The organism is Arthrobacter sp. Sr33 (assembly GCF_054511195.1).
This window is the reverse complement of record NZ_JBTNDD010000010.1, coordinates 1-57,671: the sequence shown is the minus strand read 5'-3', so window position 1 is coordinate 57,671 and position 57,671 is coordinate 1. Positions and strand designations below refer to the sequence as shown.

Sequence of the window (57,671 nt, the reverse complement as noted above, 5' to 3'; positions counted from 1 at the left end):
TGAGGTACCTGCGCGAACTGCAGGACCGCCGTCGGGCCATCCTCGACTCGATCGAGGCGCAGGGGAAGCTCACCGATCAGTTGCGTGCCGCTATTGCGGGCGCCGATACCAAATCCCGCCTCGAGGACATCTACCTGCCCTTCAAGACCAAACGACGGACCAAGGCACAGATTGCCCGGGAGGCGGGGCTGGAACCGCTTGCTGACGCGCTGGTGAGGAACCCGTCCCTGGACCCCGCGGCCGAGGCGGCCAGGTACGTCACCGGCGATGTTCCCGATGCTGAGGAAGCGCTGGCCGGCGCCCGGTCGATCCTGGTGGAACGCGCCGGCCAGGACGCTGACCTGCTGACCTCGGCCAGGGAGAGACTCTGGAAACAAGGCCTCATGCGGTCGAAGGTCCGGGCCGGTAAGGAAGCCGAGGGCCAGAAATTTGCCGACTATTTCCAGTTCGCCCAGGCCCCGTCCACCATGCCCTCGCATCGCGTCCTCGCCCTGTTCCGCGGCGAGAAAGAGGGCGTGCTGGAGTTGGCCATCGCCGAGGGAGACCCGGCAGACGCTGAAGAGTTCGCCAAGGCGCGCACCCGGTACGAAAACTCGGTGGCGGCGGTGCTGGGAATTGCCCCTGCCGGCCGCCCGGCAGATGCCTGGCTCGCCCAGACGGTCCAGCAATCGTGGCGCCGGATTCTGGCCAAACTATCGCTGGACCTCCGAGTGCGCCTGTTCGCTGCCGCTGAGACCGAGGCGGTGCGGGTCTTCGCCGCCAATCTCAGGGACGTCCTCCTCGCGGCGCCAGCCGGCGGTAGGACCACGCTGGGGCTTGACCCGGGGCTCCGCACCGGCGTCAAGGTGGCGGTGGTCGACGGCACCGGCAAGGCTGTTGCCACCGATACCGTGTACCCGCACGCTCCCCTGAAGAAGTGGGATGCTGCGCTCGCGTCACTCGCGAAACTGGTCACTGACCACGACGTCGAACTCATCGCGATCGGCAACGGAACCGCTTCACGGGAAACTGACAAGCTCTCCACCGAGTTGATCAAGCGAATGCCCGAGCGGAAGCTGCAGAAACTGGTGGTGTCCGAGGCCGGTGCGTCGGTGTACTCGGCGTCGGCCTTGGCCTCGGCCGAGCTGCCGGACCTTGATGTGTCCCTGCGGGGTGCGGTGTCAATTGCGCGCCGCCTGCAGGACCCCCTCGCCGAACTGGTGAAAATCGACCCCAAATCCATTGGTGTGGGCCAGTACCAGCACGACGTGACAGCAGCCAACCTGGAGCGGTCCCTGAACGCGGTCATCGAAGACTGCGTCAACGCGGTGGGAGTGGACGTGAACACTGCCTCACCGTCGCTCCTCAGCCGAGTGGCTGGCGTTGGACCGCTGCTCAGCGAAAACATTGTGGCCCACCGCGACGCCAACGGCCGCTTCACCCGGCGCGCGGATCTCCTGAAGGTGCCACGGCTCGGGGCCAAGGCCTACGAGCAATGCGCAGGCTTCCTGCGGGTCTCGGGCGGCTCGGAGCCCCTCGACGCCTCAAGCGTCCACCCGGAAGCCTACGGTGTGGCGCGGAAGATTCTCAGCCAGGGCGGCACCGCGCTGCGGGAACTGGACCTGACGGCTTTCGTGGACGACACCTTCGGGCTTCCCACTATCAAGGACATCGTTGCGGAGCTGGAGAAACCCGGACGGGATCCGCGGCCCGAATTTGTGACTGCCTCCTTCTCCGAGGGAGTCGAGAAGATATCCGACCTCAAACCCGGCATGACCCTCGACGGAGTGGTGACCAATGTTGCAGCCTTCGGTGCATTCGTCGACGTCGGAGTGCATCAGGACGGGTTGGTCCACATCTCGGCCATGGCGAACCGTTTCATCAGCGACCCGCACGAGGTGGTGAAGTCGGGGCAGGTCGTCAAGGTTAAGGTGCTGGAGGCCGACCCGGAGCGCAAACGGATTGCCTTGACACTGCGCCTTGACGACGAGCCGGGCGGGGGACCCCAAAGCAGCCGACCGGAAAAACCTCGGCCGGATAGGGGAGCGGTCAAGCCGCGTGCGGCAAAGCCACCCGCAGCGCGTACCCCTGCGCCGCCCGCCAACTCCGCGATGGCCGATGCGCTGAAGAAGGCGGGCCTGGCCTAGCGCCCCGGACCCTCAACGCACAACGACGACCCCCAACGCACAACGACGACCCTCAACGTACAACGACGACGGCGGCCGGCCAGGAAAACCCGGGCGGCCGCCGTCGTCGTTGTGCAGTTGTTTACAGCGTGAGGCTATGAGGCCGGGAGCTGCAGCACATCACCGGTGAAGATGAGGTCAGCGTGAATGATGGTGTCGGCGTTGGCTTCGTACAGTGCCTGCCAGCCACCAACAACGCCCAGCTTGGCGGCGATGGTGCTGAGGGTGTCGCCTGACTCGATGGTGTAGGTGTCGCCGCTGAGTGCGGGAGCTGCAACGGGAGCCGCCGCCACAGGAGCCTGAGCAACTGGTGCCTGAGTTACGGGTGCCTGAGTTACGGGAGCCTGGACTACGGGAGCCTGAGCAACCGGTGCTGGGGCAACCTGAGGCTGGATCTGCTCAGCCTGCGCCTGGACTGGTGCCTGTGCAACAGGTGCCTGCTGCATTGGCTGTGCCGATGGGTTCGCTCCACCGCTCAAGCCGAGCTTGGCCGAGCACGCTGGCCACGCACCCCAGCCCTGACCCTGCAGAACGTTCTCTGCTACGGCAATCTGCTGCTCGCGGCTGGCGTCCTGAGGGGCGCCCTGTCCGCCGAATCCTGCCCAGGTGGAGGGGGTGAACTGGAGGCCGCCGGAGAAGCCGTTTCCGGTGTTGATGCCCCAGTCTCCGCCACTCTCGCACTGTGCGAGGGCGTCCCAGGTGCTGCCGGGGGCTGCGTTCGCCACTCCAGCTGATGCTCCCAGGCCGAGGCCGGCAAGAGCGATGACTGCTACGCCGCGGCGCGCGTTAGTGCTGAATTTTTGGTTCTTCATGGGTCTGATGCTCCGAAAGGCCACCAACGCTAGTTCCGTCCCCGGACATTTTTGCGCCGCTGCTCGCCTCGACTGTTTTAGTGGTCAGGTCTTTGGTGGCTGCCGGACGAGCAACGTCGGGTGGATTGGCAGCACCGGGCATATCAAGCTGCTGTTCGAAGAACTGGGCAGCCGGTTGTTTCCCTGAACGGGTTATCGTCTACGGTAGAACAGATTCCAATCGTTGCCAAATCGAGACATGGCGATGCTTGACGAGAGGGTGGGAAAAGGGATGGTTTTGGGTGGTCAAACACTGACCTGTTTGGTGCCGATGCGGTGGTCCGATATGGACGCCTACGGGCACATCAACAATGTACAGGTACTACGGCTTCTGGAGGAAGCGAGAATCCACGCTTTCGGGGCTCCCGGCGGGACGGGAGCCGAGGGTGACCAGCCTCCGGTTGCACTGTTTTCCTCGGTCAATCCGGGCATCCAGGCGCTCGTGGTCGAGCACCGGGTCAGGTTTGTGGACACCCTCGATTACCGCAACGTTCCGGCGCGGATCGATGTCTGGGTGAGTGCCCTCAAACCGGCCAGTTTCACCCTCTCCTACCTGGTCCTGGACCCCCTCACCGGGGTGGCCTGTGTAAAGGCGGAAACGATCCTCGCCTTTGTCGACACGAACTCAGGGAGCGTCCTACGGCTCAGCGAGGAGCAGAAGGACGCCCTGACGCCGTACAGAGGCGCTTCGCTGTTCCCCTGACTCCCCTGACAAACCCGGCCGCTGGCACCTGACACGCAAGGCTGCGGGCACCAGAAGTGGCGCCCGCAGCCCAGATGCGTCTTACGAAGCCACGTACCCGTGAGGATCGAGCACGTACTTGGTGGCGGCACCGGCGTCGAACTCCTGATAGCCGCGAGGTGCGTCCGTCAGGCCGATCGCCTTGGCATTCACTGCCTTGGCAATCTGCACCTTGTCGTGCAGGATCGCCATCATGAGGCCCCGGTTGTACTTCATCACCGGACACTGGCCGGTGGTGAAGGACAGGGACTTGGCCCAGCCGGTCCCGAGACTGATGGACAGGGATCCGACCTTCGCGGCGTCGTCGACGGCTCCCGGGTCACCCGTCACGTACAGGCCAGGGATGCCCAGTGCGCCACCCGCAGCGGTGAGGCTCATCAGCGAGTTGAGCACCGTGGCAGGCGCCTCGTGGGAGGCGTCAGACCCGTGGCCGCGCGCCTCGAAGCCCACAGCGTCCACACCACAGTCCACCTCGGGCACGCCGAGCAGTTGCTCGACCTGATCCTTCGGATCGCCCTTGGATACGTCGACGGTCTCACAGCCGAAACTGCGAGCCTGCGCCAGACGTTCCTCGTTGAGGTCGCCGACGATCACCACAGCGGCTCCGAGCAGCTGCGCCGATACTGCTGCTGCAAGGCCAACAGGGCCCGCACCAGCAACATAGACCGTGGAGCCTACGCCCACCCCGGCGGAGACCGCGCCGTGGAATCCCGTGGGGAAAATGTCCGAGAGCATGGTCAGATCCAGGATTTTCTCCAGGGCCTGATCCCGGTCCGGGAACTTGAGCAGATTCCAGTCGGCGTAGGGCACCAGGACGTACTCCGCCTGGCCACCCACCCAGCCGCCCATGTCCACGTACCCGTAGGCGCTTCCCGGGCGGTCAGGATTCACATTCAGGCAGATACCTGTCTTGCGCTCCTTGCAGTTCCGGCAACGCCCGCAGGCGATGTTGAAGGGCACCGAACAGATGTCGCCCTTCTTGATGAATTCGACGTCGCGGCCCACCTCGACGACTTCGCCGGTGATCTCGTGGCCCAGCACCAGATCGGCGGGGGCAGTAGTACGGCCCCGAACCATGTGCTGGTCGGAGCCGCAAATATTCGTTGTCACAGTCTTGAGGATGACACCGTGGTGTACCTGACGGCCCACATTGGCCGGGTTCACTCCTGGTCCATCTTTCAGCTCGAAGGTGGGGTAATCAATATCGATGACCTCCACTTTCCCGGGTCCTTTGTAAGCAACGGCTTTGTTTCCAGGCATGAGCTTCCCTTCCGTTTCCGAACAGCCCTGTCGTCGGTGACCGGGCCCAAGGCGAACGTATCGTTTCCCGGGTTGCACCAAGGTTGCAAGTAGGTTGCAACCGCTTTAAATCAGGTTGCCTTGCACCAACAGGGTCGGTGCAAGGCAACTCTTATGATCTGGGCCGTTGGCCGCTGACTAGGAATTGGTTGATTGGCCACCTCCACGCGTCCGGGCGATATGTGCGATGGCTACAGCGCCCGCCACCAACGCGAGGACCAGATGCATCCAGTTACCCGCCGCGTTGAAGGACAGGAAGTTGGCCGTCGAATCAAGATCGATGACCACACCGTAGATCCACATGATTAAAAACAGGGCACCGCTGCCCAACAGGAAATTGCGGGCACCTTTGCTGTCCCTGCTCATGATGACCCCGGCTGCTCCGACAACCAGATAGACGAGGTTGAGCAGGATGGACACCTGGAAGACGCCGAAGAGCAGAGCCTCCGAGCCGCTGGCGAAAGCCAGCGAACCATACTGTGTCGTCAGTCCTGGCACAAAGGCCAGAACGCCCAAAAGCAGAAAGACTACTCCCATTCCCATTGAGCCAGTGCGAACCAGCTCATGGGTCACATGAAAGTCACGTGCAGGATGTGATGCGGTAGTCATTTCCCCTCCCTTGGATCGAGAAAAGAACCTTGTGAAATTTGAACCTATTCGCCGGGCTTTTACAGGGCCGCCGGCGGCGGATTGGTTACCCTGCCAGCTCTCTTATTCTACCGCTGGTAGAGGACGTCGGATAGGACGAAAGACCCGAAAATAGCTCCAGAATGTCCTCCCGGGCCGTACCCAATGGACGTGTGGATCCCTAGTATGTAGGTACCCGTTCAGACATTCCTTACAAGGAGGTAAGAAAGTGTCAGGCTACTTCAAAATAGTGGACGCGCACGACGGCGGATACCGGATCAAACTCATGGCAGGAGACGGGGCGCTGGTTGCTGTTTCCACCTACTACCCGACGAAACCCGAAGCGGTTGCAGGCATCGACGAGATGCGCGAAATCGCTGGGACCGGTCCGGTCACCGATCAGAGCCGTGGATATCACCTCAGTTCAACCTCCGCGGGAAAACGGAATCTCAGCGGGCAGCGCCGCTAACCACGGTTCGCGGGGGGAGGGTCCTCAGGCGGTGGTGTTGAGTCTCCGTGTCAGATAGGGCGCGGTGCGGCTGACAGTGCTGTCAGCGACCGACGACGGCGTCCCTTCCGCCACGATCCGGCCGCCGTCGTCGCCGCCGGATGGACCCAGGTCCATCACCCAGTCCGCCGCGGCGATGACCGACATGTCGTGTTCGACGACGACGACGGTGTTGCCGGCATCGACCAGGTTGTTCAGTTGTGCCAGCAGCAGTTGCACATCTGACGGGTGCAGCCCGGTGGTGGGCTCATCCAGAAGGTACAGGGTGTGCCCGCGGCGGGCACGCTGCAGTTCGGTGGCAAGTTTGATGCGCTGTGCCTCACCGCCGGAGAGTTCGGTGGCCGGCTGTCCTAGCCGCAAATAGCCCAACCCCACCTGACGGAGCGTGGTGAGACTGCGTGCCGCCGCCGGAACGTCGGCCAGGAATTCTGCGGCGGCGTCGACGGTCAGTCCGAGAACATCGGCGATGGTCCGGCCCTGATAGGTGATCTCGAGGGTCTCCGGGTTGTAGCGGGCTCCATCGCAGGTGGGGCACGGCCCGTAGCTGCCGGGCAGGAACAATAGCTCGACCGAGACGAATCCCTCGCCGAGACATGTCTCGCAACGGCCGCCGGTCACATTGAAGGAGAATCGGCCGGCGCCGTACCCTCGGGCTTTCGCGTCGTCGGTGGCGGCATACAGCTTGCGGACGGCGTCGAACAGGCCCGTGTAGGTGGCGAGGTTGGACCGTGGGGTCCTCCCGATCGGGCGCTGATCCACCCGGACCAGCCGGTCGATCAGGTCGAGGCCGGTCACATGGCCTACTGTCATGTGGTCTCCGGGTGCGCAGTCGCGGTCGCTGCCGTCGTCGTCGTCGGAGTCCTGCGCCGGAACGCCCGCATGCAGGTAGTCGTTGACGACGTCGGCAAGCACCTGGGAGACCAGGGTGGACTTGCCGGAGCCGGAGACGCCGGTGACGGCTGTCAGAACGTTGAGGGGAATGGCCGCGTCAAGGCTGCGGAGGTTGTGCCGGGTGATGGCGTTGAGCGTCAGCCAGCGGGTCGGTTCCCGCAATGCTGCAGGGGCGGCAGGTGGCGCTTGTTCCGGGAAGAGGAACGGGCGGGTGACCGAGGCTTCAACGTCGGCCAGGCCCGCCACAGCACCGCTGTAGAGGACCGAGCCGCCGGCTTCGCCGGCTTTGGGTCCCACATCGACCACCCAGTCCGCGCTGCGGACCACGTCCATGTCGTGTTCCACCACGAACACCGAGTTCCCCGAGGATTTGAGCTGCTGCAGGACCTCCAGCAGCGGTTCGGCATCGGCGGGATGCAGGCCGGCCGAGGGTTCATCGAGGACGTAGATCACGCCGAACAGGCCGGAACGGAGCTGGGTGGCGATGCGCAACCGCTGCATCTCGCCGGGGGACAGGGTGGGCGTGGGCCGGCGGAGACTGAGATAGCCCAGCCCGAGGTCCAGCAACACGCTGACGCGCTGGTGCAGGTCTTTGGTCAGGGTGACGGCAACCTCTGTGGTCTCGCCCGAGCTCAGGGCCCGTGAGCTCGATCCCGCGTGTTGCAGGGTGGCGGTGGGTTCCACGATGGTTGCCAGCTCGGCTAGCGGCACATTCGTCAGTTCGGCGATGGTGTAGCCGGCGAAGGTGACCGCCAGCGCTGCCTGCTGCAGTCCGCTGCCCCCGCAGAGGGGGCACGGGCCGCTGTGCATGAACTGGAGGACACGTTCCCTCATCGACTGGCTGGAGGAGTCGGCGAGGGTGTGAAGCACATAGCTCTTCGCGCTCCAGAAGCGGCCCTTGTAGGGTTTGGCGACCCGGTCCCGCTGGGGGGTGACCTGGACAACCGGCTGCTCCTCGGTGAATAGGATCCAGTCACGGGATTCCTTCGGAAGCTGGTGCCACGGGGTGTCGATGTCGTGGCCAAGTTCACCCAGGACGTCGCGAAGGTTCTTGCCCTGCCAGGCTCCCGGCCAGGCGGCGATCGCGCCGTCGCGAATGGTCAGGGAGGTATCGGGAACCAGGGATTCCTCGCTGACGGTGTGGGCGATGCCCAGGCCGTGGCACTGCGGGCAGGCGCCGGCGGCGGTGTTGGGGGAGAAAGAATCGGAGTCCAGTGACTCGGCACCCTCCGGGTAGGTACCCGCCCGGGAGAAAAGCATCCGTACCGAGTTGGACAGGGTGGTGACGGTTCCCACGGTCGAGCGGGAGCTGGGTGTGCCGCGGCGTTGCTGGAGGGCGACGGCGGGCGGCAGACCGGTGATTTCGTCGACCCGCGGGTTGGAACCCTGCTGGATCAGACGGCGGGCGTAGGGGGCGACGGATTCGAAGTACCGGCGCTGCGCTTCGGCGTAGATGGTGCCGAAGGCGAGTGAGGATTTCCCCGAGCCGGAGACACCGGTGAAGGCGACGATCGCATCCCGAGGCACGTCGACGCTTACGTTGCGGAGGTTGTTCTCCCGCGCTCCACGCACCTGGACAAATCCGGTGGTGGGGGCGGCTGCGGGCAGGTCGGCTGATAGTTGTTGACTCACCCCTTCGACTTTAGCCCTCCAACAGGCCCCGGATGTCGTCGGCGGTCAAGGCCGAGCTGAAGACGGCGTCATCATCCAGCACCGAACTGAACAGTTTGGCCTTCTGTTCCTTGAGCTTCATCACCTTTTCCTCAATGGTGCCGGTGGCCACCATCCGGTAGACCATGACGTTGCGTGTCTGGCCGATGCGGTGGGTACGGTCCACGGCCTGCGCCTCAGTGGCGGGGTTCCACCACGGGTCGAGGAGGAACACATAGTCGGCTTCGGTCAGGTTCAGGCCGAACCCGCCGGCCTTGAGGCTGATCAGGAACACCGGCGCCCTGCCGTCCTTGAACGTGTTGATCACGTCTCCGCGGCGCAGGGTGGACCCGTCGAGGTAGGTGTACTCGATCCCCTGGGCAGTTAGCCGCTCGGCGGCTTTCTTCAGGAAGGAGGTGAACTGGCTGAACACCAGGGCCCGGTGCCCCTCGGCCACCACATCCTCGAGCTGTTCGAACAGGACGTCGAGCTTTGCCGACGGGACGCCGTCGTACGCCTGGTCCACCAGCGACGCGTCCAGGCTCAGCATCCGCAGCAGGGTGAGGGACCTGAAGACGATCATCCGGTTGCGGTCCAGATCCTCGATCAGGCCCAGTAGTTTCTGGCGTTCGCGCTGCAGGTGGGTCTGGTAGATCTTCCGGTGCCGGGGATGCAGCTCCACCTCCAGGACCTGCTCCTGCTTGGGGGGCAGGTCCGAGGCGACAGCCTCCTTGGTGCGCCGCATCAACAGTGGCCTGATCCTGCGGCGCAGGCGGGCAAGGCGCTCGGTGTTGCCGGACTTCTCGATCGGGTTGCGGTAGTCCTCGGTGAACCGGCGGGCCGACGGGAACAGGCCCGGCGCGGTGATGGAGAACAGCGACCACAGCTCCATCAGGTTGTTCTCCATCGGCGTGCCGGTAATGGCGAGCTTGAACGGCGCCGAGAATTCCTTGGCGCACAGGTGCACCTTGGCGGTGCGGTTCTTCACGAATTGCGCCTCGTCGAGGATCAGGCCAGCCCATTCCTGTGCCTGGTAGCCCTCGAAGTCGAGCCTGAACAGGGTGTAGGAGGTGACGACGACGTCCGCCCCCGCCGTCAGCGCCGCCAGATCACTGCCGCTTTTCGCCTGGGTGTCGGTGACCCCGACGATGGCGAGGCCAGGTGTGAAGCGCTGGGCCTCGGCCACCCAGTTGGGAACCACCGAGGTGGGCGCGACGACGAGGAACGGTTTGGTTTCGCCGGTTTCCTTGGCGTGGGCGAGCAGGGCCAGGGTCTGCAGGGTCTTGCCGAGGCCCATATCGTCGCCCAGGACCCCGCCGAGTCCGTGGTGGTGGAGGAGGGCCAGCCAGTTGAAACCGTCCTGCTGGTACGGGCGGAGCGTGGCGATCAGGGTAGAGGGCAGAGAGGTGGGGGTGATTTCCTGCAGGTCGTTCAGCCCTGCGACGGCGCTCCGCCACCCCTGAGCCTCCTCGGTTTCCTCAGCGAGGTCCTCGAACTCGGCCCACAGCCCTGCCTGATACCGGCTGATCTTCAGGCCCGGCTCCCACTCGTTCAGCGCGCGGGCCTCTTCGATCAGTTCGCGGAGCTGCTCGAACACGGGCTGGTTCATGGACAGGTAACTGTTGTCCACCAGCTTGATCTTCTTCTTTCCCTCCGCGAGGGCCCGGAAGATGTGGTCGAACGGGATCTTGCGCCCCTGCACTGTCACGAGGACGCCGAGGTCAAACCAGTCGCGGTTGTCGGTTTCGACTGTGGTGATGATCAGTTGGGCGGGCTCGGTCAGTTCCTCGTAGGTGGGCTGGTCGCCGATCACGTCAACCCTGACGCCAGCCAGTTCCAGGAGCTGCGGCAGGGTGTCCTCGGTGAACTCGAGGGCTGCCATGTCCTCGAGAGTGAGCGCCTGGAGCGGGGTGGTTCCGAGGTGGGCGCGTGCGGTGCGGAGGATTTCCGTTTCGGCGGACGGGTCCCGATAGTCCTGCCCGCCGGGGACCGGTCGCAGCGGTTTGCGCGTGACGTCCTGGCCGAGCCGATACTCCCAGTCCCAGGACAGCTCCAGCCGGTCGCCGGACGTGTAACGAGCGGTCAGGATCAGCAGGGGAGGGGCGATGTCAGGGAACGTCACCGACTCGTCACTACTGATCACTTCGATGGCCTGGCGCAGCCGCGGATAGAAGCTGTCGAGGAACAGTGGCTTCTCCCCGGCTGGGATCACCACCGGGGCCGTCTGCAACAGCAACCCGATGTCGTGATCGGTGAGACGCCTGGGTGTGGGGGCCAGCGTAATGACAGTGCTCTGGGTGGGGCTGCCTGGCTGCACTGTGTAGATGCCGTGGGTGCTGATCGGCCTGGCGGTGTCCGCTGGGTGCTGATGACCGTTGATTTCCAGCACCGGGCACAGCTGCAACTGTTCGTCCGGGGTGGAGGTCGCGTCGAGTTTCAGGCTGGCCAGGCCGGCCAGGACCACCGAGACGCCCTTGGTCGAGCCAACAAACTCGACGCCGAGGCGTTGCGCTTCCTTGAGCAGCTGCCAGAGCAGCGGGTTGCTGAAGTCTTCCAGATAGAGCCACGAGTCGTTGTTGCCGAAGTAGCTGACCCCGGTTCCCCGATGCAGGGAAGGGAACTGGGAGAACCACCGGTGCTGGTCGGGGTCGAGGAGGACACCGTAGGTCTGGTAGCTGATGCTGCCCCAGGACAGGTTGTTCTTGACCCAATTGCCCTTGCTGTTGCGGACCACCGGGCGCACCCCGAGCCGTGGTGTGGCTGCCTTCCGCGATGATCGGGGTGACCCCCAGCCGTGCTGCGGGCTCGCGGCGGCGCGCAGCTCAAACTGAAGCGCCAGCGGGGTGGGCGGGGTCGGAGTGGCGGCGCCGTCGTCGGGCGTTGGAGTGATCAGCCCGGTCAGCGAACTTTGCCAACCGACCTGCGCTGCCTTCCGGACGGGGGTCGTGAGTTCCTTCCGGGAGAGCAGATGCTCGGTGTTGCTTTGCAGCGCTGTGGCGGCGACGTGTTTGCAGTCGAGGCTGATGGGGCAGCTGCAGAAGCTGTCCCTCAGGTGGAACCGCCCGTCGCCCTTTTCGCTCAGGAAGAGGCGGGTGCGGTAGGCGGCGGGAGAGTTTCCCTGCACCCGCGCGTCGAGGGTGTTGCCCGCGGGGTCCCAGTCGAGCTGGGTGACCGCACCCTGTTTTGCATAGGTCTGCCCGCGCTGGAACGAGGCGCCACCGACCATCCGGATGATGTCGGTGACATCGATCATGGGGGAGCTGGTCCGTGGCATGGATTAATGCTCTCACGCGCCACCGACGAATCGCGTGGGGCCCGAAAGGCTATGAGGCAGCGAACTGGGGTGATTAAACCGGTGACTTGTACCTTCCCCGGGAGTACCATCTGGGGGAGAGCAGGGAGCAGGCCATGAAGCCAGGTACGGGTGTGCAGCGTACATGGGCGGGCGGCGTTCTCACGGTGCTGCTCGTCGCTCCGACCCTCTTTACGGCCGCAGCAGCGGCGCCACCCGGCGGTACGCAGCTCAGTGACCTGCGGTATTACCAGGCCGCGGTCAATCTTTTCCCGGAGACCGACGGAGCCTACGCGGGTGCCGTCTCATTCCGGCAGGAGGTCAAAGGCGAGGCATCGGTGGAGGTGTTCCTGTCCCGGGCGGCCACGATCAGCTGCCCTGACCTGAGTGAGGACATTGCCACCACCACAGTCCAGACCGAAGGCCGGGAGTCGCGAGAGCCCGGTCCGGTAGAGCTCGACATAGGGCGCAGCCTCGACCAGGCTGTGGGGCACGCAATCGTGGATCTGAGAGTCACCGACAGCCCGGGCTGCGGTGAACCTGAGTCGGTCTCGGTGCTGTCCGCACAGGAAGTCCAGATCACAGTTACTGGGACGACCCCCCGGTTCTTCACGGGTATTGGCGGCACCACCTCGTCGGGCTCCGACCGGTCGAGTGGACGATCCTACGACTTTGCGCGCGATGGCACCGGTACCCTCAGCGTTGGTTCGCTCATCGCCGGCGTCGAGAGCCCCGCCGCGTTCCTGAAATTCGCCGTCGAACGGCAGCGTACCCGCGGCGAAGCTCCGGTTGCGCCGGATCCGGTCGCCCCGCCAGGCGGCACCGGGGCGCGGGGTGACTACAGTGCCGAGTTTGAACCTGCCGGCGGCCTTGGGGTTCTCTTCGAGGACGCGATCGTGCAGGCCAGCACCACTAGCCCACCGGAGCGAGTAACGACGGTCAGCGCGTCGAGCCTCACCGTTGAGCTGGTCGACTGCGGTGACGGCGCCACCGCCCTCCGTGAGCAATTCGTTGTCGGGTCGGGGCCGGGTGTGCTGAGTATCGGCCGCAAGCTGGGAACGGCGACCGCCTCGGGGGCCATCCAGTTCGAGCGATTCGTTACGGACGGATGCCAGGGTGGCGAGACGGTAACCGACACCGTCGTTCTCCCGGTGACTCTCACGCTCACGGCGACAGCGCCGATCGTGCGGGTCAGCGATACCCGATGGCAGATCCGGCCAGGCGAAGGGGCTCAGCGCACGAAAGGCTGGTATCTCGGGCGTGAGGCAGCCGGCACAGTGGCGGTCGGGGCGGTGGCCGGGACGGTGAATCTCGCCGCTATCGGCTCCTCCGGACCCTGACCAGCGATGAGGGTGGGGGCGTTAGCTGGTGCCGCCATCGAGTACATCGACGTGCACGTGGTCGAGGTGACGCAGGATCTCATTACCCGGGGCAGGTGCTTCGTAGTAGTGCCAACCACCCCGGGATAGATGAGCGCTCCAGAACTCGTCGTCGAAAATGACGTACTGGATGTCCAGGTCGTCGGCATGCGCGACGAGCCAATGCGACAGGATCCATCCCTGGCGCCGGTTGTCCTCGTTCACCGGGCGGAAGAAAATGTCGATGGCCCGACCGTCGTAGTGAGTGGATTCTCCGCCGTGTCCCTGGCCGACCCCGCCCGGAGCGAACCCACCCAGGCTCTGGTCGCCGAAGACCTCGGTCATGGTCACCCGCACCTGTTCGGCGCGGGGCGTGAGTCCAGAGTCGGTCAGCTCCTGTTCCTCGAGGTCGCTGGCTGCGGAGCCACGGCAGCTCAGGCTGGGACCGGCGTCATCGGTTGGCCCCTCAGCCAGTCGTTGCAGGACCGCAGGGTCAATGCCAGTGGTGTCGGGGGTTTCCAGTCCCCGGAGGCGGAGCGCAACAGCAGTGGTGGCCAGCTTCGCCTCGTCGCGGTCAAGCCCGACGTCGCCCTGAAGCGTTTCGACAGTGCACTCGGGAGCGTCCAGGAAGGAGCTGCCCTCCAGGCGCAGGCCACCAGCCAGGCCGGGGCCAAGGAACACCAGCACCGATCCGGCTACCCCGAGCAGGAGAACCCCCAGGGCCGCCCAGCGCGGGCGACGTCGTCGCCCGCTGGTCTCGCTACTTGCGATCACGCACCCCTTTCATCGGCACCAACGTGTCGACAGGTTAACTGGGCATCCTGCCCGAATGGTTCCCTCTACCGTGCAGGGTGCGGACCGGCGTCCAAGAGAGCCGGGCGCAGCGCCTGTTTTTACCTTGGGCGAAATCCATGTAGACTCGTACGCAGTTGTAGTGTTGCGCATTTTGTATTTCAAGCGGCGAAACCCAGACGGGCCAGCCGCTTTTTCTGTAGAAGCGGGAAACGAACGCCGCGACTGAAACTACCCGACAGTCGGGATCAGTTTCATATTTCCAGAAGGATGTTTTAAAAATGGCAACAGGTACCGTGAAATGGTTCAACGCTGACAAGGGCTTCGGCTTCATCGAGCCAGAAGATGGCAGCGCCGATGTGTTCGCTCACTTCTCCGCTATCAACTCGAGCGGCTTCAAGTCCCTCGACGAGAACCAGAAGGTTAGCTTTGAGACCGAGCAGGGCCCCAAGGGTCCTCAGGCCGTAAACATCCAGGTCGTCTAGTTCGACTTAGTGGTCAATGACCACTGAAATAGGGCGGGAAGCAATTCCCGCCCTATTTTGCGTTAACGAGTGGATCCCCTTAAGCCCGATCTCCGGGTGTGTCGTGGCGGCGGTAGGCTTGGCGATCCAACCAGCCGCGGGATCCGTCGCCAACCTGCGCCGCCCCTGTTTTCGTGGCCGGTTAGCGCGCTGCTGACATGGTGCTCCCGCCAGGCTGCACCGGTCCCGAGGACATGATCCCGGTTTGGTGTATCGCGCTCCAGCACCCTAAAGCGCCGTCGCACCTAGCATGCGCGGCTGTTGGGAACAGTTACCACCCCGAGGGCAATCCCTTAGTCGGTTCCAGTTGTCGAATAGATGGTGGAAGTACTTGTGAAGAAGTCGCGGGCGGCCGTGCCTTGTTCGCGGGGGCCATAGCTCGATGACTTATTGCCGCCAAAAGGCACGTGTAATTCAGTGTTTGCCGTCGATCGATTGACGTGGAGCATACCGGCGTCCGCTGAATCCAAGAATCTCTCAATCGACCGTTGAGAGTCGGTGATGATTCCGGCCGCGAGCCCGTACTGGGTGTCGTTAGCCAGCGCAATTGCACTATCGACGTCTGGGGCTTCGATGAGGCAAACGACCGGGCCGAAGATCTCTTCCTGGTTGATTCTCATTTGAGAGTGTCCGCCCGCGAAGAGTGTGGGCTCAAAATAGAATCCAGGCGACGCCGACCGTATTTCATGTCCGCCAGCGATCAATTCGGCGCCTTCCGAGACCCCAAGCTCGACGTATTTCCGGACCTGATTGAGTTGTTGCTGGCTTGCCAACGGACCGATGTCGGTTGAAGGATCGAGAGCGTCCCCGACCTTCAACGTTGGGATGCGTGCCGACAGCTGTTCCACCAGCCGTGGATACATTTGCGGGGTCGAGATCACGCGGCTCGTCGCAGTACAGCGCTGACCGGTCGACTTGAATGCGCCGTCGATGATGGCCTCGACGGCAATGGTCAGGTCAGCGTCGTCCAGAACCACCAGGGAATTCTTGCCGCCCATTTCGGCCTGGATCCGTTTTGCGCCATGCGAGATGCAATCGGCGGCGATCTCCGCACCGACAAAGCTTGAACCCGTGAACGTCACGGCGTTGAGCCTCGATGAAGTCGTGATAGCTTTCCCGACCACACTCCCGCTGCCCATGACCATGTTGAACACGCCATCCGGCAGACCGGCCTCAGAAATGATTTTTGTCAGTGCCCACGCCGAAGAGGGCACCAACTCCGCGGGCTTGAAGACTACGGTGTTGCCGTATGCAAGCGCAGGTGCGATCTTCCAAGCGGGTATTGCCAGCGGGAAGTTCCACGGGGTAATTATTCCTACGGTTCCGACTGGGTTGCGCCGGGTCTGTATCAGAGTCTTAGGGAGAGCCGAAGAGTAGGTTTCTCCCTGGGCGTGCTCGATAGCTGATGCATAGTAGTGGAACGTGTTTCCCGCACGCCCCGCCTCGGCGATTCCCTCCCTTACGGGTTTACCCTCCTCGCGAGATAGGGCCGCACCCAGTTCATCCTTCCGGGCAAGCAGGGCATTACCGATATTTCGGAGCACACTGATGCGTTCCGACGGGGGATAGGCGCGCCAGATTGACTGCGCGGCGACCGCAGACTCGATGGCACTATTCGTATCGTCAGCGTCAGCTGACGCATACATACCAATTTCGTCGTTCGTATCCGACGGGTTTACGTTGGTCGTGAAATTTCGCCCCGTCCAACGTCCTCCGATGTAGTTTTCATACTGCATAGTGGCTGCTCCTGGCTTTCGATGGGACGGGTGAGGGCTATGTCTTGAGGTCAAGCTGATGGCTCTGGGTGACTGTGCGAATCGCTGACATGGTCACGAACGTTATCGACCACCATCTCGAGCATTGCGGCGAAGGCTTCGGGGGTGTGGTATCCCTGATGGGGGCTAAGGACCACGTTATTCAATTTCAGGAGCGGATTGTCCTGTAGGGGCGGTTCGGTAATGAATACGTCGAGGCCCGCCGACAGCACACCGTCGGTTAGCCGCCGTTCGAGGGCACCTTCTTCAATCAACTCAGCACGGGCAGTGTTGATAAGAATGGCACCCCTTTTCAGTAGGTCGAGCATCGATCCGGTAATCATCCCGTTAGTCTGCTCGTTCAACTCAAGATGCAGGCTGACGACATCCGATTCCTTCAGGAGATCATTCAGTGGCTTGAATTGCACTCCCGGTGCGCCCCCGGCAGGTGGGGACCTGGTCCACACGAGCACCCGTGTCCCTAGAGCGTTGAGCAGAGACGCAGTGTGGGCACCGATGTCACCGTAGCCGATTATTCCAACCGTCTTTCCTGCCAGCTGTGTTCCGGGGCTAAACGGGCGCCAGCGATTTTCGCGCACATGCCGGTCTCCCTCAGAAATGCGGCGAGCGACTCCAAAGAGTAGGGCTAACACATGCTCGGAAACCGCTGCTGTTCCGTAGCCGGGTGTGACGGCAATTTTGATCCCTCGGCTTGCGGCCAGGGGCAGATTCACGAAGTTGGCAGCGCCCTGGCCGACGAAGCAAACTAGCTCAAGCTTCGGAGCCCGACGGAGAACCAGATCAGGCAAAGCACCACCGATAATGACAATTTCAGCATCGTCGACGACTGAAAGGAACTTCGATGGCGAGGCGGGTGTTCCGTAATGCACATCCAACATCGTTAGGTCATTCAGCCGTTGTAACTGGCCGGCGTCGCGCATAGCCCTGATACTGCCTTCATTCGCATCCGCGTAGACGGCCCTTGGAGAACCGGTTCTATCAGTCATCAGCCACCATCACAGGATTGCCTCGATGCGGGGCAGGGGCAGGCGCGTGACGAACTAGACCCCCCGTAGATTGCTCAGCATGTAGCATGTTAGTCAACATATAGGCTGACCCAGGCGGTGTCAACGACGACACCGCCTGGGTCTACTTCTGTTAAAACCCTATTGGCAGGCTAGTAACTTTCACGTAGCATGTTACATGCAGTAGTCCACGAAGAATAGAGGATCCTGATGACAATGAATCCCACCTGGCGGCTTAGGGCCCGGTTTGCGCAGCGGCTTTCGGACCTTTACGGCGAAGAGGTTCCCGCGTACAACGCCCTTGTGAAGGTTTCGCAAGCCGTCAACGAAAAGACCATTGCTGAGAACCATGTTGATGCAGAACGGTTCGGCAGTATCTCACGTGTAACTGCAGAGCGGCATGGTGCTATCAGGGTTGGCTCCGCCATTGAATTGCGTCAGGTATCCCGAGTCTTTGCGGCGCTTGGTATGTATCCGACTGGATATTATGACCTCCGAGACGCCAAGCCTGCGCCCATCCCGGTGGTGTCGACCGCGTTCCGCCCGTTGGATCGGGAGCAGTTGGCTCTCAACCCCTTCCGTGTTTTCACTTCACTGCTCGTGACGGACGACCGTCGTTTCTTTGACGTTGCAACAGAACAACAGTTGAACGATTTCTTGGCTAGGCGTGAAATCTTTCCCGTGGACCTCTTGCAGTACGCTGAAAAGGCTGTTGAACAGGAAGGTCTGGGCGAGGCTGACGCAACGCGTTTTCTGGATCTAGCAGCAGCGGCGTTCGCTCTATCAGATGACCCAGTCGACTTTGAGTGGTATCAAAAGTTGAACTCCATCTCCAGCGTGGCGGCAGATATCGGCGGGGTATCGACAACGCATATCAACCATCTCACTCCCCGAGTTCTGGATATTGATCGACTTTACGACGCTATGGAAGCCGAAGGCATCCACATGATCGATGACATACAGGGGCCACCCAAATGGGATGGCCCTGATGTGCTCCTGCGCCAAACCTCTTTCAAGGCACTAGCAGAGCCAAGAGCCTTTCGTGGCAGCGATGGCAAGGTGTTTGAGGGCAACCTAAGGGTCCGCTTCGGTGAGGTTGAGGCTCGTGGCTTGGCCCTCACACCGCGTGGCCGTGATCGGTATGACGACCTGATGGCGCGGATCGATCGAGAGGGTTCAGATGATTCATCTACGGAGAGGCAGACCTATGCCCGTTCTGTTTGGAGCAGGGCGTGGCCAGCCACTGAACGAGGGTTTCTTGAGCAGAATCTCGCCTACTTCACCTTCCGTGTGACCGATAAGCTCCCCGACGAGGATCTGGGCCAAAGCAATTCCGAAACCTCTGTCCTGGATCTCATAGATAGGGGGGTCATTGCTGCGGACCCAATTGTCTATGAGGACTTCCTGCCGCGTTCTGCCGCTGGAATATTTTCTTCCAACCTGACCAGCGAGGGTTCCATCGATCAATCCTTAGGGGGCGCGAGCCGGGGTATTGAGTGGATGTCGCAGATTATCCAAGTTCCAGTGAATGTCCCCGAGGTGGTGTACGGGCGCGAGCAGGAGGAGTCCCTTAAAGCTGTGTCCAAACAGTTAGGCCTCCAATTAGTCTTACCCGAGATCGCGGATGCGTCTTGTTAGGAGAATTGGGTGTGGCGTCCGCCGACGCCCTGGATTCTGGTTCACTGGAAATTCTCCGCCGCAGTCTGGGGGACAAAGTGCTGTTCGAACGGGAGGAGATGGCCCCCTATCTGCGTGATGAATCGGTCGCAGGTCCAGCGGGGAATCCGATAGCAGTCGTTCTTGCCGATTCAACCCGGGACGTATCGGTGGCCTTGTCCTGGGCGAACCAAAGCTCCGTCCCTGTCTCGGTGCGCGGCGCCGGAACCGGGCTAGCTGGTGGCGCCGTCGCCTATGCGGGTGGCATTGTGATTTCACTAGCTGGGATGAACAGGGTTCTCTCGTTCAGCCCGGGGAACAGGATGGTTGAAGTGCAGGCAGGTGTGATTACCTCGGATGTCGATGACCTGGCGGCTCAATGTGGCCTGATGTACGCTCCTGACCCGGCCAGTTACCGTATATCGACTATTGGTGGAAACATCGCAACCAATGCCGGTGGATTGCGGTGTGTTAAGTACGGTGTAACGGCCGATAGCGTCGCCTCGGTGGAACTGGTCCTAGCAGATGGGTCAGTCATCGACACCGGGACCTCAACCAGAAAGAACGTAGCCGGATTGAACCTGACGGGTTTGGTGGTGGGTTCCGAGGGTACCCTGGGAGTCATTACCGCGGCCCGGCTGAGACTGGTGCCGCGTCCTACCGGAATGGTGAGAACGTTTCGCGCAGGTTTTGGGTCAGTAAGAGCTGCGGCGGAATCCGTCATTTCCGTCATGTCGACCAACCTGGCTCCGGAAGTTCTTGAGCTTCTGGACACCTATAGCGTAGCTGCGGTCGAACGAAACCATCCAGGTATGGCCACGATGCCAGGCCAGGCGCTTCTACTCGGGCAATTCATCGGCCCGGATGCAGAGGAACAGGTTGAAAAGTTGCGGATGCAGCTGACGGAAGCCAGCTTCTGGGATGTTTCGGACAGCGATAGCCTTCTTGAGGCCCGGCGGTTCGTCAGTAGCTCTCTCAACGCCCAAGGGCTTCGCGCTTCCTGTGACATTGCTGTCCCCATCGATCGGTTAGCGGACATTTTCGACGAGATTGAAGTCATTGCCCTCGAAAATGGTGTTCAGATTTCCACTTTTGCCCACGCTGGCGACGGGAACCTCCATCCCGGAATCTCACTGCTGGACGACTCGGTCCAGTCCAACGAGGTAGCTGCCCATGTCATGAGTCAATTAGCAGCGGCAGCCCAACGCCTCGGAGGAACGGTGACGGGGGAGCACGGTGTGGGCAGCCTCAAGGTCTCCGCATTGGACGGACAGATTTCCGCGACGAATAGGGCGCTGCAAAGAAGCATCAAGGCCCTTTTTGATCCAAACGGAATCCTCACCCCCGGCCGCGGCATATAGAATCTGCGCACGAGCCCTATTGCTTGAGAACCCATGGCTGCTCGGCAAAACGGGTCGGATTGGCAAACTCGAGGCGGCTGGGGGCCGGTGCGCCAAAGAGATCCTGGGCTACTGCTTCACCGACTCCAGATGCCATCTTGAAACCCTTGCCTGAGAAACCGGTCGCCACGTACACTCCAGGCACATCGGGAAGCCAACCGATAAGTGGCTGTTGATCTACCGTATATAGGTCTGGGTAGGCTCTGGACCGCACGCAATATGGGATAAGCCCGGGAAAGAACTGCCGCACCGCTTCGTTTGACCGTGCAATTTCCTCCATCGTGAGCTCGCGGTTCATCGTGCCTGCATCAGCAACCTTCTCGGAGGGAATGATTCCGCCCAATTTGACGGTATTGCCATCCACGGAGGGAGCACCATACATGTGGAGGCCGTCTGAGTAACGCATGAAAGGTGGGAAGTTGTGAGGCGCGAACTGCTCAGGGTTGCGGGAGGCGTACCAGGTGAGGGCGATCCTGCGCGGCTCAAGGTGTTTCATGTAAGTGGCGGGCAACAGGTTGCGGGACCAAGCACCTGAGGTGACGACTACCTTCTCGAACGTCCAGGAGCTGTTCCCGGACCGGATCTGAACGCACCCATTGACGGGGATGATCTCGTCAATCTGAGTAACAGTGTTGGCTGCTGCGCCGTTGGTCAACGCTTGCTCGAAGGCGGTCAGAACGGCAAGCTCTGAACGGATGAATCCGGCTCTGGGATCGATTAGACCTACGTCGTTGTTCAGCAAGACGTGCTGTTCATATCGTAGTAGAAAGTCGTCTCTTGAGAGCTGGTCGAAGACCGCGCCAGTTGCGTCAGCGCTCGCCAACAGAGAACGATGAAACTCACTGTGTTCGGTAACAATGGATACTCCTCCCGAGCGCTGGTCGAGCACTGGGATTTGGGTGTACTCGTTGAGTTCATGCCATAGGCGCTCTGACTCCTGGAGCAGGCTTGAGTACTGTGGCCCTTCTTTATAAGCCACACGGAACATTCGGGTGTCCCCGCCTACGGCAGTGCTCTCGGACGCGGGGAAGCCGCTGTCGAAGCCAACGATTCCTCCTGTCAACAGGGAGGAACGCCACATGACCATACTCCCCATGGTCCCCATGCCGATTACAGCCAGCTTGCCGTCCATTGTGTGCTCCTTGCTGATGTTCGGCTGCTCCAGCCAAGTGTGAAGCCAGCATCTCTCGATGCTGACGCGCGCAATCACCGTCGAGGTGACCTGCATATCGTCGGTGACCTGCGTGAAGAGGCGTAAAGCTCGGCGGATTGCCTCGGTTTAGATGGCGTTCCGCTCGTTGCTTCCTGGAGCCGAGACTCGCGCAAGGAACTCTTGGGCTCTGGTGCTTTTTGGTTGCTCAAACACTTCGTCGGGTGTGCCTTCCTCAATGATTTTGGAACTATCCATAATCATGACCCGATCAGAAACTTCTTTGGCGAACTGCATCTCATGCGTCACGACGATCATGGTCATGCCAGCGTGGGCGAGATCCGCCATAACGTTGAGTACTTCACCCACAAGTTCAGGATCGAGAGCAGATGTTGGTTCATCAAAGAGCATGACCTCGGGCTCCATGGCGAGAGCTCTCGCAATCGCAACCCTCTGCTGCTGCCCACCCGACAATTCGCTCGGGTAGGCTGCGTCCTTATGGGCGAGCCCAACCTTCTTCAGGAGGGCCATGGCGGTTGCTTCAGCAACTTTCCTCTTCACGCCATTTACGGTCATGGGGGATTCGATGATGTTCTCCAGCACAGTCATGTGGGGAAACAGGTTGAATTGTTGGAACACCATTCCAAGCTTCCGTCGGCGCTTGGATGCTTCGCCTTCGGGCAGTTGCTCAATATTGCCCTTCTTGCGCTGGTAACCGACGTAGTCACCCAGGACGAAGATCTCGCCGGAATCGATCACCTCAAGATGATTGATACACCGTAAAAGGGTGCTTTTGCCGGATCCAGAGGGGCCAATGATGCAGACCACCTCGCCACGGTGAACTTGCAGGGAGATGTCGCTAAGAACAACGGTGTCACCGAAACTTTTCGTGATGCGTTGGATGTCGATAACGACCTCGGTTTCGGCGGAATTAGGCACGGCTTTGCTCCTGCTGAATCGGCGACGAGGCTTTGGTGGTTTGAGTTTTGGTGCGTCTCGCATATCCGCGATTGAGCACCTTTTCGATCTTTTTCTGCAGTATGGTCAAGATGCTCACCATGAAGAGGTACCAAATTGTGGCGACCGCCAGAAGAGGTATCACCTGATAGTTGGTCGAGTAGATAATCTGTGCAGAGAACAGAAGGTCGCTCAAGGCAATAACGCTCACTAAGGAGGTCGTCTTCAGCATCGAAATCACCTGGTTCGATGTTGGTGGAACGATTATCCGCATTGCCTGAGGGATTACAATTCGTTGATTCACCTTCGACGGTTTCATTCCGAGTGCTTGTGCAGCTTCTCGTTGCCCCCTATCTACACTGGAGATACCATTTCGGATGATCTCTGACATGTAGGCTGCCTCGTGCAGGGACAGGGCAAGGACTGCCGCTGTGAACGGGCTGATTATCTGATTTGCATTCAGTGTCAGGAAGGGGTCGGCGCCTGGGAGCCCCAGCACCACCTCGGGAAAGAGCGCTGAAAGGTTGAAGAAGAACAGCAACAGCACCAAGAGTGGAATCCCGCGGAAAAACCAGACGAAGGTACTTGCGATCCATCGCAAGGGAGGGCTGGGAGAAAGGCTCATCAGCGCAAAAACTCCGCCCAAAAGGGTCCCGATAATCATGCACACCACGGTCAACAGGAGAGTGTTGCCGATACCCGCGATGATGGTCGGCGCAAATAGATGATCAAGAATGACTGGCCATCCGAACCGTTCGTTACCCAGAATCGCAACAACGACGGCGACCGCTGCTAGGAGGACGACAGCGGATAGAATCAGACGCCCGACATTTGTTCGAGCGATGACCTGCGGAACAGATGTTGATTCCGAGTTTGTCGGTAGGGCGATCATTTGGACCTCTCTCACCGCTACTTCTTGATTTCTGACTGCTCAATACCCAGATCCGCGATTCCGTAGCTCTCTAGCGTCTCCTGATAGATACCGGTTTCAATCAAATCGTTCACCGCAGCGTGGACTGCTTCCACCATTGGCGAACCCTCGGGGAGGCCAATACCTAGTACCGACCCCGCGGTCAGATTCTCGCCTACTTCTACTTGATCGTTCTGTCCTGCGGCATAGTGGAGGATGGCGCTGTCTGCAGCGACTGCGTCGATTCGGCCGCTGTTCATGGCCAGAATCGCTTTCTGCTGGTCAGGGAATTCCTGAATGTCTATAGCATCGGAGCCAGCTTCCTCACAGGCTTCTGACAGGCCGGGCATTACCTCCGTCTGCTGGAACGATCCGATGGACACTCCGACCGAGGTTCCACACAAATTGTCGGGAGACAGGTCTTTCGGGTTGCCGCTTGGGAAAGCAAGGGAGCTCGCGCCAAAGTAGTACTGAACGAAGTCCAGTACTTCTTGCCGCTCATCAGTTATCGCCATGTTGCTAGCGGTGAGGTCGTATCGGCCAGCTTGCATTCCCGGGATGATCTGATCGAGCGACACGCCGTGGACTTCGACATCCAGCCCGAGCACCTCGCCAACCTGGTTCATAAGATCAACGTTGAAACCCACCAACTCCCCGCTCTGCTGATCGGGGTACCCCAGCGGTGCCATGCCGATTGTGGTGGCCATCTGCAAGGTGCCCGCATCAGCAATGTCCTGGGGAACTAGTGCAGCGGCCGTTTCATTGACCTGCGCCACCGCGCGGTCACTTTCGGGCTCTGTACTGGATTCAGCGGGTGATTCCGCCGCGGAACATCCAGTGAGTACAGTCAGGGAGATCGCTCCGGTTGCTACGAACAGTTGGAGGGAAGATAGCTGGGATTTCATTTGAGACCTTTCGGTGGTGTGTCGCATGTTACATGTCTTAGTAACGTAGGTTACACAACGAGGAGGTCCGAGACAAGGCATTCCAGCGCTTCTGGATCAATGAGAGCTGCAGAAGTGCGCAGGCTATTCGTGCATCACATGCCATCTGTCGCGTATTACGTTGCCCTATGATCGGTAGATGGACACTCCCGGCCCCGGCTTGAAACGCATTGAGAACAACAGGTCACTGACGCAGAGGGCCGTTGAATCAGTCCGGGAAGCAATCCATAACGGGACGCTTCAACCGGGTGAGTTGTACTCTGTCTACAAAATTGCAGAAGACCTTGGAGTCTCGCGGAGCCCTGTGCGTGAAGCGATGCTCCGCTTGGAAGAGACCGGGCTGGTCCGTTTTGAGCGCAACAAGGGGTTTCGGGTGGTGTTTCCAGGCCCGCAGGAACTTGCCGAAATGATTGCGGTGAGGATTGCGCTCGAAGTTCCAGCGGCACGTCGAGCAGCGGCGCGCTATTCCGCTGGCGCGGAGGGCGACGTGAGACTTCAACAAGAGTGGCGAGCCATGAGAGCCGCCGCCGAGGTTAATGACGAGCCCCTTTTCATCTATCATGATCAGCGACTACACGGCATAATCCTCGAATTGGCAGGAAGCGCCTATGTGCACCGGATTGTAGAGAACCTACGAGATGCAACGCGGCTGGTGGGAGCATCGACGATCAGGGGGTCGAGGAACTTGCAGCGGGTGTACGCGGAACACACGCCGATCGTCGAGGCAATTTTGGCTGGCAATGTGGAGGATGCCGGGGAGGCGATGGATTTTCACCTACGCGAAACCGGCCGCATTTTATTGCAGGATGCGATTGAGCGAGACGGATCCATGTTCGACCTGGCAACGCTATGGGCGCGGTTGATTGATTGACCGGGCCTCCAGCACCCAGCGGACCAGCAGGCCTGCGATTAGGGCCCAGAACGCGCCGCCAATCCCTGCCAGGGTCAGCCCCGATGCGGCGACGAGAAAGGTCACGACGGCGCTCATCCGCTGGCTGACCTCTGCCAGTGCTGCTGCCAGCGCCGTCGCCATGGTGCCCATCAACGCCAGCCCGGCCACCGTCTCGATCAGGCCGGGAGGTGCTGCGGCGACCACCGTGACCAGCGCCGCGGAGGCGCCGGCGAGCACCAGGTAGCAACAGCCGGCGCTGACTGCCGCAATCCACCGTCGGTTGCGATCGAGCCCGGCCGTCTCACCAGCGGACAGGGCCGCCGACAGTGCCGCGAGATTCATGGCATGGCCGCCGAAGGGCGCTGCCGCCGCGGTGCCGAGGCCGGTGACGAACATCGACGCGCGCCACGGTGTCCGGTATCCAAAGGAAGCAAGAACCGCCACTCCCGGCACATTCTGTGAAGCCATCGTCACGATGTACAGCGGCAGAGCGACGCTGGCCATCGCCTGAATGCTGAATTCTGGGGCGGTGAGCTCAACCGTCGGTGCCGCGGCAGCCCAGTCGAGGGTGATTCGGTTGACGACCAGATACCCGGTGATCACCAGCAGGGCGCCCAACAGCGTCAGGGGCACCGCCCATCGTGGCGCTAACCGTGTTCCCGCCAGCCAGATCAGGATCAAGGGCAGCACCAGAAGGGGGATGCTTCCCAACGCCTGGAACGGCGCCAGGCACAGCGGGAGTAGCACCCCAGCGAGCATGGCCTGCGCCAAGGCGGTCGGAATGCGGCCGATCAACCGGCCCAGGGCAGGGACCGCGCCGGTGGCGACGATCAGCGCGCCCGTGACAATAAACGCGCCGACGGCGGCGGGCCACCCGCCGTCGTACGAGGCCGCACCCGCCAGCAGTGCGGCGCCCGGGGTGGACCAGGCCAGGGTGATCGGAAGCCGATAGACGGTGGAGAGCAGGATCATTCCGGCGCCGAAGATGACAGTCAACGCGAGGAGACCCGACGCGGCCTGCTGCTCGGTGGCACCTGCCGCCCGCAAGCCGGCCAGCACCACGGCGAAGGACGAGGTGAAGCCAACCAGTGCGGTCACCACTCCGGCGAGCACTGGTTCCCGGAGGGGCGTGGGTGTTGCGGTAGGCGGCACGGGTGTGGTCTCGCAATCTGTGCGGCGGGTCGAAGACGTCCCGAAAACACCAGTTCTGTATACGGAACGCTGCTATCCTAGCCGGAGGAGGCCTCCAATGACCACTAGATCCACCCCCGACCGGCTGACCGCAGTGGGACGGACCATCAGGACGCTACGTTCAGAGCAGGGCCTCTCCCTGACGGGTCTGGCGGCGCAGGCCGGGATCGGCAAGGGAACGCTGTCCGAGTTGGAGACCGGCCAACGCAACCCCACGCTTGAAACGCTGTATGCCCTGGCCGCGCCATTGCATGTACCGCTCGCGGTGCTCCTGGGTGAGGAACCTGGTGCGGAGGCCAGCGACGACGCGGTGAGCGCTCGGCTGATGGGCATCCGCCATCACGACGACGGCGGCATCACCGAAGTGTACTGGCTCACCATTGCGCCGGACGGTTCGCGGGTGTCACCCCCGCACGGCCCCGGGGTCGTCGAACACCTGCTGGTGGTCCGCGGCAGTGCAAGAGTGGGCTGCGCCGCCGAGGAACTCACGATCACGGCCGGTGAGTCTCATTCGTGGCGCAGCGACGACCACCACTCCTACAGCGGGGCAGGGGAGGGCGCCGTAGCGGTCCTGACTATCAGCTCACCGCCGCCCAGCTAAAGCAGCGTCAGGCTAAAGCAGCGTCAGGCTCAAGCAGGGCCCGGTTGAGGCAGGGCCACTACAGCGGGACACCCGTTCTCGTGCTGCACAAACCAATAAAAGCTCCCAGCTCCTCCAGCTGTTCTGGCCGGGACGGTAAGTGGTGGGTGAGTTCGGGGGAACGGATCACAACTGCCCGCCATTGTCCGCGGGACACTGCAACGTTGATCCGGTTGCGATTGAGTAGGAAGCCGATCCCTCGTGGTGCCTCGGTGGCAGCGGAGCAGGCCATCGACACAATCACCACGGGGGCTTCCTGGCCCTGGAACCGGTCGACGGTTCCCACCCGCACCCCATCAAGTCCGGCTGCCTCCAGGGCAGCCTGAATCTTCTGGACCTGCGCGTTGTAGGCCGCCACCACCAGGATGTCGCGGGGCTCCAACGGACGGGGTAGTGCGTCCGGACCGCCAATCCACTGCAGCCCCACATGTCCCGTGACCTGGTTGACTACCTCGTCGGCTTCCTCGGGTGAGGAAGTGGTGTTGCCGACGTGCCGGATCAGCACGCATTCCACCCCCGCCGGTTTGCCCTGCAGGGAGCGCTGCGTCGCGGCAGGAGCCGCCTCAAGTTTCCCGTCGTACGACAGCCGCGAGACCGCCGCGCAGAGGTCGGGGTGCATCCGCCAGCTGTCGGCCAGGAAGTAGCCGAACTCCGGCGGGAGGGTGGCGTGTCCGGCTGATAGCCACCCCAGCGCCGAAGTGTCAACCGGTTCGGGGTGGCTGCCCTGGGTCACCTGTGGCAGTTGCTGGGGATCGCCAAGCAGCACCAGACGGGTGGCGGCCCGGGACACGGCGAGCGTGTTCGCCAGCGAGTACTGGCCCGCCTCATCGATGACCAGCAGGTCGAGTGAACCTGCCGGCACCCTGCTTCCTGTCATGGTCCAGGCGGTGCCGCCCACCAGGGCGCCACCGGGCGAATCGAGTAGTTCCGCCACCCCCTCGTCGGTCTTGTGCCCCCAGGGGGCTTGGGCGTCGCTGGTCTTCTTGGCCGTCCGGCCCGGGGGGACGCCTGCTTTGAGTGCCTGCCGGATCAGGTGCTCCACCACCTTGTGGGACTGCCCCACCACCCCCACCTTCCAGCCGCGGGCCACCAAAGCGGCGATCACATGGGAGCCGACGTAGGTTTTACCGGTGCCAGGGGGCCCCTGCACCGCCAGGTAGGAGTGGTCCAGGGCCGCGACGGCGGCGGTGATGGCGGTGATGTAATCGCCGTCGACCACCTCCGGCAGGGACCACTGCCCAGAAGGGGTTGGCGCGGCCAGGGTGGGCGCTGACCGCCGCAACACCTCAAGACCCGGGTTGCGGGGGAGGCCGGGCAGCGCGGAGCCCACCTGGAGGGCCAGCTCGGACAGTGCCGCTCGGATGGAGGCGGTGGCAACCGGCTGGTCGGGGGTCAGCGCGATGGGCAGCTCACCATACTCGGCACCCTTCGTTCTGAGTTTCTCGCGGACCACCAGCACGTCCCGGTCCCCGTCGTGGCTGCGGGACACCACTTCGGTACCGAACCAGCCGGCCCGCTGGGAGGTTCCGCCCTCCGCCTCGAGGGCGAGATCCTCCGGGAGCGGTGGGGAGAACATCCTGAACACCTTTTTGCCCGGTTCAAACTCGGAACCGTCCGTGGCGAGCCCCGTCAGCTTCAGGGTGCGTACGGGGTTGCTGCGGGGGGTGGGGCGTTCCCAGCCGGACAGGACCTTCGCCTCCTGCACCACGAAGAGGGTGCGGGTGTCCGGCCAGTCCTCGATGGCCCTGTCCAGCCGGTCGAAATGTTCCCACCAGAACTGCTTGTTCTCGCGCCGGTGGTAGCCGACGGCGGCGGCGACCATCGCGACGGCCTGCTCATCGGCGGTCAGGGTGTGCGTGGTCGGAAGGTTCGCCAGATACTCCAGCAGCCGGGCTTCTTCAAGGCTGGGTTCCTGCCCCTCGGTGGGTGTCGGGGTGCGCGACGATGCAGGTCCGATACCCCGTTCCGCGGCGCGGTCCAGCAGCCAGTTCCGGAGGCGGAGGGTCGAGAGGCAGTCGTATTCGTTGTAGTCGCGGATGCCCGCGAGGATCTCGGCGGCCAGCGCCTCGTCCCCGGCATCGCGGGCGGTGCAGTAATCCGCGTAGGCGACCACCGATGCTCCGGCGTCCACGACATCCCCGCTGCGCAGATTTTCCCCCATATACAGGGGCTCCAGTTTCTTGATGCTGTAGGAGTTTTCGGAGATGCGCAGGCTGTGCCGGACTGTCTCATAGAGGTCCACCAGGACGCCGTCCCGGAGGAGAGCGTCCACCGCGTCCTCGCCCACCACATGGGCGAGGGACAGATTGCGCAGCGCCGTCTTCTCATAGGAGGCGTAGTGGTAGATGTGCAGGTCCGGGTATTGCGCTCGCCGCCGGTCGACATAGTCGAGGAAGTCGGTGAAAGCGTGCCGTTCCTCACTGCGGGAATGGGCCCAGAGCGGCAGGAACGGGGGAGGGTCGCCGGGACGGTCGGGGTTCTCGACCACGCCGAACAGATACTCAAGCCCCCACCGGCCGGCGTCGTCCTGCCAGAGCGGGTCCCCCTCGAAGTCGAAAAAGATGTCACCCTGGCTTGGCGCCGGGAGCGTGGCCAGCGTGTGATCGGGAAGCACCCGGTAACTCAGCGTGGTGGGCAGGCCATCCTTGCCGGTGTACTCGACGCTGCCATCGGGGTGGGCGGTACCGGTTTGCATGCGGGCCTGGTCGCGGAGCCGGAGCAGGCTCCTGTCAGTAGCCGGAACCTCCAGTGCGGCAAGTTCATCGATGGTGTGGATCCCCTCGGCGTGGAGATTCGCCCGGCGGGTGGTACTCATCCCGCCCACCAGCAGCAGGTCCCGGGTCTCGGCGACTTTCAGCTGGCAGTAGGGGCAGCGGCCGCAGGCGGTATGGTCGGCGCCGCCCCACCGCACCGGCTCGGGCTGGCGGCGGTGGCGGTCGATCAGGCGCAGGAACCGGTCCCGGCGCTCGCGGAACACGGGCAGGATGTCGGCGAGGCTGTGGATACTGTGGGCGCCGTTGCCGAGCACCAGGGTGACCTCGGGTGCCGTGGGGATACCCGCCGCGAGCAGCTGGTCGCCGTAGGCGGCCAGCTGGAGGAGAGCGCTCACCTTGGCGTGACGGGCCAGCTTGGTATCCCACACCGCGTAAGAGCCGTCGGGCGTTTTCACCAGGAAGTCGGACCGGCCGTGGAACTGGCCGTCGAAGAACGCTGCCTGGAACACGACGTCGGCCCCGGACCGGAGTGCGATGATCGACTCCCGATGCTTATCCGCCAGCAGGGCACGGTCCATGCCCGCAGCGGGTACGACGTCGTACACGCCAGTCCCGGCAGCCGGATTCCACGGTCCGTGCTCGGCCACCAGGGCATCAAGGACCTTGCGTTCATGAACGTCACCCAGGACGGCGGTGCGCTCCAGCATGGCGTCGACGTCGAACTCCGGTTTGGTGGAGCGGCCCAGCTTCTCGTCGAGGACGGAGAGCAGCCGGTACTCACATTCGGCGGCAGTCACCAGATCGGTGGCCGAAAAAACCAGGTCCGGCAATGCACCGGGGACCGTCGGGTCGAGAAGAAACACTGTGCCTCCCAGCGGCTGCAACCTTGGAGCTGTTCACGGTATCAGGACGCTCTCAGCTAACCATTTCCCCCTGACAGTTTGGCGGGCGGCCCGGTCGGGTGTGACATGTCCAACGCCAGCCCGGTGGGGTCCGGCGGGCCGGGCTGCGGTAATTTGGAAGGACCGACCCCTTTGGAGAAACCGATGAGCCCCCGCATCCTGTTCCGCACCGTCGCCGTTGCCGAGGCGCTGACCTGGGCCTTCCTGCTCCTGGCGATGTTCCTCAAATACGTCACCCAGACAACCGAGGCGCTCATCTCGCCGGCGGGCGGGATCCACGGCTTCGTGTTCCTCATGTTCGTGGTGGTCACCATCTTCGTCTGGGTGAACCAGCGCTGGTCACCCAAGGTGGGTTTGCTCGGACTGCTCTCCGCAGTGGTGCCGCTCGCGTCGGTCGTGTTCGACCAGACCATGGAACGCCGCGGGAAGCTCGACGGCGGCTGGCGGCTCGCTCCCGGAGCTGACACCCCGCGCGGCCCAATCGAACAGCTGCAGGCCTGGGTGCTGCGCAAGCCGCTGATCGCCGCCGTGGTGTCAGTGGCAGGCATCGCCGTGGTCTTCGCCGCCCTGCTCGTCATCGGCCCGCCGGTCCCCAGCAGCTAGTAAGTTGATACCACACCACTTCACTGATAGGCGGGCATGACCAGCACACCCCAGACGCCCGACGACGACCGGTTCTTCCTGCACGAAGGCAGGAAATGGCGCCGCGCCGATCCGACGCTGCCCGACGATGTCGAGAAGCAGCTGCTGTCCCAACTGGGCCGAGGCCGCTCGGCAGTCAACAAATACCGCAAGGCCAAACAGGAACCCAAGGTGAAGGACGCGCGACGCCGCGTGCAGCTCGCCAAGGAGGGCCTCGGTGAGCGCGGCACCCCCTGGTGGGAGCAGTCACCCGCCGAACGGCAGAAACGCTGGGAAAAAGCCCTGAAGGCCCTCGACGACCTGAGGACTCCCGACGAACCCGCAGCGGACGCCGCACCAGCCAAGGAACCAGCCCAGGCCGCACCCCAGGATGGGCCGGCCAAGGACAGCTAGCGGGTCCGGGTTTTCGCCGGGGCGTTGTGGCCGGCGCAGATCCACCGCACCGAGCCGCCAGCGATCCTGGCCCTGAGGACTTCCTCGGTCTGCCGGGCCTGTGCCGCGTCGCTGATCGTGAGCCGGTAGAACTGCCTGAGCTCACCGTGTGTGGAGACGGACACCGCGTCGCCCGAGAAGAGCACCTCACCGAACTGGAACGCCATGTGCCCGGGGGTGTGGCCCGGCGTCGGGAAGGCCACGAGGCCGTCGAAGATGCTCTGCTCGCCGGTCAGTTCGGTCACCCGCGCCGGATAGTCGGTGGGGAACACCCTGGCCAGGAAGCGCCTGAAACGGGTTGGTGGCGGAACGTCGCCGCGCAGGATCGCCGCGTCCTCGGCGCCGAGCCAGACCGGCACTCCCAGGGTCTGCTGCAGGCGTTTCGCCACCCGGGTGTGATCGGCGTCGTAGTGAGTCAGCAGAATGTCAGTGACCGGGCCAATGACCGGCTCCGCGTCCCGCAGCTCGTCGAGCAACCGGGCATACCCGCCCGGCATGCCCGGGTCGATGATCGCTGTGGACCCGTTGGCGCTGACCAGATACCCGTTTGCACCCTTCGAATTTTCGAGCTGGTAGCAATTCGGGGCGATCAGTCGCATGGGGGGATCCTCGTTCTTTCCTCTAGTAGTTCAAGGATATGGCGATAGTCCTCCCCGGTGGCCCGGGTCATCCCCAGTTCGCAGGTGCGGTTGCACGAGGCGTGGGCCGAGGCGTTGAAGCCGGCAACATCGACGGCTTGCCGGCTCGTGGCGGACGCGGTGAGCTCGGGGTGAAGCATCCCGCGGTCACCGGCGAAGGCGCAGCACCCCCACGTTTCAGGGACCAGCACTTCACTCGCGACGACGCCGGCCACCGCCTCCAGGGCCGGGTTCAGGCCCAGCCGCGTCGAGGAACAGGTGGGATGCAGCGCCAGCGACTCGAGCGGTTCGACGGCGCCCAGCAGGGGCAGCACCCGGTCGGCCACAAACTGCACTGCATCCAGCACCACCAGGGGTGGCCTGCCGGACGACTCCAGTTCACGAGAGGCCTGTTCAAGCGCGCCGTTGAGCCCCTCCGTGCAGGAGGAGGCGTCGCAGACGATCGGGAGCTCGCCGTCGTGCGTGGCTTCCCGCAACGCTGCGACAGTCTTCGCCCGCATCGTCGCCTCACCGGCGGCCATGCCCTTCGACGACCACGGCGTCCCGCAGCACAGCCCGTCAATCCCAGCCGGTACCAGCAGTGAAAGCCCCGCGCGCTCGCAGAGCAACGCGAAACTCGTCTGTACTCCCGAACCGGTCCCGGCCGGGCCGAACATCGTCCCCACGCAGGCCGGAAAGTACACGGCGTCGGGTGCTGCGGTGGGGGTGGGCCGCGCCCGCCGGGCCCCACCTGACGGCAGCTCGGCAGAATACAGGGGCACCGAGTCGTGCCCCAGCACCGTCCGGGCCAGCCGGTTCGCCGGGACGACGACGGCGTCGGGAACCTTCGCTGCGGCGTCGAGTACCAGCCCACCGCCGCGCGTGACCAGGTTCCACCGGTGCGCTGCCCCGCCCCACGCCAGGTTCGCGGCTCGTCCGGCACCGTCGCGGCGCAGCCGTTTGACCAGTGACCCCGTGTTGATTTCCACCGGGCACGCGGTCTGGCACATGCCGTCGACGGCGCAGGTCTGGACCGATTCGTAGTCGTAATCGTCCTCGAGCCGCGCCGCCAAGCCGGGGTCGCCGTCGAGCCGTGCCTGCTCGATGGCGCGCAGGGTCACGATGCGCTGGCGCGGGGTAAGGGTGATGTCCTTGCTGGGGCAGACCGGTTCGCAGAAGCCGCAGGAGACGCAGCGGTCCACCTCGGGGGCCACCGGTGGCGCGGTCTTGATGTGGCGGAGGTGGGCCTCCGGGTCGTCGTCGAGGATGATTCCCGGGTTGAGCATGCCGGCCGGGTCGAACAACTGCTTGAGTTCACGCATGATCGAGTACAGCTCAGCGCCGTACTGCCGGCGGACGTACGGCGACATCATGCGGCCGGTGCCATGCTCGGCCTTCAGCGACCCGTTCTCGCCCAGCACCAGATCCACCATGTCCTCGGTAAATGCCCGGTACCGCTCCAGCTCGTCGGGGGCAGCGAACCGGTCGGTGAGCATGAAATGGATGTTGCCGTCCTTGGCATGCCCGAAAATCACGCTGTCGCTGTAACGGTGCTCGCCGAACAGCCTGGTCAGTTCGGTGCAGGTGCGCGCCAGCGCCGGGACGGGGACCACCACATCCTCCAGCAGGGCAGTGGTGCCCGGCGGTCTGGCCCCCGACACCGACGCGTAGAGGCCCTTGCGGAGTTGCCACAGGCTCGCCCGGGCCGCCGGGTCGGAGCTGAAACGGGCAGGTTCGCTCAACCCGAGACCTGCGAGCAGCGGCGGCTGGTCGCGTTGCAGGTCGTCGAGTTCAGCCGCCGACGACGCCGAATACTCCACCAGCAGCGCGCAGTGCTGCAGAATGTTGAGGCCGCGGACGACGTCGGGAGCCCCCGTCAGGGTCTGGCCCACCTTCAGGGAGACGGCGTCCATCAGCTCGGCGGTCGCCGCTCCCGAATCGACCAGGGTGGGCAGGGCTGCAGTCGCGGTTTCCAGGTCCGGGAACACCAGCAGGCCCGTCGCCGCGAACGCCGGGCGGGGAATGGTGCGGAACACCGCCTCGGCGATGAAGCCCAGGGTGCCCTCGCTGCCCACAATCAGGTGGGCCAGCATGTCGGCGGGGGTGTTGAAGTCGAGCAGGGAGTTCAGCCCGTACCCCATGGTGTTCTTCATGGAGAACTGGTGGCGCACCGTCCGCACGGACGCCGGGTTGTCCCGCAGCCGTGCGGATAAGCGCAGCAACCCGTCAAAAAGGTCAGGTTCCAGGGCCCGTAACCTGGGGTTCGCGTCGGCGGCCGCGGTGTCGACGACGGTGCCGCTGGGCAACACCACCGTCACCGACTCAAGGGTCCGATAGGCGTTGTCAGTGGTGCCGCAGTTCATTCCTGACGAGTTGTTAGCCACCACCCCGCCGATGGTGCACGCCGCTTCGCTGGCGGGGTCCGGGCCGAACTTCCGCCCATACCGGGCCAGCCGGGCGTTGAGTGCCCTCACAGTGACGCCCGGCTGGACCCGCACCCGGGCGCCGTCGTCGAGCACCTCGATCTCCCGGAAGTTCCTGCGTACGTCGACCAACACGCTGTCGGTGACAGCCTGCCCGCTGAGGCTGGTGCCTCCCGAGCGGAGGGTCAACGGAAGGCCCTGCGCGGCGCTGGCCCGCAGCAAGGCCCCCACCTCGGCAGCGTCGGAGGGCACCACCACCGCCTGGGGGATGAGCAGGAAGTGCGAGGCGTCGTGGGCGTTGGCGTGCAGGTCGATGGCACGGGTCTTGACCTGCCCCGGGTCGGCGACTGCCGCGCGCAGGGCGTCGAGTACCTGCGGCGCCGGCCGGGTGCTCAGTGCTTCGCCTTGTACTGCACTGGTTCGGGCAGACCCGCCTGGCGACGGATGCCGGCCGACAGCCGTTCGATCGATTTCAGGGCGCTGGTGAGGTCGTCGACTCCCACGGGGAAGGGCATGTTGTGGATGGTCTCGCCGGGCACGGTTGCCGCTTCGGCTACCCGCCGCAGGTCCTCGTCATCGTCGGTGGACAGGCCTATCTCGGTCAGCGTGTTCGGCAGCCCCACCCGGGTGGTGAATTCGACGAAGTCCCGGATGTCGGCGCTGGGAGCACCCTCGAGGACCAGTTGGGTGAGGGACCCGATGTTGACTTTCTGCCCGTGCGCCAGGCCGTGGGTCTGGTTGGCGGCGGTCAGCCCGTTGTGGATGGCGTGGGCGGCGGCCAGCCCGCCGGACTCGAACCCGAGCCCGGACAGCAGCGTGTTGGCCTCCACCACCTTTTCCAGGGCGGGGGTGACCACGTTGTCGCGGACGGCGTCGAGCGCCGGGAGTGCGTTTTCCCACAGCACGTCCCAGGACAGCCGGGCCAGGGCGGTGCCGGTCACGGTGGGCAGGCCACCGGCCATGGTGTTGGCGAAGGACTGGCTGGTGGCCCGGGCCTCCAACCAGGTGGCGAGGGCGTCGCCCACCCCTGCGGCGAGGAACGACGCCGGCGCGTTGGCGACCAGCTGCGTGTCCACCAGCACCAGGTCCGGGTTGCGGGGGAAGAAGCGGTACTCCTCGAAGACGCCGTCGTCCGTGTAGATCACCGACAGGGCAGAGGTGGGTGCGTCGGTGGAGGCGACGGTGGGGACGGTGACCCAGCGGATCCCCGCCGCGAAGCCCGACGCTTTGACCGCGTCGATGGTGCTGCCGCCGCCCACTGCCACGATCACGTCGGCCTGGTGCTCGGAGATCAGGGCGGTCAACCGGTTGACCTCGTTGGCGCTGGGGACCCCGCCGAACCCCACCCTGGTGGTCGGTAGGTTGGCTGCACTCATGGAGGCTTCGACGTCGTGCGCTACGAAACCCCAGACCAGATCGTCTGCCACGATCAACGGCTTGCTGCCCAGCGGCGTGAGGAATTCGCCCACCCGGTGGATGGCGCCTTTGCCCTGGACATACCGGGCCGGGCTGATCATGGTGCGGACCTGCATCGGACTACTCATCTCAATCTCCTTCGATAGAGGGTTGTTCCACTGCCAGCGTAGGCGTGCAACGCCTGACGGGCACCACGCATTCTCACAAGGCGAGAACCGAAGTTGGAGGCTGCGGTGATTAACGGCAGACTGCTGGAAACACGAGCCCCACCCCACGACCCAAAGGCAGGCCCGCAATGATCTTCATCGTCGTCAAATTCAACGTCAAACCGGACTGGACCGACCGGTGGCTCGACCTCACCCGCCAGTTCACCGAATCCACCCGCAACGAGCCGGGGAACCTGTGGTTCGACTGGTCGCGCAGCGTCGAGAACCCCAACGAGTTCGTCCTGGTCGAAGCGTTCCAGGACGACGCCGCCGGGGACCACGTCAACAGCGCCCACTTCCAGCAGGCGATGAAGGACATGCCGCAGGCACTCGTGGAGACCCCGCAGATCATCAGCGAGAAGATCGCCGCCGACGGTTGGGGTCGCATGGGAGAGCTGACCGTCGAGTAGGTTGCCCCTGGCTTGACGGACCGGCGAAGATGGGGGCATGGGACGCAACGATGCTCTTACCGGTATGGCTTCGGTGCAGAAAGCTTTTGCGCTGCTCGACGTCGTTGCCGCCGACGAGCGTGGACTGTCCGCCAAGGAAATTGCGGCAGCTTTGGACATGCCGCTCCCCAGTGTGTACCGGCTCCTGAAAACCCTGGTGGAATCACGGCATCTGGTCCATTTGAAGGATGAGAGCCGCTACGCCCTCGGCTATAAACTGCATGCCCTGGATGCGTCGCTGCACCGCCAGATCGGAACACCGTCGGCCGTTGCCAGGCTGGTACTCGAACTGCATTCGAGGGGCGACGCCGCCGCCTACTATGCGGTGCACCGCGGTGATCACATTGTGGTGGCCCACGTGGTGGATTCCCCGACCCGGCGACGCATCACCCCCATGGGCTTCGGCTTCAACGACGCCGCGCACGCCACCGCCTTCGGAAAGATCCTCCTCGCCGGGATGGACCCCACGCGGCGGCGGGCGTTCCTGACCAGGCAGGGGCTGCCCGCCATGACTTCCAATACCATCAGGACCCGCGACGACCTGGAGCGGGAACTGGAGAAGGTCAGCGCGGGTGGCATCGCCGTCGAGCGCGAAGAGTTCATGATCGGGTCATCCTGCCTGGGTGCGCCGGTGCGGAACGCGGCCGGGCAGATCGTGGGATCCGTTGCGGTTTCCCTCGACGCGGCTGACTTTGATCGGCGGTCCGGGCAGATCGCCGTGCTGTTGCGTGACACGGCCGACAAGGTGGGCCGCGCACTCCGGGCCACCTCAGTGTTACCGCAGCGTCAATAGATTCTCGATAGCATCAAGCTATGGAGAATCAGTCCCAGTTGTGGGGTGTCATCACTGAGGTGCTGACGTGGGTGGGGCTGGTGCCGGGGATTCTGCTGATCCTGGTCGCCTGGATTATCCGTACCTCCCAGCTCGGCTGGACCGCCACTGACGCAGTGGTTTTCGTCTCCGGGGAGGGCATCGGCTATCGCTGGCATGACCAGGATTATGAGATCCGGGAGACCCTGTTCTCTTTCAGGGAGGGCAAGGAGCTGGTGCCGGGCACCGAATTTATCCTCTACTACAACCGGCGGGACCCTGACGAGTACTCCCTGAGCGAACCGGTCCCGCCGGCGGACTCGCTCAGGATCCTGGGCTGGGTCCTGACCGGGATTGGCGCGGCGGCCGCGGTGGTGGGGTTTGTGCTGATCTTCGTGTGATGTGCCGAGGGTGGGGTCCCGTGCCGGGGCCCGGGACCCCACCCGCCAGGTTTACAGGGCCGACCGCCTTACAGGGCCGACCGCCTTACAGGGCCGACGTCGCCAACTGCTCCGCGATGTACTCCGCCTGCCGGATCGCCAGCGCCACGATGGTGAGGGTCGGGTTGGCTGCCGCGCCGGTGGTGAACTGCGAACCGTCCGACACGAACAGGTTCTTCACATCGTGGGTCTGACCCCACTGATTGACGACGCCGTCTTCCGGACGCTCGCTCATCCGTGCGGTTCCCATGTTGTGGGTCGCCGGGTACGGCGGGGTGTGGTGCGAGGACAGCGCGCCCACCGCCTCGTAGAGCAGCGACGCCTGCTGGTAGCCGTGATTGCGCATCGCTGTGTCGTTGGGGTGGTCATCGAAATGCACATTCGGCACGGGCAGTCCCAGCCGGTCCGTCACACTGGTGTTCAACGTGACCCGGTTGGTTTCCTGCGGCATGTCCTCGCCGACAATCCACAACCCGGCCGTGTTCTCGTAGTCGTCGAGCAGTGACGCGAAGTTCGGTCCCCAGGCTCCGGGGTCCGCGAAGCTGGCCAGGAACGCCGGGCCCAACGCGATGGTTTCCAGATAGTAGCCACCCGAGAAGCCGCGGTCGACGTCGTGCCGGGACTCGTCAGCCACGAGACCGGCCATCGTTTCCCCGCGGTACATGTGGACCGGTTTGTCGAACTTGGCGTACACCGAGCCGGTGGTGTGGCGCATGTAGTTGCGGCCCAGCTGGCCGGATGAATTGGCCAGCCCATCAGGGAACAGGGGAGACCCGGAGAGCAGCAGCAGCCGCGGCGTCTCGATCGAGTTTCCAGCCACCGCCACGAGGCGGGCCTGCTGGCGTTGGAGGTTCCCGGCGTCGTCGATGTACATGACGCTGTCCACGGTGCCTTCGGGGGTGTGGGTGATTTGCACGGCGTGGCAGTTGGGGCGGAGGTCCAGTTTCCCCGTGCGCAGCGCCTTGGGGATTTCGGACACCAGGGTGGACCATTTGGACTTGTTCTTGTCGCCCTGGAAGTTGAAGCCGTCCTGGATGGAGGCGGGCCGGCCGTCGTAGGGTTCGGCGTTGGTGCCGTACGGGCCGGTGGCGTAATGCCGGTAACCGATCCGCTCGGCGCCGGCCGCGAGCACCTTGTAGTTGTTGTTGGCGGGCAACGCCGGCCGGCCGTGGCGGTGGGTGCTGCCGATCTTCTGCTCGGCCTTGTCGTAATACGGTGCCAGCTCGTCGAGGGTGATGGGCCAGTCCAGCAGGTTCGCGCCGTCGATCCGCCCGTAGGTGCTGCGGGTCTTGAACTCGTGGGCCTTGAACCGCGGGGTGGCGCCGGACCAGTGGGTGGTGGTGCCGCCCACCGCCTTCACCAGCCAGGCGGGCAGGTTGGGGAAGTCGCGCGCAATCCGCCAGGTGCCCGACGTCGTCCGCGGGTCCAGCCAGGCCATCTGGTTGAACGATTCCCACTCGTGGTTAATGTACTCGTCGTGTTTGATGTGACCGCCCGCTTCGAGAACCACCACCTTGATGCCCTTCGCGGTGAGTTCGTGGGCAAGGGTGCCACCGCCCGCGCCGGATCCGATGATGACGACCACCGAGTCGTCGTCCAGGCCGAAGTGTGCGCTGTCAGAGTGCTCAGCTGTCTCGTTGCTCATATGGTCCGTCCTTCTTCAACTTTGTCCTGGCCCTTGAAGAGGTCCTCGACGGGCTCCTCGCCGGTGCTGTCTGCGGCGTCCCTGACCCGCTGCGGTGCCTGCTGCGCAATGTCGTAGCCGAGCGGCCCGATCTCGGTGAGCGGTTCGTCCGCCTCCTCGACCCGGGGGCTGGGAAGCCAGTCCAGGTCATCGAATCCGCGGTGCAGGTAGCCGCCCTTGGAGAATGACTCGCCCTCGTAGCCGAAGACGTCCCAGACCTCGGGGTCGTCATAGAAGTTCAGGACGGTGGTCCGCCGAATGAAGCCGAAGAAGTCGAGGTCGGCGATGCGCTGCAGCACGGCGAGGGCGCGGTCGTCGGAGAGGTCGAGGAAGTTCTCGCCGCCCTGCTGGTTCAGCGTCAGCAGCCCCTGGGTCAGGGCCACCCTGAACCAGGTGGATTCGTTGGACTCGGCGATGATCTTGTCGGCCATCCGCTCGTACGGCCCGTCCGGGATCTTCGGGTGCGGGAACGCCACCCGGATAATCCGGACCAGGATCCGCCGGGCCTCCTGCGTGAGTTGAAGCTCATTGAGCGTCGAATACTTAGCGGGATACGCCATTGTTATCTCCCTTGGGTGGTGAGGTTGGGAACGAGGATGCCACGGCCGACCAGCCTGCCGCTGTCCAGGTCATGCATCGCCTGGACAGCGTCTTCGAGGTCGTACGTCTGGGTGTGCAGGGTGACCTGGCCCTGTGCGGTGAGGGTCATGAGTTCCACGAGGTCGAGGTAGGTGCCCACGAGGTTTCCCACGATGTTGATCTCCCGGGAAATGATCTCGATGGTGTCGATATTCACTGCCCCGCCGTAACCGATCGTGTAGTAGCTGCCCCGGTTGCGCAGCACGTTCAGTCCGAGCGCTTCGGTGCCGTGCTCGCCGACGAAGTCGAAAACCACGTGCGCGCCGCCGCCGGTGATCTCGAGGAGCTTCCCACCGTCGCCCGCCTGGGACAGGGTGTGGTCGGCGCCGAGCGCCGTCGCCAGCTCGAGCGCCTCCTCGGACGTGTCGACGACGGTGATCTGCGCCGAGGTGAGCGCCTTCAGGGACTGGATGCCGATGTGGCCCAGCCCGCCGCTTCCGATCACGACGGCGTGGGTTCCGGGGTGCAGCAGCGGCGCGGCTTTGCGGACCGCGTGATAGGCGGTGAGGCCGGCGTCGGCGAGGGCGGCGATGTCGGCGGGCCTGAGCGACGGGTCGAGTTTCACGACCGAGCGGGCGTTGGTCTTCATCATCTCGGCCATCCCGCCGTCGACGTTCAGGCCGGGGAAGGTGGAGTTTTCGCAGTGGGAGTCCTGGCCCTCGCGGCAGGCCAGGCACAGGCCGCAGGTGACGATGGGGTGCATGATCACGGTGTCGCCGGGCTGGACGTTGGTGACGGCGGAGCCCACCTCGCGGACCCACCCCGCGTTTTCGTGCCCGAGAATGTAGGGGAGCTTGGGGTGCTGGATGGCGTCCCACTGCCCCTCGATGACGTGCAGGTCGGTGCGGCATAGGCCCGCGGCGCCGATCTCGACGACGACGTCCCACGGACCGGTTGCCGTGGGTTCCGGCACGTCGTCGATCAGCGGGTCTTCCTGGTAGCGGTGTACCCGAACGGCTCTCATGGTCCTCCTCGGCGATGACGTCCGCAGGCAGGTTCCGACGGACTTCCGGCGCTCTCCCAGCGGTGAACGAGTGCTCATGCAAGTGTGCCCGGCGTCACATCGATACGGAAGGGGGCTTATCGCGGGGTGAGAATCCCGCTGCCACGCTGCGAAGGTTCCGGTTGGGGCGGGCCGACGGCCCAGAAAAGTGGCCGACCCGCAGCGCAGCGGTGGGGCCACCACTAGCCTGCGGGGCCGCCACTTTTCCGGGGCGCCACGCTAGTGTGTACGACTGTATACAGCATTCTTGCGTTTCGGGATATGATGGGTTCAAAGGCGTAACCAATCCTGGAAGGGATACTAGCAATGACTGCTGTCGACACATTCGGTTCCAAAGACGTACTCGAGGTAGCGGGAGCTGAGTATCAGATCTTCCGCCTCGACGCTGTAGAGGGATCAGAGAAGCTTCCCTACAGTCTCAAGGTGCTCCTGGAGAACCTGCTCCGCACCGAGGACGGCGCCAACATCACGGCCGACCACGTGCGTGCCCTGGCCAACTGGGACCCCGAAGCTGAGCCCGACACCGAAATCCAGTTCACCCCGGCCCGCGTGATCATGCAGGACTTCACCGGTGTGCCCTGCGTCGTCGACCTCGCCACCATGCGCGAGGCAGTCGTCGAACTCGGTGGAGACCCCAAGCGCGTCAACCCGCTGGCCCCCGCCGAACTGGTCATTGACCACTCGGTGCAGATCGACTTCGCCGGCAACGCCAACGCACTCGAGCGCAACATCGAGATCGAGTACCAGCGCAACGGCGAGCGGTACCAGTTCCTGCGCTGGGGTCAGACCGCGTTCGACGACTTCCTGGTAGTGCCGCCCGGCATGGGCATTGTCCACCAGGTCAACCTCGAGTACCTGGCCCGCACGGTGATGACCCGTGAGGTCACCACCGACGGCACCACCGCCCTGCAGGCCTACCCCGACACCTGCGTCGGCACCGACTCGCACACCACCATGGTCAACGGGCTCGGCGTCCTCGGCTGGGGCGTCGGCGGCATCGAAGCCGAGGCTGCCATGCTGGGCCAGCCCGTGTCCATGCTGATCCCCCGGGTGGTGGGCTTCAAGCTCACCGGTGAGATCCCCGCCGGCGCCACCGCGACCGACGTCGTGCTCACCATCACCGAGAAGCTGCGCAAGCACGGCGTCGTCGGCAAGTTCGTCGAGTTCTACGGCGAAGGCGTCAGCGCTGTGCCGCTGGCCAACCGCGCCACCATCGGCAACATGAGCCCGGAGTTCGGCTCCACCGCTGCCATGTTCCCGATCGACGAAGTCACCATGGACTACCTGCGGCTGACCGGCCGCTCGGATGAGAACCTGGCACTGGTCGAGGCCTACGCCAAGGCTCAGGGCATGTGGCATGACCCCAGCAAGGAGATTGCCTTCTCCGAGTACCTGGAACTGGACCTTTCGACGGTGGTCTCCTCGATCGCCGGCCCGAAGCGACCCCAGGACCGCGTTGAACTGACCAACGCCAAGCCGCAGTTCCGCAGCGACCTGGAAAACTACGTGCACCGCTCGGTCGAGGAAGAGGGCGCGACCGTCGACGAGGCCCTCGAGGAATCCTTCCCCGCCTCCGACCCACCCTCATCCACCGGTGCGGCCACCAAGATCGACGATCACCCGCACGAGACGGTCACCAAGACCGAACCGGACCGCGACTCCAGCCCGATCGACGTCGTTACCGCCGACGGCCGCAGCTTCACCCTGGACCACGGGGCGGTCACCATCGCGTCGATCACCTCGTGCACCAACACGTCCAACCCGTCAGTGATGATGGCAGCAGCAGTGCTGGCCCGCAACGCCGTCGAGAAGGGCCTGACCTCCAAGGCCTGGGTCAAGACCTCGGTCGCCCCCGGCTCGAAGGTGGTCACCGACTACTACGAGAAGTCAGGACTGATCCCGTACCTGGAGAAGCTCGGCTTCTACGTGGTCGGCTACGGTTGCGCCACCTGCATCGGCAACTCGGGTCCCCTCGATGAGGAAATCACCCAGGCCATCCACGACGCCGATCTCGCGGTCACCGCGGTCCTCTCCGGTAACCGCAACTTCGAGGGCCGGATCAACCCGGACGTGAAGATGAACTACCTGGCCTCCCCGCCGCTGGTGGTCGCTTACGCCCTCGCCGGCACCATGGACTTCGATTTCGCTGCCGATCCACTGGGCCAGGACGACGACGGCAACGACGTCTTCCTGAAGGACATCTGGCCCAACCCGGTTGAGGTGCAGCAGATCATCGACGAGTCGATCGACAAGGAAATGTTCAAGGCCAGCTACTCAACCATCTTCGATGGCGACGAGCGCTGGCAGTCCCTGCCCACCCCGGCCGGCGACACCTTCGAGTGGGATCCGGAATCCACCTACGTCCGGAAGCCTCCATACTTCGAGGGCATGAAGGCCGAACCGGAACCCGTCACCGACATCGAGGGTGCACGCGTTCTGTTGAAGCTGGGGGATTCGGTCACCACCGACCACATCTCACCGGCCGGCTCCTTCAAGTCCGATACTCCAGCGGGTCGCTACCTGCTCGAGCACGGTGTGGAGCGCAAGGACTTCAACTCCTTCGGCTCACGCCGTGGCAACCACGAAGTGATGATCCGTGGCACGTTCGCGAACATCCGGATCCGCAATCAGCTCCTCGAGGACGTCGAGGGCGGCTTCACCCGCGACTTCAGCCAGGCCGACGCGCCACAGGCTGCCGTCTACGATGCGGCGATGAACTACCAGGCCGCTGGCACGCCGCTCTTGATCCTGGCAGGCAAGGAATATGGTTCGGGTTCATCCCGTGACTGGGCTGCCAAGGGCACCGCACTCCTGGGCGTCCGTGCGGTCATCACCGAGAGCTACGAGCGGATTCACCGGTCCAACCTCATCGGCATGGGTGTGCTTCCCCTGCAGTTCCCTCAGGGCCAGAATGCCGAGACGCTGGGTCTCACCGGCACCGAGACTTTCGCGGTGTCCGGCGTGACCGAGCTGAACAACGGCACCACCCCGAAGACCGTCACCGTCACGGCGACCCCCGAGGGTGGCGGCGAGCCCATCACCTTCGAGGCTGTCCTGCGGATCGACACTCCGGGTGAAGCCGAGTACTACCGCAACGGTGGCATCCTGCAGTACGTGCTGCGCCAGATCGCCGTCTAGCAGTTCCACCTGAGTCGCTCGTCGACGCGTCCGAATGGCTGTTCCATGAGTAATGTCCTAGCCCACACCCGTGGATAGGGTGCCTAAAATTCAGGTCCTACTTAGAGGAGCACCAATTGTCTGAACCGGTTGAAAGTGTCTGATCCGGCAGATTCGACGGGACGCGTCGACGGCTCAGTGGTCTTCCGCGTGCTGCGCAGCGAGATTCTGGCAGGTGTCCATCCTCCCGGGACCCCGCTGCGCGAGGTGGGCCTTTCGGAGCGCTTTGGCGTCTCGCGGACTCCCATCCGCGAGGCGCTCAGCCGGCTCCAGCACGAGCGTCTGCTGGAGCGCGCCGCGCGGGGCCTTCAGGTGCCGCAGATTGACCCCCAGGAAGTCATCCAGATCTACGACCTGCGGGTGATGCTCGAACAGGAAGCTGCCGGACAGGCGTCCAGCAGCAGAACGGCCTCGGACATCATGCGCCTTGAGGCACTGGTTGAGCGGGACCGGGAACTCGATTCCCCGGATGACCAGACCCGGATCCGCTGCAACGTCGAGTTCCATGCGGCTGTCAGTACGGCCGCGCACAACCGGGTGTTGCAGGACCTGCTGGAACGGCTCTCCACCCACCTCATCAACACGCCTCGGTCGACCCTGTCCGTTGGCAACCGGTGGGAAGATGCGCTGGACGAGCATGAGGCGCTGGTGCGGGCGATCATCGATCAGCGCGCCGACGACGCCCGGCAGATCGCCCGGCAGCACATGGAAACCGCCCGCGCACTGCGGCTGGATTTATTGAAGTCGGCCGCGAAGACCGAATAGCGGCTCCCCACCTCGCCGTCGATGCCGGTTCCGGAGCCTCCGGGCGGCCGCTCCCGGCAGAAAAGTACTCCAGCCCCGGAATAGTGGTGGGGCAACCACTTGCGTGCGGCTAGACTGCTTTTCTGCGGGCAGACGTGCAGTTACGCCACTTTTTTGCGCTGCCGGGCGGAGCCTCGACCGGGAACGGCGTCGAACGCCATCTGCTTGCCGACTTTGCCCAGCATCACCAGCGGCACATCGAGGAGGTAGTTGGCGCCCAGCGTCCAGGGGGTGCCCGAACCCTGTCGTGGAAACACGTTCACGGCCCGCAGCATGAAGTTCGACGACAGGGCCAGCAGCGGCCGCCGCGCCATACCTGAGGCCGGCACCGGGACTGCCACCGTGTGACCGTTGCGGTCCATATGCTTGAGCAGCCGGCACACGTACCGGGTGCTGAGGTCCGAGCGTAACGTCCAGGACGCATTCGTGTACCCCAGGGAGTAGCCAAAGTTCGGCACCCCGCTGACCAGGACGCCACGGTAGATCAACGACTCACCGAGTTCCACGGGGACGCCGTCAACACTCAGGTTCGCGCCGCCGAGGGATTGCAGGGCCAGCCCGGTAGCGGTGACGACGACGTCGGCCGCCAGCTCCCGCCCCGACGCAAGCCGGACCCCGCCAACAGTGAACCGGTCGATCCGATCCGTCACCACCGACGCCTTCCCCGACGCCAGCGACCGATAGAAGTCACCGTCCGGCGCAGCACACACCCGTTGCTCCCACGGGTTGTAGGTAGGGGTGAAATGGTCACGGATCTGCTGTTCGTCCTTGAGGATGCCGCGCGCCTGATACCTCAGGTACGCCTTCGCCACCCGGGGCAGTCTCATGCACAGCTGGTAGAACCCCAGCGGGTAGAGAACATTGCGGGCCCGGGCCACCCGGTGGGCCGGACCCGCCGGCAGGATCTTCCGGGCGGCGTCGGAGAACCGGTCCCGGCGCGGCACCGTCACCACGTAGGACGGCGATCGCTGCAACATGGTGACGTGGGCGGCGTCGTCGGCCATTGCCGGGACCAGCGTGATGGTGGTGGCGCCGCTCCCAACCACGACCACCCGCTTGCCCGTGTAATCGAAGCCGGCCGGCCAGAACTGGGGGTGGATCACCTCGCCGGTGAAGTCCTCAAGGCCCGGGAGGTCAGGCTGGTACGGCTCGGTGTAGTTGTAGTACCCGGTGCAGGCGTACAGGAACGAGCAGGTGATGGTGCGGCGGTGGGTGGCGCCGTCGTCGTCGTCGGTGTCCAGGTGCAGCGTCCAGCGGGAGGTCTCCGAGGAAAAGTCGGCACTCACCATGCGGGTGGCGAAGCGGATGTGTGGCGTCACGCCCGATTCCTCGGCAGTGTCCTGCAGGTAGTTCAGGATGGCTGGCTGGTCACCGATGGATTCCGGTACGGTCCAGGGCCGCCAGGGGTAGGAGAGGGTGAACATGTCGGAATCGGACCTGGCGCCCGGGTAGCGGAAGAGGTCCCAGGTGCCGCCGATCGCGTCGCGCGCCTCAAAGATGGCGAACGACTTGCCTGGGCATTCGGTGCGCAGCCGGTGGGCGGCGCCGATGCCCGAGAGCCCCGCCCCGATGATCGCGACGTCGAGGTGCTCTATGGGGGAGGCCATGAGTCCATTATTGGGTACCGTCCGCTCGACTGGCCAACGTTGTGGAAAGTGCCCGCAGGTGCTAATTCTTGAGGGCACCAAACTTCCCACAATTTACGGAGTCCCATATGACAGGCAACGACGAACTGCGCACTCTCAGCGAATGGAGCCGCCAGCTCACCCAGGCACTGCAGATCCTCGACCTGGAGGTGGACCATGAGCGGATCGTGGAGGTCGCCGCCCAGACGTCCGAGACGGTGTCCCCCAACGCCGGGGCAATCAGCGCGTTCCTGATCGGCTATGCGGCGGGCACAGCCGACACCAGCGGCCGTAAAGGTGCCGACGACGCCGTGCAGTCCGCGGCCGACGTCGTCATGCAGGTCCGTGCGAAAGGCCTCGAAGACGGTCCGGACGCCAACGGCTGGACGAAGACCGCCCAGTAGCAGGGGTCTTTGCCCGGTCAGTCACGGTAGCTGCCCGGTCGGTCATGGTAGCTGCCCGGACGGTCACCAAAAAAGTGGCTCACCCGCAGGAAAGTGGTTGCTAGACCACGATCCTGCGGGTGAGCCACTTTTTTGCGCCCTGTGGTGGACGCTGGGCTACGAGATGGAAGCCTTCGCGGCTGCGGCGGATGACGTCGCGTCGCCCTTGGTCGGCTCCAGCCGCACGATCACTGCCTTCGACATGGGCGTGTTGCTGCCCTCCGCGAGCTCCTCCAGGGGGACCAGCACATTGGCCTCCGGGTAATACGCGGCGGCACAGCCACGGGCGCTCGGGTAGGAGACCACGCGCCAGTTCCGCAGCACGCGTTCCCGGCCGTCCTGGTATTCGCCGCGGATGTCCACGTACTGACCGTCAGAGAAGCCCAGTTCGGCCAGGTCCTCCGGGTTCACGAACACCACGTGGCGGCCCTTCTTGATGCCCCGGTAGCGGTCATTGTGGCCGTAGATGGTGGTGTTGAACTGGTCGTGAGAGCGGAGAGTCTGCAGGATCAGGGTGCCTGCGGGACGCTCGACCGGCTGCAGGTCGTTCACCGTGATGATCGCCTTGCCGGTGGGGGTGCTGAAGGTTCGTGAATCGCGTGGTCCGTTCGGCAGCACAAATCCGCCTTCCCGGCGAACCTTCTGGTTGTAATCCTCACAGCCGTCGACGACGTGCGAAATGTGCTCGCGGATCACGTCGTAGTTGGCTTCGAACCCATCCCAGTCCACGTTCACCTTATCGCCGAGGACGGCGCGCGCGAGGCGGCTGACAATGGCCACCTCGGAGAGCAGGTTCGGTGCGACGGGATCAACGGTGCCGTGCGATGGGTGCACGGCGCAAACCGTGTCCTCCACCGTGACGAACTGTGGGCCGTTGGCCTGCATGTCGATCTCCGACCGGCCGATGGTCGGGAAGATCAGCGCTTCCTTGCCGATCACCGCGTGCGACCGGTTCAGCTTGGTCGAGATCTGCACCGTCATGTCGGTGGCCTGCATGGCCTCCTCGGCGGCGTGGGTGTCAGAGATCGCTGCTACGAAGTTTCCGCCCAATGCGACGAAGACCTTGACGCCGCCGTCGCGCATCTGGCGGATGGTCTCCACAGCGTCAATGCCGTGGTCACGGGGTGGGTCGAAGCCGAACTCCTCTTCCAGTGCGTCAAGGAACGACGGCGGCATCTGCTCCCAGATGCCCATGGTCCGGTCGCCCTGGACGTTGCTGTGCCCGCGAATCGGGGAGGCACCGGCGCCAGGCTTGCCGATGTTGCCGCGCAGCAGGAGCAGGTTGATGATCTCCTTGATGGTGGCCACGCCCTTTTTCTGCTGCGTGATGCCCATGGCCCAGGTGATGATGACCTTGTCGGCCTTGATGTAGCGGTCCGCCAACTCGTCGATTTCCTCGACGGTCAAACCGGTGGCCTGAAGTACTGCGCCCTCATCCAGCTGGGTCAGACTGACTTTGAGCTCGTCAAGACCCTGGGTGTGCTTTTCCAGGAAGTCGTGGTCCAGGACCGTTCCCGGGTTCGCCGCTTCGGCGTCGAGGACCCGCCGGCAGATCGCCTGCATGAGGGCCATGTCGCCGCCGATGCGGATCTGCATGAACTGGTCGGCGATCTCGGTGCCGCGGCCCAGGACTCCCTTGACCTCCTGCGGGTTCTTGTACCGTTTCAGGCCAGCTTCGGGCAGGGGATTGATGGCGACGATTTCGGCGCCGTTCTCCTTGGCGTGCTCCAGTGCTGTGAGCATCCGGGGGTGGTTGGTGCCCGGGTTCTGTCCCATGATGATGATCAGGTCGGCTTTGGCGAAGTCATCGTAGGCGACTGTGGCTTTGCCGATTCCGATGGTCTGGCCCATGGCCCAGCCCGAGGACTCGTGGCACATGTTGGAGCAGTCAGGAAGGTTGTTGGTGCCGAAGGCCCTGACGAACAGCTGGTACGCGAACGCAGCCTCGTTCGACGCGCGGCCACTGGTGTAGAACGCCGACTGATGCGGGCTCTCCAGACCGTTGAGCTTGTCAGCGACCAGCGAGAACGCCTTTTCCCAGCTGACCGGCTGGTAGTGATCGCTGTCGGCAGGCTTGTAGACGGGCTCCGTGAGACGCCCCTGCATGCCCAGCCAGTATTCGCTTCTGGTGAGCAGGTCAGTGATCGAATGCTCAGCCCAGAACTCGGAGGCCACCAGCACTGGAGTTGCTTCCCAGGTGACAGCTTTGGCACCGTTCTCGCAAAACTCGAAGTTGCTACGCTTCCCCGGATCGGGCCAGGCGCAACTCATACAGTCGAAGCCATCTTTCTGGTTCAGTGCGAGCAGGGTCTTCCGTGTCCGGTTAGGGCCCATATGCTTGATCGCCGGCTGCATCGAGTGAATGACACCCGGGACACCAGCGGCCCATTCCTTGGGTTTGCCAACCTCGATGTCACTCTCGTCGGCTTCTTCTACGTGCGGATTTGTGCGGACCATTTTCCACTTCTCTTTCTTACTTCGATACCCCAGACTTAGCAGGCAGCGCCGCGTACCGCAAGGCCCGGTCGATGTCGCGGGCCGAGTCTCGTGCATATCTGACCCATCAGGGCAGTAGTCTCGACAGGTGAAACCGTTTCTGCTGATTGCCACCCGTGCCGAGGACGCCGCCGCCGACGGCGAGTACCAGGCGTTCCAGCGTTTCGGCGGGCTTGAGCCGCACCAGCTACACCGCGTGCGCGCCGAATCCGGCCCTCTGCCGCATGTCGACCTGGAGCACTACTCGGGCATCATGGTGGGTGGCAGCCCGTTCAACTCATCCGACCCGGAACACCAGAAGTCCGAGGTCCAGCGGCGGGTGGAACGCGATATCGGCGGGTTGCTGGATCGGGTTGTCGCCGCCGACTTCCCCTTCCTCGGCGCCTGCTACGGGGTGGGCACCCTGGGGCGTCATCAGGGTGCGGTGATTGACCGCACCTTTTCCGAACCAATCGGGGCGGTGCCCATCACGCTGGCCGCCGAGGGCGCTGCGGATCCGCTACTGGCCGGGCTGCCGTCGTCGTTCGACGCCTTCGTGGGGCACAAGGAAGCCTGCACCACCCTGCCCGACGGCGCGGTGCTGCTTGCGTCATCAGCAACCTGTCCGGTCCAGATGTTCCGGATCCGCACCAACCTTTATGCCACCCAGTTCCATCCAGAGCTCGACGTCGACGGGCTGATCCAGCGCATCGACATCTACCGCGACGCCGGGTACTTCCCTCCGGCTGAAGCTGAAGACTATATGGGTCGCGCCCGCTCGGCGCGGGTCGAGTGGCCGGCGACGATCCTGCGGAACTTTGTCAGCCGGTACGCGACGGCGTAGCTAAGCGGGCTCCGACGCTCCGTGCCTTCGGTTCAGTGGTGGACAATCGCGGCGAATCGTTGGGCCTGCGACCCTGAGGACAAGGAGCTAAGGCGTTTCGCCTCCTGTTTCGCTACTTATCGCGCCCTTTAGAAGGCCTTGACCCGGGGTGTCGTCCAGAAACGTGCATGCAATGCATGCGTTGCATGCAATCACTGAAACCGGAAGTGCATGCAGTGCATGCGTTGCATGCATCATTTGAAACGGATATCTATCCGCACCGAACAGAACGGATGCTTGGCCGCACCGTTGAACCCTGGTACCGTCCCCGCCAGATGAACAGCCTGAGATCGGACGAGATCTCTGGCTGCGGAGGAATGACGGGCTTGATCGGAGTGGCGGTCACGGGGAGGGTGCATCGTAGGCTGAACCCATGACTGACCCGATGACTGATCCCAGGACTGCCACCGAGACTGACCCGACGACTGCCAGCGAGACCCACCTGCTTGAGCCGACGCTGACCACCGCCACTCAGATATTCTCCCGCGATACCCCACCGGTGCTCACGGTGCACCCGGGCGACTCGGTGCGGGTCAGGTCCCTTGACGCCTGGGGGCATCTGGAGCGGCAAACCGTTCCCGGGGAGAATAAACCGCAGCTCTTCGCCGAACGGAAGGGTCACTGTCTCACCGGGCCCATCGCCGTCGCAGGCGCCAAGCCCGGGGATATGCTGGCCGTCACCTTCGTCTCGCTCACGCCCGACCCATGGGGCTTCACGAACGCCGGGCGGAAAGACGACAGCTTCACCCGGCTGCTCGACGTCGACGGCGGGGTCCCACAGTGGCTCCTGTGGGATGTCGATGTGCAGCAGGGGACAGCCTCCAACCAGCTGGGCCAGACGGTGACGCTGAACCCGTTCCTCGGCGTCGTGGGCGTGCCGCCAAACAACCCCGGCGACTTCACCACTACTCCGCCGCGCGCCGACGGTGGTGGCAACATCGACTGTAAGGAACTGATCGCCGGGTCCACCCTGTTCCTCCCGGTGACCGTGCCAGGTGCGCTGCTCAGTGTCGGCGACGGGCATGCCGCGCAGGGCGACGGCGAGGTCGGCGGCACCGCGATCGAGTGCGGAATGACCACGGACCTGGTGCTCGACGTCGTCGTCGGTGCACCCCTGCAGACCATCCATGCGATCACGCCGACGGCGCGGATCACCTTTGGATTCAACGCCGACCTCAATCTCGCGACCGCTGAAGCACTCAAGGCGATGTTGACCTGGATGCAGGACCTGTACGGCATGGAACGCACGCATGCGCTGGCCCTGGCGAGTACGATCGTGGACCTGCGGATTACGCAGATCGCCAATGAAACCTGGGGCGTGCATGCAGTGCTCGGCCGCGACGCGGTGCGGGAGTCGCCGGCTGCGTGATGGGCCTATCGGCGCCCACCCCACCGGATAGCAAGTATGCTTAGGACTTGAGATACCTAATATTTGACTGCCCAACGATAGGGGTCCCGTCGTGAAACAACCTCAGCCACGCGGTCCGGTGAGCTCCCTGCTCCTGGACATCCTGACCGGTCCGGAGCAGAGCAGCTCCGACGTCCCGGCGCCGGCCGCCGCGCTCGCCGGCGCGGTGCGGGATGCGCTTGCAACAACCAGCGACTTCGCCTTCGACGAAGACCTCCAGCTCACCCTGTTTTGCCTGTTCGAACTGCACTACAGCGGCATCGACGGTGCCAGCGGCGACTGGGAATGGAATCCTGACCTGATCGCTGCCCGCCGCCTCCTGGAGCACGCCTATGAGGCGCAACTGCACTCCGCGGTGACTTTGCCGGAGTTGCCTGAACCCACCAGTGCTGGCGTCGCTGCTGGCCTCTTTGAGTTCACTGGCGCCGACGGTGGCCCGAGCATGTCGAAGTATGTGGCGAAGCAAGCCACCGAGGTCCAGATTCGTGAGTTCCTGATCCAGAAGTCGATTTACACGCTGAAGGAAGCCGACCCGCACACCTGGGCGATTCCCCGCCTCACCGGCCGGGCGAAGGCCGCCATGGTGGAGATCCAGGCGGACGAATACGGTGGCGGAGCCCCCGACCGGATGCACTCGGCCCTTTTCGCCCAGTCAATGCGCGGCGTTGGGCTCGACGACGGCTACGGCCACTACGTCGACGACGTCCCCGCCATCACCCTCGCGTCGTCGAACCTGATGTCGATGTTTGGGCTCAACCGGCGGCTGCGCGGCGCAATCGTGGGGCACCTCGCGTCCTACGAGATGACTTCATCGTTGGCGAATCGGATGTATGCGAGGGGTTTCCGGCGGTTGGGGTACAACGACGCGGTTGCCGCCTACTTCGACGAGCATGTGGAGGCAGACGCCGTGCACGAGCAGATCGCTGGCAGGGATCTCGCTGGCGGGTTGGTTGAGGCCGAGCCCGAGCTGCTGGCGGATGTGTTCTTCGGTGCTGCGGCGGCTGTCGTCGTCGACACCTGGATGACCGCTCACATCCTCGACGCGTGGAACGCCGACGCGTCGTCGCTGTACTCGGCCGCGGAGGTCTCCGCATGAGTGGGTGCGGGCCGGAGGGGTGCGACGACGACGCTTCGGTTGACGGACCTGCTGGGGACACCCACGACTCGACCGGTCCGCGGCAGACGATCGTCGCATTCCCGAACGGGCCGCTGCTGGTTCGCGGGGACTTCGACATCGTCGATCCGGACGGCAATCAGCTGCGTCGCAGCCGCAAGACCGTTGCCCTGTGCCGGTGTGGCGCGTCGACGCTCAAACCGTATTGCGACGGCAGCCACAAGATGATCAACTTCAGGACTGAACCCGAAAGCTAGGCTGGCGGCGTCGGCAGGACCAGTTCGAGGATGAAGTCGTTTTCGACGCCGGCGCCGAGCCGGAACGTCTTCACTCCCACCTTGGTGAAGCCGTGCTTCTCGTAGAACCGCACCGCCCGATGGTTTTCGTCATTGGTGCCCAACCAGACGCCTCGGGCGCCAGCCTGCGAGGCAGTCTCAAGGGTTGCCTGCATCAGGGCGGAGGCTTGTCCGCGGCCGTGGTGATCGGGGTGGACGTAGAACTTGCTCAGCTCAATGGTGGGGAACGTCGATAAGGACGACCGTACGCCGGCATCGGTGGGGTCGCCGGCGATGAGCATGCTGTAGGCGTCGAGGCGGTCCTTTTCGCGCAGGCACAGCAGGGTCTTGCCCGGGTCCGCTAAATGTTCGAGGAACCGGGCCGATGAGAGTTCGGTTGCAATGTGGTGCTGGATGTCTTCGGGTCGCGACGACGCGGGGCACGCGAGTGGGAAGGTGACGGCGGCGAGCTCGGTGAGCCGGTCGGCGTCGTCGGCGGTGGCCCGGTCAATAAGTAGCTTCACGGGATTCATATTCTCACGCGGGGTCGTGGGCTCCGGCTTTCGCTGGTCCGCAAGGACCTTGAAGGTTCTTTCACCTAATCCGGGACAGGAATTGATTAGTTGCCATGACAGATTGTTTTGGCAAATCAACTTAACTGATAGCGATAGATGATGACAGTGAATACTAAACCCACACAGGAGATCTCTCCCTGGCGTGGTCTTTTCGGCATCCCGTTGATCACCACCGTGACCTTCATGGGACTGATGCTGATCACTGCTGTCATTAGCGGGCTGCCGGTGCGTGATCCGGACGGCTTCCTGGGCCCGAGCTATGTGCGGCTGCCGCTGATCGTTCTCCTGGTGATGGTCGCTGATGTTGTGCCACGAGTGTTCGCACAGCGCCCTTCGGTCAAGGCCGTGCTGGGCACCGCCGGCGGGGTGATCAAGTCACGCTGGACGCTGCATCGCGTTGCTGCGATCACTGCCGGGATGGCGAGTTTTTACCTCGCGTATGTGGCGTATCGCAATTTGAAAAGTTTTCTACCATTTCTTCGGGACCGTCTGACCGACTCCATGCTGGTGGATACTGATCGATGGTTTGCTGGGGGCAGTAACCCGGGCGACGTCCTTCATGGCTTGTTGGGGACGGGGTTCGCGGCCGAATTCCTCTCGGTCGTGTACGTGTCGTTCCTGATTTTTGTCCCCGTGTCGCTTGCCGTCGCGATGGTCTGGTCCGACGACCTTTCCCGCGGAGCCTGGTATGTGAGCGCTCTCTGTTTCAACTGGATTCTCGGCACGGCCGCCTACTATCTGCTTCCGTCCTTGGGCCCGATCTACGTAGAGGAGTCGTCCTTCACCGACCTGCCGGTCACCGCGACGTCGGACTTGCAGGATTCGCTCTACGACAACCGGCTAGCCGTCCTTGTCGATCCCCATGCGACGGAATCGGTCCAGGGCATTGCGGCGTTCGCGTCCCTGCATGTGTCAATCGTGTTCACGGCGGCCTTGATGGCGCAGCTAGTCCGCTTGCCCAGGCCGGTTCGATGGTTGATGTGGGCCTACGTTGCGCTGACCGCCCTGGCGACCGTGTATTTCGGTTGGCACTACATCCTCGACGTTCCGGCAGGCCTTGCAATCGGGGGCTTGTCCGTCTGGTTGGCGGCCTTGGCCACCGGCATCATCCGTTTCCCGGGTCGGCGCCGGGATGTCGCGAAGCTTCGCCCGACGGCCTAGTCAAGTTACTGAATTCCTGACGCACTCCTGAGCGAATATTGCACCTCCGAGGCAGGTCGCCAATCTAGGCTAGGTCGAGAGTCTTACGGGGGAGAGATATGACTGCTGGTGCGGGTGCTGCTGAACAGGCGCGGCGGGCGTCGCAGCGGGTGGTGCGCCTTCAGAATGAGCTGGCGCAGGCTACTGAAACCGTGGCTCGGTTGCAGAGCCAGCTTCAGCACGCCGAACGGACGCACCGGGCCTGGAACGCCGGGGCTGCTGGGGAATTGCTGGTGGCAGACCGCCTTGACCTGCTTGAAAGCCAGGGCTGGCTTGTGCTCCGCGATTTGCACTGGCCGGGTAGACCAAAAGCCAATCTTGACCACGTAATTGTTGGGCCCGGCGGGGTGCTGGTGATCGATGCAAAGAATTGGGCCGGAGACGTTCATCTGCGGCGCGGAGAACTGGCCCAGAATGGGTACCTCCGGGTCAAAGAGTCGGCGGCTGCCCTGGAGCAAGCGAGTGCTATCGCAGCCCTGCTCGAACCCCAGCACAGAGACGTGGATTTGTCTGGTCGGTCAGCCGGATCTGAAAGGAGTGACCGCTTCGGGTGTGCGGATTGAGGGGCTGAACACAATCGCACCGTCTGTTGAGGCTCTCCCGAGAGTTTTGGAACCGGAGTTTGTCAGCGCCATTCACCAATATCTCTCACGACTGCTGGCCGGAGACACGAGCCCTGTGCTGCTGACAACCGCAGGGGCCGGAGCCGAGGATGCTGCCGTCTCCACCTTGCGCCGACGTCGGACAGGTCCGGGCCGCTCCGGCCCTATCCCGGTTGAGCAGTCTGCGCGGACAAATGGCTCCGCCAACTCCGGCAACTCCGGCAACTCCGGACGCTCACGGGCCGCGGGTCCGTATCGCCGATCGGGTAAATCCACGAAAGGGACGAAGGGGTATGGCTGCCTGGGAGTATCCGTACGGCTGGCAGGAATTGCCCTGGCGTTAGCCATCACCGTTAACCTTCTGAGTGGACTGGTCCAATCGCAGGTAATCCAACCGCAACCCGATCCGACAATCACCAACCAGACGGTGAGCCCTGGTGCTGGGTAGCAAAGATTAACTAGGCACCGAGACCCTCGGGGTCCCGATTTAAAACGTGCATGCAATGGATGCAGTGCAAGCAGTGCATCCATTGCATGCAGTGCATGCACCATTTAAATCGGACTCAACTAGTCTGCGGGTCCCAGGATCCGCTGCGCGTCGGCTTGAGACAGCAACTCCTCAGGACTGACGACCGCGCCCCGCAGGGATGTCGAGCCACGGAGCAGCCGGCGAAGCTCGGCTGGTGAATAGGGATTCGGCACCCGGCGATGCGCCATTGCATGGCAGTTGGCGCACATCGGAACCAAATCGGTCAATGGATCCAGCACATAGTCGGCGGTCAGTTGCGAGCCGGGCACGATGTGGTGGACCTGGATGAAGCCAGCACCAAGGGCGCCGTAGGTCTCCTCGAAGTTGAAGCGGCAGACGGCACAGCTGCTGCCATGGTGGGCGATGCTTTGACGGTGAGCTTCGGGGTCGTGCTCGTAGCGGTTGACGCGGCTTCGCAGCAGGGCGCTGGCGGGAAGTGTGCCAGCGGTCGGGTCGACGGGATGAGGCTCCGACGACGGCGCATGGTCGGCCCACACAGCGCGCAGGAGCTGCTCATGGTCGACGGAGAGAACGGCCGCGCCATCGTCGAGAGGGAGGCCCGGCACGCGACCGAACAGCGCTGCCTCGGGGATGTGTTCGCCGCGGGGGAGCAGGAGGTCGACGTCGAGGGTGAGGAGTCCGCCGTCGTCGGGCGTCGTGACGACAGTCCCGTGACCGAACAGGCCCCGTTCGTTGGCGCCCTGCAGAACCAGCCAGACATCAGAGCCAGGGGGAACGGGCGGAACGACGGCCGGCCACCGAACGGAAGCGAATCCGGCGTCGTGCACGGCATCCTGCGCCGCAGAGTAGGCGAACTGCCACCCCTCCCGCAGATCGGGATTCCAGCCGAGCATAATTGCCGTCATGGCACTCATTGTGCCACCAGCCTTAACGGCGTTGGCCGTGTGCCACAAGACCCGTGGGAAGACCAAACAACAGCGGGGGGGGGTGGGAGGGGGCGGGTG

47 protein-coding genes (1 of these 47 running past the window's edge) are annotated in these 57,671 nt (G+C 63.7%); 23 read left to right on the top strand and 24 right to left on the bottom strand.

From position 1 onward, the window contains the following. Positions 1-2,126 carry the 3' portion of a Tex family protein gene (locus ACX80T_RS13455; protein WP_024476264.1) on the top strand. 199 nt of this gene lie to the left of the window's left edge, so only the last 2,126 of its 2,325 coding nucleotides appear in the window; the start codon falls outside the window, past its left edge; it ends in the stop codon at positions 2,124-2,126. A gap of 134 nt (positions 2,127-2,260) precedes the next feature. Here ACX80T_RS13455 and ACX80T_RS13450 read toward each other — a convergent pair whose 3' ends face one another. Further along, positions 2,261-2,977, bottom strand: a complete 717-nt coding sequence (locus ACX80T_RS13450) for a transglycosylase family protein (RefSeq protein ID WP_024476497.1) — start codon at positions 2,975-2,977, stop codon at positions 2,261-2,263. 271 nt (positions 2,978-3,248) lie between these two features. Between ACX80T_RS13450 and ACX80T_RS13445 the strand changes: the two genes are divergently transcribed. Continuing rightward, entirely contained in the window at positions 3,249-3,719 is a 471-nt protein-coding gene (locus ACX80T_RS13445; protein ID WP_116778159.1) for an acyl-CoA thioesterase, read from the top strand. 81 nt (positions 3,720-3,800) lie between these two features. Here the strand turns inward: ACX80T_RS13445 and fdhA are convergent, their stop codons facing one another. Both fdhA and ACX80T_RS13435 read right to left on the bottom strand, forming a co-directional pair. Next, on the bottom strand, positions 3,801-5,018 hold the full coding sequence (gene fdhA, locus ACX80T_RS13440; protein ID WP_459304658.1) for a formaldehyde dehydrogenase, glutathione-independent: 1,218 nt from the start codon (positions 5,016-5,018) through the stop codon (positions 3,801-3,803). Positions 5,019-5,195: 177 nt separating this feature from the next. Next, entirely contained in the window at positions 5,196-5,666 is a 471-nt protein-coding gene (locus ACX80T_RS13435; protein ID WP_459304657.1) for a DUF4383 domain-containing protein, read from the bottom strand. 247 nt (positions 5,667-5,913) lie between these two features. Here ACX80T_RS13435 and ACX80T_RS13430 point away from each other — a divergent pair, with 247 nt between their 5' ends. After that, positions 5,914-6,153: a YegP family protein gene (locus ACX80T_RS13430; RefSeq protein ID WP_459304656.1), complete on the top strand. Its 240-nt coding sequence runs from the start codon at positions 5,914-5,916 to the stop codon at positions 6,151-6,153. A gap of 24 nt (positions 6,154-6,177) precedes the next feature. Here ACX80T_RS13430 and uvrA read toward each other — a convergent pair whose 3' ends face one another. Beyond that, on the bottom strand, positions 6,178-8,715 hold the full coding sequence (gene uvrA / locus ACX80T_RS13425) for an excinuclease ABC subunit UvrA (protein ID WP_459304655.1): 2,538 nt from the start codon (positions 8,713-8,715) through the stop codon (positions 6,178-6,180). Positions 8,716-8,725: 10 nt separating this feature from the next. Next, on the bottom strand, positions 8,726-12,007 hold the full coding sequence (locus ACX80T_RS13420; protein ID WP_459304654.1) for a DEAD/DEAH box helicase: 3,282 nt from the start codon (positions 12,005-12,007) through the stop codon (positions 8,726-8,728). Between the two features lie 134 nt (positions 12,008-12,141). On the opposite strand from ACX80T_RS13420, the gene ACX80T_RS13415 reads away from it, so the two are divergent. Then, positions 12,142-13,365, top strand: a complete 1,224-nt coding sequence (locus ACX80T_RS13415; protein WP_024476491.1) for a hypothetical protein — start codon at positions 12,142-12,144, stop codon at positions 13,363-13,365. Between the two features lie 21 nt (positions 13,366-13,386). On the opposite strand, the gene ACX80T_RS13410 is transcribed toward ACX80T_RS13415, so the two are convergent. Then, a complete protein-coding gene (locus tag ACX80T_RS13410; RefSeq protein ID WP_459304653.1) occupies positions 13,387-14,157 on the bottom strand; it encodes a hypothetical protein in 771 nt (256 codons plus the stop codon). Between the two features lie 299 nt (positions 14,158-14,456). Here ACX80T_RS13410 and ACX80T_RS13405 point away from each other — a divergent pair, with 299 nt between their 5' ends. Then, positions 14,457-14,660: a cold-shock protein gene (locus tag ACX80T_RS13405; protein ID WP_019483883.1), complete on the top strand. Its 204-nt coding sequence runs from the start codon at positions 14,457-14,459 to the stop codon at positions 14,658-14,660. Between the two features lie 332 nt (positions 14,661-14,992). On the opposite strand, the gene ACX80T_RS13400 is transcribed toward ACX80T_RS13405, so the two are convergent. After that, complete coding sequence (locus tag ACX80T_RS13400) at positions 14,993-16,435, bottom strand: aldehyde dehydrogenase family protein (RefSeq protein ID WP_024476489.1); 1,443 nt, start codon at positions 16,433-16,435, stop codon at positions 14,993-14,995. 50 nt (positions 16,436-16,485) lie between these two features. Continuing rightward, positions 16,486-17,460, bottom strand: coding sequence for a 2-hydroxyacid dehydrogenase (locus ACX80T_RS13395; protein ID WP_035747706.1), 975 nt, complete (start codon positions 17,458-17,460; stop codon positions 16,486-16,488). 228 nt (positions 17,461-17,688) lie between these two features. Between ACX80T_RS13395 and hglS the strand changes: the two genes are divergently transcribed. Next, positions 17,689-19,116 carry a 2-oxoadipate dioxygenase/decarboxylase gene (gene hglS, locus ACX80T_RS13390; RefSeq protein WP_024475723.1) on the top strand — a complete coding sequence of 476 codons (1,428 nt, stop codon included), beginning with the start codon at positions 17,689-17,691 and terminating at the stop codon, positions 19,114-19,116. Positions 19,117-19,127: 11 nt separating this feature from the next. After that, complete coding sequence (locus ACX80T_RS13385; RefSeq protein WP_024475722.1) at positions 19,128-20,495, top strand: FAD-binding oxidoreductase; 1,368 nt, start codon at positions 19,128-19,130, stop codon at positions 20,493-20,495. A gap of 16 nt (positions 20,496-20,511) precedes the next feature. Here the strand turns inward: ACX80T_RS13385 and ACX80T_RS13380 are convergent, their stop codons facing one another. From ACX80T_RS13380 to ACX80T_RS13365, 4 genes are read right to left on the bottom strand one after another with little or no spacing between them, the layout of a single operon-like run. Next, positions 20,512-21,762, bottom strand: coding sequence for an FAD-dependent oxidoreductase (locus tag ACX80T_RS13380; RefSeq protein WP_084442788.1), 1,251 nt, complete (start codon positions 21,760-21,762; stop codon positions 20,512-20,514). Between the two features lie 51 nt (positions 21,763-21,813). Then, positions 21,814-22,623, bottom strand: coding sequence for an amino acid ABC transporter ATP-binding protein (locus ACX80T_RS13375; protein WP_024475720.1), 810 nt, complete (start codon positions 22,621-22,623; stop codon positions 21,814-21,816). After that, complete coding sequence (locus ACX80T_RS13370) at positions 22,616-23,533, bottom strand: amino acid ABC transporter permease (protein ID WP_024475719.1); 918 nt, start codon at positions 23,531-23,533, stop codon at positions 22,616-22,618. Before ACX80T_RS13370 ends, ACX80T_RS13375 begins: the two co-directional genes overlap by 8 nt. A gap of 17 nt (positions 23,534-23,550) precedes the next feature. Further along, positions 23,551-24,258, bottom strand: coding sequence for a transporter substrate-binding domain-containing protein (locus ACX80T_RS13365; RefSeq protein ID WP_459304651.1), 708 nt, complete (start codon positions 24,256-24,258; stop codon positions 23,551-23,553). 376 nt (positions 24,259-24,634) lie between these two features. Here ACX80T_RS13365 and ACX80T_RS13360 point away from each other — a divergent pair, with 376 nt between their 5' ends. After that, positions 24,635-25,366, top strand: a complete 732-nt coding sequence (locus ACX80T_RS13360) for a GntR family transcriptional regulator (protein ID WP_024475717.1) — start codon at positions 24,635-24,637, stop codon at positions 25,364-25,366. Here the strand turns inward: ACX80T_RS13360 and ACX80T_RS13355 are convergent. Continuing rightward, positions 25,343-26,539 (bottom strand): benzoate/H(+) symporter BenE family transporter, encoded by a 1,197-nt coding sequence (locus ACX80T_RS13355; protein WP_459304650.1) that lies wholly within the window; start codon positions 26,537-26,539, stop codon positions 25,343-25,345. The genes ACX80T_RS13360 and ACX80T_RS13355 overlap by 24 nt on opposite strands. Before the next feature lie 97 nt (positions 26,540-26,636). On the opposite strand from ACX80T_RS13355, the gene ACX80T_RS13350 reads away from it, so the two are divergent. Next, positions 26,637-27,179 carry a helix-turn-helix domain-containing protein gene (locus tag ACX80T_RS13350; RefSeq protein WP_459304649.1) on the top strand — a complete coding sequence of 181 codons (543 nt, stop codon included), beginning with the start codon at positions 26,637-26,639 and terminating at the stop codon, positions 27,177-27,179. Between the two features lie 58 nt (positions 27,180-27,237). Here the strand turns inward: ACX80T_RS13350 and ACX80T_RS13345 are convergent, their stop codons facing one another. Then, positions 27,238-30,795 (bottom strand): TM0106 family RecB-like putative nuclease, encoded by a 3,558-nt coding sequence (locus tag ACX80T_RS13345; RefSeq protein WP_459304648.1) that lies wholly within the window; start codon positions 30,793-30,795, stop codon positions 27,238-27,240. 183 nt (positions 30,796-30,978) lie between these two features. Here ACX80T_RS13345 and ACX80T_RS13340 point away from each other — a divergent pair, with 183 nt between their 5' ends. Together ACX80T_RS13340 and ACX80T_RS13335 are read left to right on the top strand one after the other, a co-directional pair. Further along, the gene (locus ACX80T_RS13340) at positions 30,979-31,437 is read left to right on the top strand and encodes a DUF3817 domain-containing protein (RefSeq protein ID WP_116778164.1); all 459 of its coding nucleotides are present in this window, start codon (positions 30,979-30,981) and stop codon (positions 31,435-31,437) included. A gap of 36 nt (positions 31,438-31,473) precedes the next feature. Next, positions 31,474-31,869: a 2-polyprenylphenol hydroxylase gene (locus ACX80T_RS13335; protein WP_116778165.1), complete on the top strand. Its 396-nt coding sequence runs from the start codon at positions 31,474-31,476 to the stop codon at positions 31,867-31,869. Here ACX80T_RS13335 and ACX80T_RS13330 read toward each other — a convergent pair. From ACX80T_RS13330 to ACX80T_RS13320, 3 genes are read right to left on the bottom strand one after another with little or no spacing between them, the layout of a single operon-like run. Beyond that, positions 31,866-32,507, bottom strand: coding sequence for an MBL fold metallo-hydrolase (locus ACX80T_RS13330; protein ID WP_116778166.1), 642 nt, complete (start codon positions 32,505-32,507; stop codon positions 31,866-31,868). The two genes, ACX80T_RS13335 and ACX80T_RS13330, sit on opposite strands and share 4 nt — an antisense overlap. Then, positions 32,498-35,344 (bottom strand): FAD-binding and (Fe-S)-binding domain-containing protein, encoded by a 2,847-nt coding sequence (locus ACX80T_RS13325; RefSeq protein ID WP_459304687.1) that lies wholly within the window; start codon positions 35,342-35,344, stop codon positions 32,498-32,500. Before ACX80T_RS13325 ends, ACX80T_RS13330 begins: the two co-directional genes overlap by 10 nt. Then, positions 35,341-36,492, bottom strand: coding sequence for a glycerol dehydrogenase (locus tag ACX80T_RS13320; RefSeq protein WP_459304647.1), 1,152 nt, complete (start codon positions 36,490-36,492; stop codon positions 35,341-35,343). The genes ACX80T_RS13325 and ACX80T_RS13320 overlap by 4 nt, the downstream gene beginning before the upstream one ends. Positions 36,493-36,659: 167 nt before the next feature. Between ACX80T_RS13320 and ACX80T_RS13315 the strand changes: the two genes are divergently transcribed. From ACX80T_RS13315 to ACX80T_RS13305, 3 genes are read left to right on the top strand one after another with little or no spacing between them, the layout of a single operon-like run. Continuing rightward, the gene (locus tag ACX80T_RS13315) at positions 36,660-36,980 is read left to right on the top strand and encodes a putative quinol monooxygenase (protein ID WP_019483893.1); all 321 of its coding nucleotides are present in this window, start codon (positions 36,660-36,662) and stop codon (positions 36,978-36,980) included. Between the two features lie 37 nt (positions 36,981-37,017). Next, the gene (locus ACX80T_RS13310; RefSeq protein ID WP_019483894.1) at positions 37,018-37,812 is read left to right on the top strand and encodes an IclR family transcriptional regulator; all 795 of its coding nucleotides are present in this window, start codon (positions 37,018-37,020) and stop codon (positions 37,810-37,812) included. Between the two features lie 20 nt (positions 37,813-37,832). After that, complete coding sequence (locus ACX80T_RS13305) at positions 37,833-38,231, top strand: hypothetical protein (protein WP_459304646.1); 399 nt, start codon at positions 37,833-37,835, stop codon at positions 38,229-38,231. Between the two features lie 85 nt (positions 38,232-38,316). Here the strand turns inward: ACX80T_RS13305 and ACX80T_RS13300 are convergent, their stop codons facing one another. From ACX80T_RS13300 to ACX80T_RS13290, 3 genes are read right to left on the bottom strand one after another with little or no spacing between them, the layout of a single operon-like run. Beyond that, complete coding sequence (locus ACX80T_RS13300; RefSeq protein WP_459304645.1) at positions 38,317-39,915, bottom strand: GMC family oxidoreductase; 1,599 nt, start codon at positions 39,913-39,915, stop codon at positions 38,317-38,319. Beyond that, positions 39,912-40,514, bottom strand: coding sequence for a gluconate 2-dehydrogenase subunit 3 family protein (locus ACX80T_RS13295; RefSeq protein ID WP_019483897.1), 603 nt, complete (start codon positions 40,512-40,514; stop codon positions 39,912-39,914). Before ACX80T_RS13295 ends, ACX80T_RS13300 begins: the two co-directional genes overlap by 4 nt. A 2-nt stretch (positions 40,515-40,516) precedes the next feature. After that, positions 40,517-41,557 (bottom strand): NAD(P)-dependent alcohol dehydrogenase, encoded by a 1,041-nt coding sequence (locus ACX80T_RS13290; protein ID WP_459304644.1) that lies wholly within the window; start codon positions 41,555-41,557, stop codon positions 40,517-40,519. 345 nt (positions 41,558-41,902) lie between these two features. On the opposite strand from ACX80T_RS13290, the gene ACX80T_RS13285 reads away from it, so the two are divergent. Continuing rightward, positions 41,903-44,734: an aconitate hydratase gene (locus tag ACX80T_RS13285; protein WP_459304643.1), complete on the top strand. Its 2,832-nt coding sequence runs from the start codon at positions 41,903-41,905 to the stop codon at positions 44,732-44,734. A gap of 135 nt (positions 44,735-44,869) precedes the next feature. Further along, positions 44,870-45,538: a GntR family transcriptional regulator gene (locus tag ACX80T_RS13280; RefSeq protein WP_019482010.1), complete on the top strand. Its 669-nt coding sequence runs from the start codon at positions 44,870-44,872 to the stop codon at positions 45,536-45,538. 140 nt (positions 45,539-45,678) lie between these two features. Here the strand turns inward: ACX80T_RS13280 and ACX80T_RS13275 are convergent, their stop codons facing one another. After that, positions 45,679-47,184, bottom strand: coding sequence for a flavin-containing monooxygenase (locus ACX80T_RS13275; protein ID WP_459304642.1), 1,506 nt, complete (start codon positions 47,182-47,184; stop codon positions 45,679-45,681). Between the two features lie 107 nt (positions 47,185-47,291). Between ACX80T_RS13275 and ACX80T_RS13270 the strand changes: the two genes are divergently transcribed. Further along, complete coding sequence (locus ACX80T_RS13270) at positions 47,292-47,606, top strand: DUF6457 domain-containing protein (protein WP_024476788.1); 315 nt, start codon at positions 47,292-47,294, stop codon at positions 47,604-47,606. 156 nt (positions 47,607-47,762) lie between these two features. On the opposite strand, the gene ACX80T_RS13265 is transcribed toward ACX80T_RS13270, so the two are convergent. Next, on the bottom strand, positions 47,763-50,102 hold the full coding sequence (locus tag ACX80T_RS13265) for an FdhF/YdeP family oxidoreductase (protein ID WP_459304641.1): 2,340 nt from the start codon (positions 50,100-50,102) through the stop codon (positions 47,763-47,765). Between the two features lie 127 nt (positions 50,103-50,229). On the opposite strand from ACX80T_RS13265, the gene ACX80T_RS13260 reads away from it, so the two are divergent. The 4 genes from ACX80T_RS13260 to ACX80T_RS13245 all read left to right on the top strand — a co-directional run bounded on the left by ACX80T_RS13260 (position 50,230) and on the right by ACX80T_RS13245 (position 53,782). Continuing rightward, entirely contained in the window at positions 50,230-50,964 is a 735-nt protein-coding gene (locus tag ACX80T_RS13260) for a glutamine amidotransferase (RefSeq protein ID WP_459304640.1), read from the top strand. Positions 50,965-51,376: 412 nt separating this feature from the next. Next, positions 51,377-52,372 carry an acetamidase/formamidase family protein gene (locus ACX80T_RS13255; protein ID WP_459304639.1) on the top strand — a complete coding sequence of 332 codons (996 nt, stop codon included), beginning with the start codon at positions 51,377-51,379 and terminating at the stop codon, positions 52,370-52,372. A gap of 91 nt (positions 52,373-52,463) precedes the next feature. Beyond that, positions 52,464-53,507 carry an iron-containing redox enzyme family protein gene (locus ACX80T_RS13250; RefSeq protein ID WP_459304637.1) on the top strand — a complete coding sequence of 348 codons (1,044 nt, stop codon included), beginning with the start codon at positions 52,464-52,466 and terminating at the stop codon, positions 53,505-53,507. After that, complete coding sequence (locus tag ACX80T_RS13245; protein WP_459304636.1) at positions 53,504-53,782, top strand: CDGSH iron-sulfur domain-containing protein; 279 nt, start codon at positions 53,504-53,506, stop codon at positions 53,780-53,782. The genes ACX80T_RS13250 and ACX80T_RS13245 overlap by 4 nt, the downstream gene beginning before the upstream one ends. On the opposite strand, the gene ACX80T_RS13240 is transcribed toward ACX80T_RS13245, so the two are convergent. Beyond that, complete coding sequence (locus tag ACX80T_RS13240; protein WP_459304635.1) at positions 53,779-54,333, bottom strand: GNAT family N-acetyltransferase; 555 nt, start codon at positions 54,331-54,333, stop codon at positions 53,779-53,781. The genes ACX80T_RS13245 and ACX80T_RS13240 overlap by 4 nt on opposite strands. 147 nt (positions 54,334-54,480) lie before the next feature. On the opposite strand from ACX80T_RS13240, the gene ACX80T_RS13235 reads away from it, so the two are divergent. Together ACX80T_RS13235 and ACX80T_RS13230 are read left to right on the top strand one after the other, a co-directional pair. Then, complete coding sequence (locus tag ACX80T_RS13235) at positions 54,481-55,536, top strand: phosphatase PAP2 family protein (RefSeq protein WP_459304634.1); 1,056 nt, start codon at positions 54,481-54,483, stop codon at positions 55,534-55,536. A gap of 98 nt (positions 55,537-55,634) precedes the next feature. Then, entirely contained in the window at positions 55,635-56,138 is a 504-nt protein-coding gene (locus ACX80T_RS13230) for a nuclease-related domain-containing protein (protein WP_459304633.1), read from the top strand. A 606-nt stretch (positions 56,139-56,744) separates the two neighbouring features. Here ACX80T_RS13230 and ACX80T_RS13225 read toward each other — a convergent pair. Beyond that, complete coding sequence (locus tag ACX80T_RS13225) at positions 56,745-57,572, bottom strand: HNH endonuclease (protein ID WP_459304632.1); 828 nt, start codon at positions 57,570-57,572, stop codon at positions 56,745-56,747. Positions 57,573-57,671 lie beyond the last annotated feature (99 nt).

Excerpts from the sequence above, each read along its gene's own strand:
- ACX80T_RS13450 (WP_024476497.1), bottom strand. The coding sequence starts at position 2,977 with ATGAAGAACCAAAAATTCAGCACTAACGCGCGCCGCGGCGTAGCAGTC.
- ACX80T_RS13445 (WP_116778159.1), top strand. The coding sequence starts at position 3,249 with ATGGTTTTGGGTGGTCAAACACTGACCTGTTTGGTGCCGATGCGGTGG.
- fdhA (WP_459304658.1), bottom strand. The coding sequence starts at position 5,018 with ATGCCTGGAAACAAAGCCGTTGCTTACAAAGGACCCGGGAAAGTGGAG.
- ACX80T_RS13435 (WP_459304657.1), bottom strand. The coding sequence starts at position 5,666 with ATGACTACCGCATCACATCCTGCACGTGACTTTCATGTGACCCATGAG.
- ACX80T_RS13420 (WP_459304654.1), bottom strand. The coding sequence starts at position 12,007 with ATGCCACGGACCAGCTCCCCCATGATCGATGTCACCGACATCATCCGG.
- ACX80T_RS13415 (WP_024476491.1), top strand. The coding sequence starts at position 12,142 with ATGAAGCCAGGTACGGGTGTGCAGCGTACATGGGCGGGCGGCGTTCTC.
- ACX80T_RS13405 (WP_019483883.1), top strand. The coding sequence starts at position 14,457 with ATGGCAACAGGTACCGTGAAATGGTTCAACGCTGACAAGGGCTTCGGC.
- ACX80T_RS13400 (WP_024476489.1), bottom strand. The coding sequence starts at position 16,435 with ATGCAGTATGAAAACTACATCGGAGGACGTTGGACGGGGCGAAATTTC.
- ACX80T_RS13395 (WP_035747706.1), bottom strand. The coding sequence starts at position 17,460 with ATGACTGATAGAACCGGTTCTCCAAGGGCCGTCTACGCGGATGCGAAT.
- hglS (WP_024475723.1), top strand. The coding sequence starts at position 17,689 with ATGACAATGAATCCCACCTGGCGGCTTAGGGCCCGGTTTGCGCAGCGG.
- ACX80T_RS13380 (WP_084442788.1), bottom strand. The coding sequence starts at position 21,762 with ATGCAGGTCACCTCGACGGTGATTGCGCGCGTCAGCATCGAGAGATGC.
- ACX80T_RS13370 (WP_024475719.1), bottom strand. The coding sequence starts at position 23,533 with ATGATCGCCCTACCGACAAACTCGGAATCAACATCTGTTCCGCAGGTC.
- ACX80T_RS13365 (WP_459304651.1), bottom strand. The coding sequence starts at position 24,258 with ATGGCCACCACAATCGGCATGGCACCGCTGGGGTACCCCGATCAGCAG.
- ACX80T_RS13360 (WP_024475717.1), top strand. The coding sequence starts at position 24,635 with ATGGACACTCCCGGCCCCGGCTTGAAACGCATTGAGAACAACAGGTCA.
- ACX80T_RS13350 (WP_459304649.1), top strand. The coding sequence starts at position 26,637 with ATGACCACTAGATCCACCCCCGACCGGCTGACCGCAGTGGGACGGACC.
- ACX80T_RS13340 (WP_116778164.1), top strand. The coding sequence starts at position 30,979 with ATGAGCCCCCGCATCCTGTTCCGCACCGTCGCCGTTGCCGAGGCGCTG.
- ACX80T_RS13335 (WP_116778165.1), top strand. The coding sequence starts at position 31,474 with ATGACCAGCACACCCCAGACGCCCGACGACGACCGGTTCTTCCTGCAC.
- ACX80T_RS13330 (WP_116778166.1), bottom strand. The coding sequence starts at position 32,507 with ATGCGACTGATCGCCCCGAATTGCTACCAGCTCGAAAATTCGAAGGGT.
- ACX80T_RS13320 (WP_459304647.1), bottom strand. The coding sequence starts at position 36,492 with ATGAGTAGTCCGATGCAGGTCCGCACCATGATCAGCCCGGCCCGGTAT.
- ACX80T_RS13315 (WP_019483893.1), top strand. The coding sequence starts at position 36,660 with ATGATCTTCATCGTCGTCAAATTCAACGTCAAACCGGACTGGACCGAC.
- ACX80T_RS13310 (WP_019483894.1), top strand. The coding sequence starts at position 37,018 with ATGGGACGCAACGATGCTCTTACCGGTATGGCTTCGGTGCAGAAAGCT.
- ACX80T_RS13305 (WP_459304646.1), top strand. The coding sequence starts at position 37,833 with ATGGAGAATCAGTCCCAGTTGTGGGGTGTCATCACTGAGGTGCTGACG.
- ACX80T_RS13300 (WP_459304645.1), bottom strand. The coding sequence starts at position 39,915 with ATGAGCAACGAGACAGCTGAGCACTCTGACAGCGCACACTTCGGCCTG.
- ACX80T_RS13295 (WP_019483897.1), bottom strand. The coding sequence starts at position 40,514 with ATGGCGTATCCCGCTAAGTATTCGACGCTCAATGAGCTTCAACTCACG.
- ACX80T_RS13290 (WP_459304644.1), bottom strand. The coding sequence starts at position 41,557 with ATGAGAGCCGTTCGGGTACACCGCTACCAGGAAGACCCGCTGATCGAC.
- ACX80T_RS13285 (WP_459304643.1), top strand. The coding sequence starts at position 41,903 with ATGACTGCTGTCGACACATTCGGTTCCAAAGACGTACTCGAGGTAGCG.
- ACX80T_RS13275 (WP_459304642.1), bottom strand. The coding sequence starts at position 47,184 with ATGGCCTCCCCCATAGAGCACCTCGACGTCGCGATCATCGGGGCGGGG.
- ACX80T_RS13270 (WP_024476788.1), top strand. The coding sequence starts at position 47,292 with ATGACAGGCAACGACGAACTGCGCACTCTCAGCGAATGGAGCCGCCAG.
- ACX80T_RS13265 (WP_459304641.1), bottom strand. The coding sequence starts at position 50,102 with ATGGTCCGCACAAATCCGCACGTAGAAGAAGCCGACGAGAGTGACATC.
- ACX80T_RS13255 (WP_459304639.1), top strand. The coding sequence starts at position 51,377 with ATGACTGACCCGATGACTGATCCCAGGACTGCCACCGAGACTGACCCG.
- ACX80T_RS13245 (WP_459304636.1), top strand. The coding sequence starts at position 53,504 with ATGAGTGGGTGCGGGCCGGAGGGGTGCGACGACGACGCTTCGGTTGAC.
- ACX80T_RS13240 (WP_459304635.1), bottom strand. The coding sequence starts at position 54,333 with ATGAATCCCGTGAAGCTACTTATTGACCGGGCCACCGCCGACGACGCC.
- ACX80T_RS13230 (WP_459304633.1), top strand. The coding sequence starts at position 55,635 with ATGACTGCTGGTGCGGGTGCTGCTGAACAGGCGCGGCGGGCGTCGCAG.
- ACX80T_RS13225 (WP_459304632.1), bottom strand. The coding sequence starts at position 57,572 with ATGACGGCAATTATGCTCGGCTGGAATCCCGATCTGCGGGAGGGGTGG.